Here is a 55,539-nt window from a genome sequence, read left to right as displayed (position 1 = left end):
CTCGGCACCCTGCTGGACCGCGCCCTGGCGGCCGCGGAGGGCGCCCCGCCGCACAGCCCCGTGATGGCACGTCAGGCCGGACACGGCCACGAGCACGGCCATGATCACGGCCACGGGCTCGGCCATGAGCACGGCCACGAACCCCACCGCACCCCGCTCCCGTCCCGCTCGTGAGCGTCCTGCCCCCGCCGAGCGCCGTCGGCAGCCGCATCCTCCTGCGCCGCCGGGTCACCGTACGGGGCGTGGTGCAGGGGGTCGGCTTCCGGCCGTACGTCCACACCCTCGCCACCTCGCTGCGGCTGTCCGGGCACGTGACCAACACCCCGGAGGGTGTCGTCGCGGAGGTGGAGGGCGCGCCCGAGGCGGTCGTCCGGTTCTGCGCGCGGATCGCCCCCGACGCGCCGCCCCTGGCCCGCGTGGACGCCGTCGACCATCAGGACGTGCCCGCCGTCGGCGGCACCGGGTTCACCATCCTGGCCTCCCGCACGGCCGGACCCGCCCGCACCCTGGTCCCCCCGGACACGGCGACCTGCGCCGACTGTCTGCGCGAACTGGCCGACCCCACCGACCGGCGCCACCGCCACCCGTTCGTCAACTGCACTCACTGCGGGCCCCGGTTCACGATCGTCACCGGCCTGCCCTACGACCGGGCGCAGACCACGATGGCCGGCTTCCCGATGTGCCCCGACTGCGCCCGCGAGTACGCCGACCCCGCCGACCGGCGTTTCCACGCCCAGCCGGTCGCCTGCCCGGCCTGCGGTCCGCGCCTGCGCCTGTTCGTGCCCGGTCCGCAGGCCGGTGACCCGGCCTCCCCGGTCGCGACCGCGGACCCCGTCCCGGTGGCCCGTACGCTGCTGGCGAGCGGCGCGATCCTCGCGATCAAGGGGCTCGGCGGTTACCACCTGGCCTGTGACGCCACGGACGAGGGCGCGGTCGCCCGGCTGCGGCTGCGCAAGTCGCGGGGCGACAAGCCGTTCGCGGTGATGGCCCGCGGCCTCGACGACGTCGAGCCGCTCGTCCGGCTCACCTCGGAGGAGCGCGGTCTGCTGACCGGCCCGGCCCGCCCCATCGTCCTGCTGCGCCGGCGCACGCGCGTCGCGGGCGCGGTCGCGAGGCCCGCGGACGCGGTCGCCCCGGGCAGCCCCGACCTCGGCGTCCTGCTGCCGTACACCCCGCTCCACCACCTCCTGTTCGGCCTGCCGGGCGACGCCGAGGGACCGCGGCTGCTCGTCATGACCAGCGGCAACACCTCCGGCGAACCGATCGTCACCGACGACGCGGAGGCGCGGGAGCGGCTGGCCCATCTGGCCGACGGCTGGCTCACCCACGACCGCCCGATCCAGGTGCCGTGCGACGACTCGGTGGTGCGGGTGTGCGACGGAAAGCCGTTGATCGTACGCCGGGCCCGCGGCTACGCGCCCCTGCCCCTCGACCTCCCCCTCCCGGTGCGCCCGTCCCTCGCGGTCGGCGGCGACCTGAAGAACGTCCTCGGCCTCGGGGAGGGGCGCCGGGCCTGGCTGTCGGCCCACATCGGCGACATGGACGACCTGGCCACCCAGCGGGCCTTCGAACGCGCCGTGGGACAACTGGGGTCGATCACCCCGGTCCGTCCCCGGCTGCTGGCGGCGGACCGGCACCCCGGCTACCGCTCCGCCCAGTGGGCCGTCCACAACGCCCGGGGCCGCCCCGTGGTCCGGGTCCAGCACCACCACGCCCATGTCGCCGCCGCGATGGCCGAGCACGGCCTGGACGGCAGCCGGCCGGTGCTCGGCGTCGCCTTCGACGGCACGGGCTACGGCGACGACAAGGCGGTGTGGGGCGGGGAGTTCCTGCTCGCCGACTACGACGGCTACACCCGCCTCGCCCACCTGGCCTACGTACCGCTGCCCGGCGGCGACGCCGCGGTGCGCCGCCCCTACCGCATGGCCCTCGCCCACCTGCGGGCGGCCGGGATCGACTGGTCCGGCGACCTGGCCTGCGTCACCGCCTGCCCGCGCGAGGAACTCCCCGTACTGGCACGACAGTTGGAACGCGAGCTCAACTGCGTGCCCACCTCCAGCATGGGCCGGCTCTTCGACGCCGTCTCGTCCCTGGCCGGTGTGTGCCACCGGGCGGGTTACGAGGCGCAGGCCGCCGTCGAACTGGAGGCGGCCGCCCTCAGGGTGCCGTCCGAGGACACCACCGCCTACTCCTTCGGCCTCCTGGAGGCCACCCGGCCCGGCGACGGCCCGCTGCGCGCCGACCCGGCACCCGTCCTGGCGGCGATCGTGGCCGACCTGCGCGCGGGCGCGGACCGGGAGGCGGTCGCGGCCCGCTTCCACCGGGCCGTCGTCGACCTCGTGCACCGCGTGTGCCGACGGGCACGGGAGACGCACAAAGTGGACACGGTCGCCCTGACCGGCGGCGTGTTCGTCAACTCCGTTCTCTCCTCGGCCTGCGCCGCGGCCCTGGACGCGGCCGGCTTCACCGTGCTGCGCCACCACCTGGTCCCTCCGGGCGACGGCGGCCTGGCCCTCGGCCAGCTCATGGTGGCCGCCCGCGCCGGGGACCCGCAGGGGAGCACCTGATCGACGTACACAGCTCGACGCACCACCCCCACAGCGAGGAGAAGGCCCATGTGCCTGGCGGTACCCGGCAGAGTGCTGGACATCCAGGAACGCGACGGCACCCGGTTGGCCACCGTCGACTTCGGCGGTGTGGTCAAGGAGGTGTGCCTGGAGTACCTGCCCGACCTCCAGGTCGGCGAGTACGCCATCGTGCACGTCGGGTTCGCGCTGCAGCGGCTCGACGAGGAGTCGGCACGGCACACGCTCGAACTCTTCTCCGAACTCGGCATGCTGCAGGAGGAGTTCGGCGACCCCTGGGAGGCGGCCGCCGGCGGGGGCCTGCCGCCCGTCGGTGAGGAGGCGCGGAAGTGAAGTACATCGACGAGTTCCAGGACCCGGAGCTGGCCCGCCGGCTCCTCGACGAGATCCACGCGACGGTGACCAGGCCCTGGGCGCTGATGGAGGTCTGCGGCGGGCAGACGCACTCCATCATCCGTCACGGCATCGACCAACTCCTGCCCGAGCAGGTCGAGTTGATCCACGGCCCCGGCTGTCCGGTGTGCGTGACGCCGCTGGAGGTCATCGACAAGGCCCTGGAGATCGCCTCCCGCCCCGAGGTGATCTTCTGCTCGTTCGGCGACATGCTGCGGGTGCCGGGCACCGGACGGGACCTGTTCCAGGTGCGCGGCGAGGGCGGCGACGTACGGGTCGTGTACTCGCCGCTGGACGCCCTGCGGGTCGCCCGGGAGAACCCGGACCGCCAGGTGGTGTTCTTCGGCATCGGCTTCGAGACGACCGCCCCGCCCAATGCCATGACGGTCCATCAGGCGCGTCGGCACGGCATCCGCAACTTCAGCATGCTGGTCTCGCACGTGCGCGTGCCCCCGGCCATCGAGGCGATCATGCGCTCCCCGGACTGCCGGGTGCAGGGCTTCCTGGCCGCCGGACACGTGTGCACGGTGATGGGCGTGGACGAGTACCCGGCACTGGCGGGACGCCATCGCGTGCCGATCGTGGTGACCGGCTTCGAACCGCTGGACATCCTGGAGGGCGTGCGCCGGACCGTGGCCCAGCTGGAGCGCGGCGAGCACGGCGTCGAGAACGCCTACCCGCGTGCCGTCCGCGCCGAGGGGAACCCTGCCGCCCGGGCCATGCTGGAGGACGTCTTCGAGGTCACCGACCGCGCCTGGCGGGGCATCGGCGTGATCCCGGACAGCGGGTGGCGGCTGTCCGCCAAGTACCGGGAGTACGACGCGGAGGCGCGCTTCTCCGTCGGCGACATCCGCACCTGCGAACCGGCCGAGTGCCGCAGCGGCGAGGTCCTCCAGGGCCTGCTGAAGCCGAACGAGTGCGAGGCGTTCGGCACCCGCTGCACCCCCCGTACCCCGCTCGGAGCCACCATGGTCTCCAGCGAGGGCGCCTGCGCCGCCTACTACCTCTACCGGCGTCTGGAGACCACCCCCGCTCCCCGGGAGGCGAGCCCCGTTGCCTGAGACCACCACCGGCACCCTGGACCCGACCGCCTGGACCTGCCCGGCCCCGCTGCGCGACCAGCCCCGGATCGTCATGGGCCACGGTGGGGGCGGCACGCTCTCCGCCGAACTGGTCCAGCACGTCTTCGCGCCCGCCTTCGGGGGCGAGACGCTCGCCCAGTTCGGAGACTCCGCCGCGCTCACGCTCGGCGGTGCCCGGCTGGCCTTCTCCACCGACTCCTTCGTCGTGCGGCCGCTGTTCTTCCCCGGCGGCAGCATCGGCGACCTCGCGGTGAACGGCACCGTCAACGACCTCGCCATGAGCGGCGCCCGGGCGGCCTACCTCTCCTGCGGATTCATCCTGGAGGAGGGCGTGGAGCTGGAGACCGTGTCCCGGGTCGCCGAGGCGCTCGGCGCGGCCGCGCGGGCCGCGGGCGTGGAGGTGGCGACGGGCGACACCAAGGTGGTGGAGTCCGGCCGCGGCGACGGCATCTACCTCAACACCGCGGGTATCGGTCTCATCCCGGCAGGTGTCGACCTGCGCCCGCAGCGCGTCGTACCCGGCGACGTCGTGATCGTCAGCGGGCCGGTCGGGGTGCACGGCGTGGCCATCATGAGCGTGCGCGAGGGCCTGGAGTTCGGGGTCGAGATCGAGAGCGACTGCGCCGCCCTCGGCGGCCTCGTCGAGGCCATGCTCGCGGTCACGCCGGATCTCCACGTGCTGCGCGACCCCACTCGGGGCGGCCTCGCGGCCTCGCTCAACGAGATCGCGGCCGCGTCCGGCGCCGGCGTCGTCCTCACCGAGCGGCACGTCCCGGTCCCGCCGGCCGTGGCCAACGCCTGCGCGGTGCTCGGCCTCGACCCCTTCTACGTCGCCAACGAGGGCAAGCTGGTGGCCTTCGTGCCGCGCGAGCACGCCGACGCCGTACTGGCGGCGATGCGGACGCATCCGCTGGGCGCGCAGGCCGTGATCATCGGTGAGGCGGTCGAGGCGCACCCCGGGATGGTGGTGGCCCGCACCGGCCTGGGCGGCACCCGGGTGGTCGACATGCCGCTGGGGGAGCAGCTGCCGAGGATCTGCTGAACCGCGGGGGCGCCCGCCGTCCGGACGCTCCCGGACCGGCGGGTGCCCCCGACGCTACTTCTCGGACATCGGGGTGAGCACCGTCAGGGTGCCGTTGGCCTGGCGCAGCGCCTGTTCCAGGGTGCCGGGCACGTGCAGCGAGCCGGTGCCGTCGGGCGGGATCAGCCACTCCAGGGCCCTGGCCGAGCGGTACGGCGGCGGTACGGCCACCCAGGATCCCTTGCTCGCGTAGCGCAGCCCCGCCCCGACCCACTGCCCTGACGGATCGGGTGGCAGGAAGAAGCCGACTCTGTGCGCGGCGGTGTCCACCAGCGTGGGTCCGGGCACCGGCAGCGTCGGCCGCCACAGCAGGTCCAGCGTGAGCAGGCCGAGCCGGTCGGGAACGCTGAGCACGTCCCAGAAGCGCCCCGCCTCGAGCAGCGCGATGCCCTCCCCGTGGTCCCACTGCCACTTGCACGCCCGAGGGTTTGCCGCGGCCGCGGCGAGCCATTCGACGCCCTGCATCCACATCGTGTTCGTCATCCCCTGCTCCGGGTGATCACCGCTCGCCTGCCACGGCCGCAGGGAGCATCCGCACCGGGCACTTGGTGCGACTGCACGCCAACCCGGCATATGCATGCTGGTAGATATTTCTACCTGGCGGAAGGGGTGGCGCGGCCTGGCGTTTCAGTTCGGTTGTTCGAGCCGCGAGTGCGAGTACGCGACGGGAGCGCCGGTCGCCGGATCCACTCGACGGAGCAGAACGCTTGAATCGATCGTGACCACGATTGATTCGTTCGTCGAGGCTTGTGGCGTCCGCTGTTTCGGTCGTACGCTCCGAATGTTCCGTTGCCGTCGCCACTGGGGTACTCCATGGACCGCACCCGCCTGCACCAGCTCCTGGCCCGCGAGAGCGCCGAGGCCGAGCGCCGCAACCCGCGCTCGAAAGAGGCCTACGGCCGCGCCGACCACCTCTTCGGCCGGGTGCCGATGACCTGGATGAACAAGACCGCCGGCGCGTTCCCCCGCTACCTCGCCACCGCACGCGGCGCCCGCGTCACCGACATCGACGGGCACGAGTACGTCGACTTCTGCCTCGGTGACACCGGGGCCATGGCCGGTCACTCGCCCGCGGTGGTGGCGGAGGCGGTGCACCGCAGGTTCGCCGAGCTGGGCGGAGCCACCGCGATGCTCCCCACCGAGGACGCCGAGTGGGTCGGCGCGGAGCTGACCCGCCGCTTCGGGCTCGCGCGCTGGAGCTTCTCGCTGACCGCGACCGACGCCAACCGCTGGGCGATCCGCCTCGCCCGGGCCGTCACGGGCCGTTCCAAGATCCTCGTGAACAGCTACAGCTACCACGGCAGCGTCGACGAGTCGCTGATCGTCGTCGGCCCGGACGGCCAAGGCACCGCCCGCCCCGGAAACGTCGGCGCCCCCTGTGACGTCACGCTGACCAGCCGGGTCGCCGAGTTCAACGATCTGGCACAGCTGGAGCGCGAGCTGGCCCACGGCGACGTGGCCGCCGTCCTGATGGAACCCGCGCTCACCAACATCGGCATCGTCCTGCCCGAACCCGGATACCTGACCGGCGTGCGGGAGCTGACCCGGCAGTACGGCACGCTGCTGATCAACGACGAGACGCACACCTTCTCCGCCGGGCCGGGCGGCTGCACCGCCGCCTGGGACCTGGAGCCCGACCTGCTGACCATCGGCAAGGCCATCGGCGGCGGCATCCCGGCCGGCGCCTACGGCCTGGCCGCCGACCTAGCCGAGCGGCTGCTCGGCCGCGACGACCTGGACCTGGTGGACATGGGCGGGGTCGGGGGCACCCTGGCGGGCAACGCGCTCTCCGTCGCGGCGATGCGGGCCACCCTGGAGCACGTGCTCACCGACGAGGCCTTCGCCCACATGGCCAAGCTGTCCGAGCGCTTCGAGGCCGGCGTCCGCGCGGGCATCGCGGCACACGCGCTGCCCTGGTCGGTCAGCCGCCTCGGCGCCCGCACCGAGTACCGCTTCGCCGACCCGGCACCGCGCACCGGCACCGAGTCCGAGGCGGCCGGCGACACCGAGCTGGAGGACTTCCTCCACCTGTATCTCGCGAACCGGGGCATCCTGCTGACCCCGTTCCACAACATGGCGCTCATGTGCCCCGACACGACCGAGGCGGACGTGGACACCCACACGGCGCTGTTCGCCGCCGCCCTGGCCGAGCTGACCGGCTGAGACCCGCCGATAGGGTGACCCCGAGCCGGCCGGAAGGGAAGTACGAGGACCGTGGACGAGATCGACCGGGCCATCCTGCGCGAACTGCAGACCGACGGGCGCGTCGCGTACGCCGATCTCGGCCCGAAGGTCGGTCTGTCCGCCTCGGCGGCCCGGCAGCGGCTCCAGCGGCTGCTGGACACCAAGGCCGTCCAGGTCGTCGGCGTCACCGACCCGATGGCGATGGGCGGGCAGGCCATGGCGCTGCTCGGCATCGGCGTGGACGGCGATCCTCGCGCCGTCGCCGACGCGCTCGCCGACCGCCCGGAGGTCGTCTACTCGGTGCTCACCTCGGGCGGCTTCGACCTGTTCGCCGAGGTGGTCACCCCCGGCCCGAAGGACCTGCTGGACTTCGTCAACGACGTGGTGCGGCAGATCGAGGGCGTACGCGAGGTGCGGTCGTTCCCGTACTTCGCCATCCACACCCACCGCTTCCTGTGGGACGTGGGCTGACCTACGTCGTGCGGGGCGGTGACGTGGTGAGGACGAGCATGGTGGCGTCGTCGCTGACGTCGCCGCCGCAGTGCCGCAGCAGATCCTCCCAGATCAGGACGGTCAGCTCGGCCGGGTCAGCCGTGGAGAGCTCCGTGAGCCGCTGCGTCAGCGGATAGAAGGCGCCGGACTCGTTCCGGCCCTCCCACACGCCGTCGGAGGCCAGGAACAGCCGGTCGCCGGGCTCCAACGCCACCGAGACCTCCTTGGGGCGGTCGATCCCGGCGATGCCGATCCCGAGCGGGGTGCCGGCCGAGACCGTGATCTCGCGGGCCTGCCCGTCGTGCAGCAGCACGGGAGCCGGATGGCCGCTCGCCACGATCCGCACCGTGCGGGCGTCGGCGGAGAACTCCAGCACCACGGCCGTGGCGAACAGCTCGGCGTGCGGCCGGTCCGCGGAGTCGACCGTCAGCCTCCGGTCCATGCGGCCCGCGACCCCCTCCAGGTCCGGCTGGTCCAGCACCGCCTCCCGGAAGGCACCCAGCAGCGACACCACCGTCGAGACGGCCGCCAGACCGTGCCCCTGCACGTCGCCCATCACCGCCCGGACGCCGTACGGCCCCTCCCGCACGTCGAAGAAGTCCCCGCCGACCAGCGTCCCCTGCTGCGCGGTCCGGTACAGCCCCGAGCAGCCGATCGGCCCGACCCGTGCCGGAAGCTTCGGCACCACGGCCCGCTGCACGGCCTCGGCGACCGTCCGCTCCGTGTTCAGCTGGGCGTCCCGGTGACTGCGGACGTACGAGACGAACACGCTCAGTACGGCGACGAAGGCGATGGTCAGCAGATCCGTGTCGCCGGGGCGGTTCAGATGCGTGGCGGGAATGTGCAGCACCGCGATGACCAGCACGCCGAGCAGCGCGGTGGCCACGGGGCCGTACGACAGCACGGCCAGCGGCGGAATCGCGCCGAGCAGGAACCCGATGTCCACCTGGCTGGGACTGATCAGCGTGGCCGTGGTGACGCCCGCCAGCAGGACGATGGGCAGCGCGCGCACCCACCACGGCGGTGGTGCGCCCCGCAGCCAGCCGCGTTCCTCCGGGTACCTGCGCGACCTGCGGTCGCGCGCCGAACTCACATCCCTACGCTACGCCCGGACCCCGCGTCCGTGGTCAGTCGATCTTCCGCCGCCGCGAGGATCTCGGTGACGCGGAGGCCGAACGCCGCGTCGCAGGAGTGCGGGCGGCGGGTGCGGGCGGCCGTCAGGAGGGTGTCGGCCGCCCGGGCGAGGGCCGGGACCGCTCCCTCGGAGCTGCCCGGCAGCAGGGTCACCCCGGCCTCTCCCCGGAGTTCGACGGCGGCCCCCGCCGCGGCGGGCGGGGCGGTGAGGCTCAGCGTCACGGAGCTCGACGCGTCGGTGACGTGGTCGAGGACCAGATGGACGGTGTCCCCGGGACCGTGGGCCGCCGCCGTCACGCCCCGGACGTCTCCCAGGACCGGCAGCAGGACGGACAGGGCGTGCGGGCCCACGTCCCACAGCGCCCCCTTCGCCCTGCGCCAGGGCGAGGCGGCGAAGGGGCTGTCGCTGGTGAAGACCGCGCCGAGCCACTCGGCCCGCGCGGTGAACCAGCCCGCCGTGGCGGCCTGCTCGGCGATCCAGGCCCGCGGCTCCGCCTGGAAGCGTGTGGTGAAGAACACCACCGAGGCCACACCGGCCCGGTCGGTCGCGTCGACCACGGCCCGGGCGTCGGCCGCGCTCAGGGCGAGCGGTTTGTCCAGGAGCAGATGACAGCCCGCGCGGGCCGCGCGCACCGCGAGGTCCGCCTGTACGGACGGAGGCAGCGCCACGGCCACCGCGTCGACCTCGTCCAGCAGGGCGTCCACGTCGTCGTACGCCCGCGTGCCGTACCGCTCCGCCAGGGCCGCGGCGGCGTCCGGGCGGCGGCCCCACACTCCCGTAAAGCGCAGGTCGCCGTGCTTGCTCAGCGCGGGGGCGTACGCCGCCTGCGCCCACGGCCCCGTGCCGAGCAGCCCGATGCGCAGGCCGCCGTCCTCCGTGATGGTCGTCAAGAAGTCGCCCTCCTAGCGCCGTTGACGTACGTCCTACCCGGCTCGGCATCATGCGCCAGCCACTCGGCTATGGAATGCGCGATCGGCTGCTCGGTGTCCATCTCGACGAAGCCGAACTGACCCGACTGGTTGCACTCCAGGAACCACCAGATCCCGTCGCCGTCCTCCGCGAAGTCGAAGGCGCCGTAGGCGAGTTCCGCTTCCTTCAGATAGGTGAGCACGGCGGCCGCGACGCGCGGGGGCACGTCCACGGGTGCCCAGGTGGAGGTGGACGGGGCGAAACGGACGTCCACATCGTTCGGATCGGCGTCCGGGGCGACCGCCTTGCGCGCGGCCAGCAACCGGTCGCCCACGGCGGTCAGGCGGATGTCGGCCCGCTTGGCGACCCGCCGTTGCAGCAGCGTCGGGCCGAAGGCGACGGCCCCGAAGTCGGCGTCCGGCGCCACCCGGCTGGTCGGCACCGCCCGCGGCGGCTCCTGCGGATGCGCGCCGGACACCGGCTTGACCACCAGATCCGGGAAGCGCTCCGCGAACTCCCGGGCGGCCTGCGGGAACGTCGTGATCAACGTCGCCGGCACGGGCAGCCCGCTGCGCTGGGCCAGCCGCAGCTGCCAGGGCTTGTGGCGGGCCCGGCGGGCGGCGTCGGGATGGTTCATCCAGCGCGCGTCGGTGCCGCGCAGCATGCCGTACAGCGCCTGGGAGGACTCCTCCGTCAGCCAGGTGGTCGGCTGGGCGGCCCGGGCGGCCGCGACTCCGGGTCTGCGCACCCAGATGGAGCGCAGCCCGTTCACGCTCACCAGGCGGCCCCCGACGGACACATGTCCGCGGTAGACGCCCTGGATGTACTCGCCCGAGAGGGCGACCCCGCTGGTGAGGTCGGCGGGGTCGAGCCGGACGACGGGCACGCCGGTCTCGTTGAGCCGGAGGACCACCATGTCCGCCGTCACGTCCTCGTCGGAGGTCAGGATGAGCACGGTCATCGTCGGTGCCCGCGATCAGTCGTCGAAGTGCGTCTTGGAGCCCGCCGTGGAGGTCGTGGTCCCCAGCGCTCGGAGCGTTGCGTGATCGGTGGCTGCGATCCGGCCATCGGGGAACACGTTCAACTGCAGTCCGGAGTCGTACGCGTACGGACTGGTGACTTCCAACTGCACAGCGGGGCGTGCGTAGTTGAGCGTGAACGGCTGCATGGTCTCTCCCTGTTCAAAGCTTCCATCCACTTATACGAATCGAACGGGTGGTTGGTTTCCTTACTCTGAGTAATCCCGGCGGGAATTAAGCCTGGGTTAAGGAATAAACGAAACGTTGTTCCGTTGTTTGGCTGGGATAGCATGCCCGCATGGCACATGACGCCCCCGTCGACGTTCACGCCGACGCCCGCCACCGGCTGTCCGCGCTGGCGCCGCCGTCCGCGGACGGAACCGCTCCGGCGCACCTCGTCGCACGGGACGCGGCGCTGCTCGGGCGGCTGCTGGCGGCCGCCGCTCGCGACCCGCGGGGCGACGGCGAGCCGGCGGCGGACGTGACCGTGGACGACGTCGGCGCCGCCCTCAGCCTTTTCGAGGAACTGCGGCACCAACTCGACCGCCTGGAGAGCCAGGTGGTGATGGAGGCCCGGCGGCGCGGTATGGACTGGCGGCAGATCGCCGGGCACCAGGGCCTGAATTCCTCCCAGGCCGCCTCGCAGCGCCATCAGCGGTTGACGACCCGGCTCGAAGAGATCCGCCAGGGCGTCCGGTAGAAAGACGGATGTGGAAATGACCGACCAGCCCGACGAGCTGTTCGCGGCCGTCGACTCGCTGCTCGCCGCCGTCGACGGCGGCACCGTGCTGCCCGCCCCCGCCGAGCGGGTACGGCTGCGCGAGGCCGCCGGGCTGACCCAGGCCGCCGTGGCCCAGGCCCTCGGCGTACGCGTGCCCAGCATCCAGGCCTGGGAGGCGGGCCGCGCCGAGCCGAAGGGCGAACGGCTGGAGGCCTACCGCAGGCTTCTCGACGGCCTCGCCCATCGCTACCCGGGAGCGCCCGCCGCTTCGGTGGCCCAGGAGCAGGAGCAGGAGCAGGAGCAGGAGCAGGAGCAGGAGCAGGAGCAGGAGCAGGGACAGGGGCAGGGGCAGGAGGGGGAGCAGCGGCCCGCTGCGGAGCAGGTCCCGGGTGCGGGCGGTGGCCGACCCGCTGTGGCACGGAAGAGCGCGCCCAACTCGCCCCGGACCGCGTCCACGTCGTCACGGAGCGCAGCCGGCGCGACCCGCCCCCCGGCCAAGTCACCCCGCGCCGCTGCCGCCTCCGCGCAGGGCGACGCCGTCGACCCCCGCTTCGCCCACGGCCCGCTCGCTGTCGTCGACGCCGTCGACGGAGAGGTCAGCGCCTACTGCGTCGGCGGCCTGGTGCTCGACGTGCCCGCCAAGTCGCTTCCGGCGCTGGTGGAGTGGACGCTGGCGGAGGCGAGGCTGGGTCAGGCCCGTCTGCACCGGTCGGGCAAGGACGCCGACCCGCTCGTCGTGCTGACCGCGGCGGCGTGCGAACGGTACGGGCTGCCCGCCTCGCTCAGCGACGAGGAGCGCCTGGCGGGCCGTATCCCGGACTCCCACAAGGTGGTCCGGCAGTTGAAGAAGGCCGACTGGCAGCTCACCAAGCGCGGCTTCGGCCCCTGGGCGCGGATCTACCGGCCCGCGCAGGGCGCCCAGCGCAACTGCGTCCAGCTCTGCCTGCCGTCCTGGCACGCCCTCGACGCCCGGCACTGGGGCGACGCCGCCGCGCTGCTGCCCGTCGAACTCGCCCGCGTTCTCGGCACGTACGCCACCCGTGTCCTGACCCCGCGCGGCTCCACCGCCGTCACCGGCCTGGAGCTGATGACCGCGCTGCACCCGCCGACCCGCGCCGTCCAGGACGACAACGGCCAGTGGGTGTCAGCCCCGAACCCGGGCGCCCTGACCCGGGCGGTCGACTGCGCCCCGTGCGAGGCGCCCGACGGCCACCCGCTCCTCGCCCACCTGCCGCGCTTCCACCAGCGCACCCCGGACGAGGTACTGCGCGAGGAGGCCTACGACTGGGCCCGGCCGCTGACCGACGAGGAGTGCATGCGGCCGTACCTCGTCGGCATCGACGTCAACATGGCCTTCGCGGCGGCCGCCAACCGCACGGTGGTCGGCCTCGGCGCGCCGGTGCACCGGAACAACCCCGCCTTCGATCCGGCGCTGCCCGGCTCCTGGCTGGTCGACCTGTCCCACGTCCGGCTGGACCCGCGCCTGCCGAGCCCGTTCACCCCGGACGGCGACGCGCCGCTCGGCCCGGCCTGGTACGCGACGCCGACCGTGGCGTACGCGCAGGAACTCGGCTACGAGGTCGCCCCGTTGGAGGCGTACATCCGCCCCGAGCACGGCCCGTACCTGGACGCCTGGTACACCCGCCTGCGGGACGCGTACATCGCCACCATGGCCGACCTCGGGGTCACCACCGGCCTGAGCCCCGCCGACTTCCTGGCCGCGATGAGCGGACACAAGGACCAGGATCCGCAGCTGGCGGTCGTCCTTGCGGCGATCAAGGCCACCGTCAAGGGCGGCATCGGCAAGCTGCGTGAGCGGGCCCGCACCGGCTGGCGTCCGGGGGAGCGCTGGCCGGCGCTGGAGCGGCCGACCTGGCGGCCCGACATCCGCGCCGCCGTCATCTCCAAGGCGCGGGTCAACATGCACCGCAAGATGCACGCCACGGCCCGGGCGACCGGCCAGTACCCGGTGGCGGTCCTCTCCGACTGCGCGGTTTACGCCTCCGACGGCCCGAGCCCCCTCGACTTCCTGCCCTACCGCGACGGCAAGCCGCTGCCCGGCGGCTTCCGGATCGGCGTGAGCCCCGGCATGGTCAAGCACGAGGGCACGCAGAGCGTGCTGTGGGCGGAGGGCCTGCGTGAGGAGCACGGGGACCACCTCAACCTGGCCCGCTACATCAAGTCCGGCCAGATGGGCAGCCCGGACGAGGGGGAGTAGCGGCCGGTCAGGTCGCGAGGGCCCGTCGGGCGAGGGCGAGGGCCTGTTCCGCGTACCCGCGGCCGAAGAGCACCGCGTGCACCAGCAACGGGAACAGCTGGTGCGTGCCGACGCGTTCCTCCCAGCCGTCGGCCAGGGGCGCGGCCGCCCGGTAGCCGTCGAGTACGCGGTCGAGGTGGGGGCAGCCGAAGAGGTGGAGCATCGCCAGGTCGGTCTCCCGGTGTCCGCCGTGCGCGGCCGGGTCGATGAGCCAGACCTGGCCGTCGGCGCCCCACAGCACATTGCCGTTCCACAGGTCGCCGTGCAGCCGGGCGGGCGGTTCGGCGGGGCCCGCCAGCTCCGGCAACCGCTCGCAGACGCGCTCCACGACGGCCGCCTCGCCGGGGCGCACCGTGCCGTTGTCGACCGCGCCGCGCAGATACGGCAGCACGCGGTGCTCGGCGTACCAGCGCGGCCAGTCGGAGCCGGGGACGTCACGCATGGGGGCGAGGCCGATGTACGCCTCCTCGGGGCCGCCGGGCGGCGGGGCGCCGAAGGCCGGCGCCCCGGCGCCGTGCAGGGCGGCGAGTGTGTGGCCGAAACGGATCGCCGTCTCGGCGTCGGCGCGTCCGGTGGGAACGCGCTCGATCACCAACCACCGCTCGTCGTGGCCGTACACCTGAGGTACCCGGACCGCCCCGGCGGCGGCCAGCCAGCGCAGTCCGGCCGCCTCGGCCCGGACGGCGCCGGGGGCGTCGCCGCGTTTGGCGATCACCACCGGCCCGTCGTCGAGCGTCACCTCGGTGAGGCTCCCGGACAACGCCCGGTCGCCCGTGACCGGGCGACCGGTGAGCCGGGACACCGCGGTGCCCGGCTCCTCGCCTGATTCGTCGCCGCGCTTGACCACGGCGACCAGCGTACGGTCAGCGGGGGCTCAGGCGCCCCAGGTGCCCTGGTCCGAGGCGCAGTTCCAGCCGGTGCCCTTCAGCGTGAACTTCACCTTGTAGGTGTGGGTGTTCAGCAGGTGCGTCGGCACCTTCATGCCGAGGCTGGCCTTCTTCTTCAGCGACAGCGTGTACACCGACACGACCTTGGTCGTGTTCTTGGTGATCTTGCCGCCGGTGGGCTTGGCCGTGCCGAAGCGGATGTTCTTCACGTCGGTGACCGTCAAGGTGACCTTCGAGAAGCTCTTGGTCGTGCTCTTGTTCTTGATCCCGAAGTAGAGACCGCCGTTGGTGACCCAGCCGTGCGAGTCGACGTAGAAGCGGCTCGGGTAGACGAGGCTGATCGGACAGTTGGAGCTCGTCGGCGCCGACGTCTGCGCGGACGCGACTGAGGCGAGGCCCAGCTGGGCGGCGGTGACGAGCCCGGCCGTGGCCAGGACCGTCGCGGACGTGCGCATGCGATTCATCGTGGTGTTTCCTCCCCCTGCGGCCCGAACGGGCCATCGGACGTCACAATCTCACCTCCGGCATCCCGAAGGCTTCTGAATTACAGGGCACTTCGACCATTGCTACGACGAATTTCAGCCAAATCCGATCAGTTACGACCTGTGTCGGTCCGGTGCGGCTGGCGTGAGGGCGCCGCGTCGCCACACCCGGGGCACAGGGCCCTGTCGGGACCAGCGCGCGGCGGAGGGTAGCCCCCTTGACCACAGCATCCGTGCTGATGGCCGACGTCTTCGAGGTTCAGCCCTACACGTCCCACTGCGACGTCGTCCTCGGCGAGGGCGCACATGCCGTGATCGGTGTGTCCCCGGGCAACAGCTACTTCTCCGCCCGACGCCTGCACGCCCTCGCCCGCTGGGGACTGGATCACTTCGACAGGGGTCGACTTCCGGGTTCATGAAGCGCATTCCCGAGCGGTTGCCGGTGATCTGGTAGCCGACGCTCCGGGCGTCCCCGTCCCGCACCGGGCGGGGACGCCCGGGTACGACAGCCGGTCAGCGCCCCGCTGTGCGGGCCAGGCCGACCGGATTGCCCGACGGCAGCAGGCCGGACTCCCGGACCGTTCGGGCCAGGGGTTCGAGCAGGTCGGCGAGCCGTTCGGTGGCGTCCGCGCCGAGGGCGGCCCAGGGCTGTTCGGCGGTCTGGTCGGTGCGCGCCTCGACGGCCCGGCGTCCGGCGGTTCCGGTGGGTGTGAGGGCGCCGTCCTTGTCCAGCCAGCCGAGCTCGCGCAGGGCGTCCTCGGCCGCCTGCCACGCCGATTCGTCCCACCGGCGGGTCTCCCGCAGCAGCCGCGCGTCCCCCTCGTCGGCGGCCGCCTTCAGGACCATCGCCTCGACCGGTCCGATGCCGAGGCTCACCAGGACGGCGAAGTGTCCGTCGCCCCGGTGCTCCCGCAGGGTGGTCAGGGCCTGCCAGAGCCGCACATGCGGCCGCTCGGGGCGGTCGAGGGCCTGGTTCGCGGCGGCCAGCACCCGGCCCGCCGTATTGGCGGCCGTCGCCGCCTCCCATGCCAGATCGGCGGCCTCGGCCAGCTCCGGCGAGGCGATGACGTCCGCCCCGAACAGGCGGGTCATCGCGGCGTCCATGGCCTGCTCCCGTGCGACGAGGGCCTCGGCCGGGGTGGCGTACCGCCAGGCGTCGGGCAGGGCCCGAGCCACGCGCGCGGGGTGGAAGACGTAGAAGGAACTGGTGACGACACAGGCGGGCACGGCGCCGAGCGGGGCCGCGCGCAGCGCGAAGTACCCCATCCAGAAGCCGCGCATCCCCAGCCCGTCCGCGGCCTCGCGCGCCTCCGGGGCGAAGTAGATCAGGTCGTGCACCGGCTCGTACCGCTCCCACATGACCCGCGCGGCCTTGTCGCCCACGGCTTCCTCCCGTTCCCTCGGCATCCACTGTCCCGGGCGCGCGATCACGATCGGCGCCCGGGAACAGCGTGCTTCATGACGAGTGTCATAACAAGAGCGGGCGGGGCGTTGATCGTGTCGAGGAGGTTCAGCGGCCGCGCGCCGGGAGGGCGGTGTCGTTGCCCCGGGGTCGGCGGGCCGTGGCGCGTACGTGGCCGACGGCGTTGCCGACGGCTTCGGTGAACCACAGGGCATGGTCCGGGCCCGTCGTGATCTGGAACGGGACCCGGTCGGCGCCGGTCGGCACCGGGAACTCGGTGATCCGGTCGGCGGCCCGTCCGCCGGGCGCCAGGCGGCCGATCCGGCCGGCCTGTTCGGCGAGCCAGATCCGGCCGTCGGGCCCCAGGGCGATCCCGTCCGGACCGCTGTCGGGATGCGGCAGCGGGAAGCGGGTGAGGTGGCCGGAGGCGCTGATGCGGTTCACGGAGTTCGACCCGGACGCGGTGAACCACATGCCACCGGGCCCGGCGACGATGTCCCTCGGGCAGTCGTCGTCCCCGGGCAGCGCGAACTCGGTGATCCGGCCGGACACGGTGATCCGGCCGATCTTCCCGCTGGTCAACTCCGTGAACCACAGGGCGCCGTCCGCCCCGGCGGCGATGGTGTACGGATGGCTGTCGGGCGTGGGAACCGCGAACTCGCCGATGCTCCCTCGGGTGCTGATCCGGCCGATCCTGTTGGCGTTCTGCTCGGTGAACCACAGGGCGTCGTCCGGCCCGCGCGTGATGCCGAGCGGCACGCTGTCGGCCCGGGGCAACGGGAACTCGGTGACGGCACCAAAGGCGGTGATCCGCCCGATGCGGGCCGCGCCCGGCTCGGTGAACCACAGGGCGTCGTCCGGTCCCAGGACGAGATCGAAGGGCGCACCGTCCGAGCTCGGTGTGGCGTGGTCGGTGACGGTCCCGGCAGTCGTGATCCGCCCGATCCGGTTGGTCCCCGACTCGGCGAACCACAGCGCCCCGTCCGGGCCCGTGGTGATCCCGGCGGGGAAGCCGTCGGGGGTCGTGGTGATCGGATACTCCGTCATGTCGGCCACGTCCCTCTGGCCCGTCACGCCCGTCATTTCGGCTCGGGCGGGCGCCGCGACGGTCGCCACGCCGATCAGGGTGCCGAGGACGGCCGTGACCACACGGCGGCGGATTCTTCGGGCTGCTCGGCGGAGCGGGGGCGGGGTGGGCATGGGGAGGAGGCGCCTTCTCTCCCTGTGGCGGGGACCTCTGACGGAGTTTCCGGTTCAGGCTAGGAGCGGGCTGCCGGCCCCGCGAGCCGGCCGGCGCGGACGAGGGACATCGGGGGCGCGCCGGTCGCGGTCGGTTCAGTCCGCCGAGTCGTCTTCCGGGCGTGGGTGGGGGTCGTGGGGTGCGGGCTTGGGGCGGGTCCGGGTCCAGGACGGGTCTGCCCTGCGCACGCCCGGCACCGGGTTCGCGCCGCGCGGCCGGAGGGCGAAGGGCAGGGCGCGCGGTGCGCGCGGGTCAGGGAGCGGAGACGGGTCCATCAGGTAAGAGTCCTTCGGCCGAGTGAGGGATGGGCCGGGTCGGGTGCGGTTCGTCCGCCGGGGCGGTGTCCGGGGCCGTCGTCAGCTCGGCCCAGACGGTCCGCCCGGACCGGCGGGGGGTGAGCGCGACGCCCCAGTCGGCGCTGAGCGCCTCGACGAGGAAGAGCCCGCGGCCGCCCTGGTCGTCGGGGGCCGCCTGCCGGGGCTCCGGGAGCGAGGACCCGCGGTTCTGGTCCTCGACCTCGACGCGGATCCGGTCCGCGGCGATGTGCAGCCGGCACACGATCCGTTCGCTGCCCGAGTGCGCGAGCGCGTTGGTGACGAGCTCGGAGGTCACCATGACAGCGATGTCTTCCGCGTCGCCGGAGATGCCCCGGGCGGCCAGCATCTCGCGCACGCTTGTGCGGGCCGCGGCGACGGAGGCGGGTGCCGCGGGCAGCACCAACACCTGCGTACGGTCCGGTGGTTCGGCCCCGGAGACGAGGCGGTCGGGGCCGTCGGGCCCAGGGAGTCGACCGGCGAACTCGTCTCCGGGTGGTCTGGTGGAGGGTCGGTCCAGCGGCTGAGGGAGGGAGGGCGGAGCCATCGCCGTACGCCTTTCGTCCGGCCTCGCGGTGGGGGGTGCGGGTGCTGTCGCGTCGGCCGGCCCTGCGGGAGGAGTGGACGACTCCCGGCGCCTGACGGCACCCGGGGTGCGGCCCGGTCTCCCCCAACTGGGCCGCGTCGCCTGCTCCTTCGCCGAGCCGCGATCGTAGGACCACTCTCCCATCCGCCAACTCCGGCTCGCAACCGGCAAGTTGAAATGTGCAAGTCGCCAGGGGCATGCTGCTTCCGTCAAGGACTGAACGAATGAGCCTGCTGCGGGCGTTCGCGTGAGACGGTGATCCCGGAGCCCGGTCGGGAGGGGGTACGGCGTGACCGTGGAGACCGACTGGGGTGGCGCCCCCTCCGTCCTGCGCATGATCCTCGGCAAGCAGTTGGAGGAGTTGCGCACCCGCGCCGGTCTGACGTACGAGCGGGCGGGCGCCGCCATCGGGGTCAGCCACTCCACGATCCGCCGGATGGAGGCCGCCAAGGTCGCCCGGCTGCGGCTCGCGGACGTCGAAAAGCTGCTCCAGACCTATGGGGTGACGGACCAGCAGGAGCTCGACACGTTCCTGCAGTCCGTCCGCGAGGCCAACAAGCGCGGCTGGTGGCACACGTACCGCGACGTCATGCCCGACTGGTTCGCCGCCTATCTGAGCCTGGAACAGGCGGCGCTGCAGATCCGTGCCTACGAGAACCAGTTCGTCCACGGGCTGCTGCAGACCGAGGACTACGCCCGCGCCCTGCTGACCGCGGGCAATCCGCACGCCCCGGCCGAGGCCACGGCGCGCCGGGTCGCCCTGCGCATGCGCCGGCAGGAGCTGCTCACGCGCGACGTGCCTCCGCGCGTGTGGGTCGTGATGGACGAGACGGTGCTGCGCTGGCCGATCGGGGGCGCCGAGGTGATGCGCCCGCAGATCGAGCATCTCATCGAGGTCAACCGACTGCCCCATGTCACGGTGCAGATCATGGCGTTCGCCAACGGCCCGCACCCGGCCATGCGGGCGGGCGCGTTCCATCTGTTCCGGTTCCGGGCACCCGAACTGCCCGACATCGTCTACCTCGGCGGCCTGGTCGGCGCCGTCTATCTCGACAAGGGCGACGACGTCGTGGTGTACCGCGAGGCCCTGGACCGGCTGGCCGCCCAGGCGGCCCCCGCCCGCAAGACCGAGGCCCTCCTCGGTGCGATTCGCAAGGAGCTCTGACGTGCACCACCACATACGCAACGGCATGCCGTCCCGGGAACTGGGCGCACACGGCTGGTCCAAGCCGTGGAGCGACGACGTGGGAGGCGCCTGCGTGGAAGTGAAGCGGCTCGCCGACGGGCGCGTGGCCGTGCGCCAGTCGACCGACCCCGACGGGCCCGCGCTGGTCTTCACACCCCGGGAGATGTCGAGCTTCCTGACGGGCGTGAAGGCGGGTGACGCCGACTTCCTCCTCTGACCCTCCTCCTGCCCGACCCGCTTGCTTTCGCTCAGTGTTCACCCCCCACCCCCTACTCGAATGGGAGACACGGCGTTGCCCGACAACGGATGGCCGGCCGACCGCATCGACACCGAGAACGCCCACTCCGCCCGGATCTACGACTACATCCTGGGCGGCAAGGACTACTACCCCGCCGACAAGGAGGCGGGCGACGCCATGTCGCGGGAGTGGCCCGCCCTGCCCGTCCACATGCGCGCCAACCGCGACTGGATGAACCGTGCCGTGGCCTGGCTCGCCGAACAGGCGGGGATGCGCCAGTTCCTGGACATCGGCACCGGCATCCCCACCTCCCCGAACCTGCACGAGATCGCGCAGTCGGCGGCCCCCGAGTCACGGGTGGTGTACGTCGACAACGACCCGATCGTCCTCACCCTCTCCCAGGGCCTGCTGGCCAGCGCGCCCGAGGGCAAGACCTCGTACATCGAGGCCGACTTCCGCGACCCGGCGGCCATTTTGGACGCCCCCGAACTGCGCGACACCCTCGACCTCACCCGGCCGGTGGCGCTCACGGTGATCGCCATCGTCCACTTCATGCTCGACGAGGACGACGCGGTCGGCGTCGTCCGCCGCCTGCTGGAGCCGCTCCCCTCGGGCAGCTACCTGGCGATGTCCATCGGTACCGCCGAGTTCGCGCCGCAGGAGGTGGGCCGCGTCGCCCGCGAGTACGCCGCCCGGAACATGCCGATGCGGCTGCGCACCCTCGACGAGGCGCACGAGTTCTTCGAGGGCCTGGAACTGGTCGAGCCGGGCATCGTCCAGGTCCACAAGTGGCACCCCGACGGCTCCGGCGAACGGAACATCCGCGACGCGGACATCGCCATGTACGGAGCGGTGGCCCGCAAGCCGTGACCGGCCGGTCCGGGGCCGGGGCGCCCCTCGACCCCGGCCCCGGACCCGGCCCCCGACTTCAGTGCTTGTGGCCGCCCAGGACCTTGTGGTGCTGCCGGCGGTGCACGGTGGACGTGCGGTGGAGGGCGATGAGGGCCGCGTCGTCGTCGAGGCGGCCACCCGTGTGGGCCAGGAGGTCGCGCCGGATGTGGTGCATCAGCGCCTCCGGGCTGCTGTCGGTCCAGTGCGCGACACGTTCCGCGAGAGGGTAGAAGCGGCCGCCGGCGTCCCGGGCCTCGATGACGCCGTCGGTGTACAGCAGCAGGGTGTCGCCGGGCTCGAAGGAGAACACGTCCAGCGTGTGGTCGCCGGCCTTCGTGCCCTCGACACCCAAGGGGGGCGAGGGATGCAGACTCGGCACACTGACCGCGCTGCCGGGGCTGAGCAGCAGCGGCGGAGGGTGCCCGCAACTGGTCATCCGGGTGATCGGGTCGCCGCCGGGGATCTCCACGAACAGGGCGGTGGCGAAGCGCTCGCCGACCTCCTCGGGCGGTTCGAAGTCGGCCGCGTACCGGCTGATGCTCTGCTCCAGCGTGGCGGCCAGATCCGGCAGGGTGGTGTGCCGGTGGGCCGACTCGCGGAAGGAGCCCAGCAGCAGCGCGGCCTCACCGATGGCGGGCAGGCCCTTGCCGCGCACGTCGCCGATGAGCACCCGGACCGTGCCGTCGACCAGGGTGGTCGCGGCGTACAGATCGCCGCCGATCTGGGCCTCCTCCTCGGCGGCCATGTACAGGGAGGCGATCCGCAGCGGGCCGATCTGCTCCGGGAGCGGCCACATCAGGACGTGTTGGGCGGCCTCGGCCACCGACCGGACCTGGGCCAACTGCTCGCGGCGCCGCTCGCGGATCGCGCAGTAGATCACGATCAGCACCGAGAGCACGGCGAGCGTGACGAGCTGCACGATGTGGTTCGTAGTGGCGATCCCGCCGTGGAACACACCGATGAAGGCCTGGGCCGCCACCGCGAGCGCCCCCACCATCCCGGTCGCCCAGGGCCCGGCGATCGACGGGGTGAGCGCCGGAGCGATGACCAGCGCGGGTCCCAGATGCACGTTCTCGGGCGTACGGATGTCCACCACCGTGATGATCAGGATGAGCGCGATCGGAAGCAGCAGCAGCGCGTGACTCGATTGCCAGGACTGCCGCAGACGCGCGAGGCTCTGCCGGGCACCCACGAATACAGCGTGCACCACCCCTGGGAGTCCGGCCATCGCGTGCCCGCTGTCCCGGGGGCGAACCTCCACGCCGACCCGGGCGTCGCGCACCGCGCCGGCCTCTGCCCGGGCCGTGCGCCGTTCGCCGTCGGAGCCGCAGCCCGCCATGCTGGACGGCACCCGCGGCTCAAGGGAGTGGACATGGGGACTGTGCTGCATCCCCGACGACCGCGCGGCGGTCGCGGAGATGTGCCGGGTCCTCGGAGCCGGCGGCACCCTGCTCCTGATCGATCACGTCGTCAGCCACCGTGGCACCGTCCGCACGGCCCAGCGCCTCCTCGACCCGCTGACCGTCGCCTGCGCGGGCGACCACCAGCTGCGCCGACCCCTGCACCTGGTGCGCGCGGCCGGCCTCACCGTCGTACGCCGCGAGCGCTACGGACTCGGCATGATCGAACGCCTCGCGGCCGTCAAGGCCGCCGGGTAGGCCGATCGTTCCTCCGTATGGCTCTCACCGGCGTGCGACCGCGCCCGCGTGCTGACGGAATGGGGTGATCAGCCAGGCACCCGGCCGGAGGCACCATGAGTGGTCCGAACAAGTTTGGGTCCCCTCCCGGACAGGACCCCGAGGGCGCCGAATCCGCGAGCGGCACGGCGCGGAGCAAGGGGGCGTCGCAGAGCTCCGCGGCCGGCAGGATCGCACGCGCCGTCGCCTCGGCCGTCCTCATCGTCCTCACCTGCGTCCTCGTCCCCGTCGCCCTGCTGGCGACCTGGGTGCACGACATCGCGCTCGACACCGACCGGTACGTCTCCACGGTCAAGCCCCTCGCCACCGAACCGGCCGTCCAGGACGCGGCTGTCCACCGGATCACCGAGGCCGTGGGAGTCCGGGTCAACGGGGAGCAGGCCGCCTCGGACATCGCCGACTGGCTGGTGACCCAAGGACTGCCGGCGCGCGCCGCCGACGCGCTCAAGGGGCTGGGCCCGCAGCTCGACGCGGCGGTGAACCAGGCCGTGACCAAGGTGGCCACCGATGTGGTGCGGAGCAAGGCCTTCGTCACCGTGTGGACGGACGCCAACCGGGTCGCCCACAACGCCGTCGTGCACGCGCTCACCGGAAAGGGGCGCGGCGCCGTCGAGGTCAGCGAAGGCACCGTGACCCTCGACCTGGGCACCGCGGTCGAGCAGGTCAAGCAGAAGCTGGTCGGCGCGGGCCTCAAGCCCGCGGAGCACATCCCCACGGTCAACAAGCAGATGGTGCTCTTCCAGTCCGACCAGCTGGCCAAGGCCCGCAAGGGCGCCCGGCTGCTGGACATCGTCGGCAACTGGTTCCCGATCCTCGTCGTGCTGCTGGGCGTCGCCGGGGTCACGCTGGCGCGCGGGCGACGGCGGGCCCTGGCGCGCACCGCCCTGGGCGCGGCCTTCGCCTGCCTCGTGGTGGCCATCGCGCTCGTCGTCGCCCGCCACTACTACCTGGACCACCTTTCGCCCGAGGTCCAGTCGAAGGCGGCCGCCGCCGAGGTCTTCGACACGCTGGTGCGCTTCCTGCGCGTCAGCCTGCGCACGGCGATCGTCCTGGGCATCGTCATCGCGCTGGGCACCTACTTCATCGGTCCCGGGCGACTGCCCGTGGCCGTTCGCGGCAGGTCCGAACGCACCGCGGACGCCACGGCCAGATGGGCGGCCGCCCACCAGGTCCGCACCGGCCGGGTCGGGACCTGGGCGCAGACCTACCGCCGGGCCATCACGCTCGTGGCGCTGCTCGTCGTGGCGCTCGTGTTCGCCCTGTGGAACTACCCGACCGTGCTGACGGTCCTGCTCCTGGTGCTCGTCCTGCTCGCCGTCCTCGCCGTGCTCGCCCTGCTGGCCGCGAGCGGCCGACAGGCCGCCGAGGGACGGCCGGCGGCGCCGAGCCGGCCGGGCGACGCTCAAGGCTGATCAACGGCTGCGCGGCGCCGGAAAGGACTGCTCGGTCCAGATCGTCTTGCCCTCCGGCGAGTACCGGGTGCCCCACCCGTGGGCCAGCTGGGCGGTGATGAACAGACCCCGCCCGCCCTCGTCGACCGTCCGGGCATGCCGCAGATGCGGGGCCGCGGCGCCGCCGTCGCGGACCTCGCAGGTCAGCGTGCGGTCATTGATCAGACGGAGCTGGAAGGGCGGGTCGCCGTAGCGGATGGCGTTCGTCACCAGCTCACTGACGATGATCTCGGTGTTGAAGGCCGTCTCGTCGTCGAGGCCCCAGGCCTTGAGCTGTGCGCGGGCCCGGTGCCGGGCCTCGGCCACCGAGCTGGGGTGGGGGGTGAACGGCCAGACGGCGATCCGGTCGCCCGGCAGCGAGCGGACCCGGGAGACGATCACCGCGGCGTCGCCCACCCGCAGATCGGGCGGGATGGCGTACACGAGGGCGTCGCACAGGTCCCGCAGCGAGCGGTCACCGTACGCCGGAACCTGTCGCAGCGGTCCCGGGCACTCCGCGAGGTACGCGGTGAGGAGCGGATCACTGGTGAAGACCAGGACACTCCCGGCGGGCACGTCGAACTCCACGGACGCGAACGGCGCGTCCTCGCCCGTCCCCAGGCGCGGCCCGGACGGCGGGTCGGGGACGCGCAGGGTGCCGTCGGGCAGTACGACGAGCGGGGCCAGCTGGCCCGCGCACGCCATCCCGCACGTACCGGTCAGCGGGTCGTGGATCGCGTACACGCAGTCGGCGGCCAGCGTCTCCCGGTGGAGCGGGTCGCCGGCGGGGAGGTTCGCCCGCTCCGTGGCCAGTTGGGCCGTCGCGTCCTGCAGCCGGGCGAGCAACTCGTCGGGCGGGATGTCGAACGCGGCGAGGGAGCGGATGACCGTGCGCAACTGCCCCATGGTGGTCGCCGCGTTGAGCCCCTGCCCGGACACGCTGCCGACGACCAGCGCGGTACGGGCACCGGACAGGGCGATGGTGTCGTACCAGGCCCCGGGATCCGCGCCGGTGAGGGAGAGGTACGCGGTCTCCAACGGCGCGTGCGATTCGGGGGTACGGGGCAGCAGTTGGCGTTGGACCGTGGCGGCGACGGTGTGTTCCCGCGTGTAGCGCCGGGCGTTGTCGATGCACAGGGCCGTGTGGGAGGCCAGCTCGACCGCCAGTTCCCGGTCGCCGTCGTCGAACGGGGGTGTCTGTTCCGTCCGGTAGAGGCTGACGAGGCCCACGACGGTGTCCCGCAGGGTGAGGGGCGCCGTGAGCAGGGTGTGGGCCCGCGACAGGCGGATGGCCTCCGCGCGCTGCGGATCGACGCGGAACCACGCGGCGTCGGGTCGCAGCGGGACCACTCGCGGACACAGGTCGGCCAACGCCTGGGTGAAGGGGGTGGGGGCCGGCAGCCTGCTGATGTCACCCACCGGGCGCGCCTGAGGCGGATGCCTGTCCCTGCTGCGGAACGCGGTGCGCATGAGCGGCGTGTCCAGGGGCAGCGGAGCGACCGGGGGGTCGTCGCCGCGTAGCACGGCGTCCACCACCTCCACGATCGCGATATCGGCGAACGTCGGCACCAGGGCCGCGACGAGCTCCTCGCCGGTCACCGCCGCGTCCAGCGTGCGCCCCACGGACCGGCGCACCGCTTCGAGGACGTGGGCGCGGGCCCGGCTGTGCTCCCGTTCGGTGACGTCGACGGCGGTGACGGCCACGCCGAGCACCGCGCCCCGCGGGTTGTCCAGGCGCAGCGCGGTGATCTCGAAATGGCGTACCTGCGGCGGGTCGGTGGGCAGGCGCACCCGTACGATGCGCTGCCGCACGGGGATCCCGGTGCGCAGCACGTCACGGAGGGTGGCCTCGATGTCCTCGTCCTCGACGACGTCGTACACCTCGTGGATCGGGTGTCCGACCACCCTGTCCAGCGAGACGGTCCGCATGACGGGGGTGGCGATGTTGACCCGGACGACGCGCAGATCGCTGTCGAGCAGGTGGAGTCCCACCGGTGACTGGGTGAACAGCGCCTCCAACATCGAGGCCGCCCTCTCGTCCTCGCGCAGGCCGGGCTCGCCGTGCGCCACACCAATCACCTCCGACGCTCTCGGCAGGCCGTGCCGTCCTCTCCCACACCGCACCTCCCAGCGTGCCTCCCACGGGAAGCCGCCGCATGCGGGATGGCCGAATCACACCCCGGTCCCGGGGCACCAGGCCCGCCCCGGGACCGATCTGTCGACCGATTTCCGGACCGGCTTCCGGACCGGCTTCCGGACCGGCCTCTCGACCGCCTCCGGACCGGCCCACGAGATCGGCCCCCCCCGACCGGCCCACCGCCTGGCCCGCGGACCGGCGCACGAGATCGGCCTCCCGTCCGGCCTCTCGACTGCCTCCGGACCGGCTTTCGGACCGGCTCACCGGCTGGCCCGCGGACCGGCGCACGAGATCGGCCTCTCGACCGGCCTCTTGACCGGCTTCCGGACCGGTCTCTCGACCGCCTCCGGACCGGCCCCCGGACCGGTCTCCTGGTCGGTCGGCTCCTCGACCCGCCCCCGGACCGGCCCACCGCCCGGCCCAGATCGCCGCACGAGATCGGCCTGCCGACCGGCTTTCTGACCGGTCTCTCGACCGCCTCCGGACCGGCTCACCGCCTGGCCCGCGGACCGGCTCACGAGATCGGCCTGCCGACCGGCCTCTTGGCCGGTCTTCCGAGCGGCCCACCGACCCGCCCCCGGACCGGCCCACCGCCCGGCTCAGACCGGCGGACGAGATCGGTCTGCCGACCGGCCTTCGGACTGGCCTCTCGACCGGCTTTCGGACTGGCCTCTTGACCGGCCCCCGGACCGGTCTGCCGGACCGGTCCCGAGATCGGCCCACGGCCGCGGAAGCCCCCGCCAGCAGGTGCGATCGAGTCGCCGTGCACATGCCCGTGGGGGCTGCCAGACTGAGGGCAACGCCGGCCATGGCCTGAGGGACGAGGGACGAGGGACGGTGGCGGTGAGTTCCGTGGTCAGTGAGTACGGGGAGGGTTGTGGGGCGGTGGGCGCGCGTGCCGACGCCCGTGGGGGCCCTTTCCCCGGTACCCGGTTCGTCCCGCCCGAACGGCCCGCCACGTTCCTGCGCCGCGAGCGCCTACTCGGACGCCTGGACCAGGGGCTCGCCACCCCGCTGACCCTGGTCGACGGACCGGCCGGGTCGGGCAAGACCGTGCTGGTCGCCGACTGGGCGGCGCGCCTCGGGCAGCCGGTCGCCTGGCTCACCGCCGAGTCGGGCGGCCACGCGCCCGGCGTTTTCTGGGCCTACCTGCTGCACGCCCTGCGGGTGGCCGGCACCCGACTGTCGTCCGGCATCGGCTTCCCGGCCCACGCGAGCCGCGTCGACCACGCCCTGCCGGCCCGCCTCGCCGCCGACCTCAGCGGCCGCGACACACCCGCGATCCTGGTCCTCGACGAGTTCGAGCGCGTGACCGACCCGGAGATCGCCGAGCAGCTGGAGTTCGTGCTCCACCACGCCGGCCCGGGCCTGCGGCTGATCCTGGTCACCCGCAGTGAGCCCCTCCTCCCGCTGCACCGCCATCGGGCCGCCGGCACCATCACCGAGATCCGGGGCGCGGAGCTGGCCTTCACCGAAGGGGAGGCGGCCGCCCTGCTGGAGACCCACGGCCTGCGGCTGCCACCGGACACGACGGACGCGCTGGTGCGCCGTACGCAGGGATGGGCCGCCGGACTGTGCCTGTGCGCGCTGGCCGCCCAGCGCAGCGCGGACCCCGAGCTCTGCCTGAAGGAGTGCGACGCGGACCGCAGCCCGGTGGCCGACTTCCTGCTGGCCGAGGTGCTCAAGCGGCAGCCGCCCGAGACCCAGGACCTGCTGCTGCGCGTGAGCGTGGTCGATCGGTTCAGGCCCGGACTCGCGGACGCCCTGACCGGCCGGACCGACGCCGGACCCATCCTGGACCGGCTGCGCCGGGAGAACGCGTTCGTCGAACCCCTCGGGCACGCCTGGTACCGCCTGCACCCCCTGTTCGCCGAGATCCTGCGGGCCCATCTGCGGGTCCGCCACCCGGGGCTGGAGACCGAACTGCACCGCCGGGCCGCCCGCTGGCTCGCCGGCTCCGGCACGCTCGCCGAGGCGCTCGCCCACGGCTCGGCCGCGGGTGACTGGGAGTTCACCTCCGGCGCCCTCGTCGACGACCTGGCGATCGGCGAGTTGTTCACCGGCCTGCGCTCCGACGACCTGGCCGCGCTGTTCTCCCGTATGCCGGCGCGGGCCGACGGACCGGCCGCGAACCTCGTCCTCGCGGCCCGCGAACTGGCCGACCTGGACCTCGACCACGGCCTGGCCCACCTCAGGCGCGCCGAGCACGAGCTGACCACGGACGGCGCCGACCCCGTCCCGGCCCAGCTGAGCTGCGCCTTCCTGCAGGCAGTCGCCGCTCGGCTCACCGGTGCCCCGGCACGGGCCGAGTGGGCGGCCGGCGTCGCCGACGACCTGCGCCGGGCCCTGCCCGCCGAACGCCTGGACCGGCACCCCGAACTCACCGCGCTCCTGCTGACCCACCTCGGCTCGACCCGCCTGTGGGCCGGACGCCTCGACGAGGCCCGGACCGTACTGACCGAGGCGGTGAACAGCCCCGGCGGCGCCGCCACGGCGCTGCCCCGTCAGGAGTCCCTCGGCCTGCTCGCCCTCATCGACTGTCTGGACGGCTGGACGGGCCGGGCGGAGAAGAAGGCGCTCACCGCGCTGAAGGCGGCCGACCGGCACGGGGTGCCGCCGCCCTCGCGCTCCGATCTCGCACGGCTCGTGCTGGCCACCGTGGCAGTCGAACGCGACGAACTGGACGCGGCGCAGGCCCTGATCGGCCAGACGACCGGCCCCCGCGACGGCGCGCAGGACCCGGTACTGGCGGCCTGCCGGGCCCTCGCCGAGTCGCGGCTGTTGCTGGCCCGCGGGCGCTTCCAGGCCGCCGTGGACGCCGCCGAACCGCACGTCGGCACGGTGGTCCCCTCGCCCTGGGCCGAGGACCAGGCGGCCCTGGTCACCTCCGCGGCCCACCTCGCCGAGGGCCGTCCGGACGCGGCCGCGAAGGTACTGGAACCCGCCGCGGAGCGGCACCCCGCCTGCGCCGTGGCGGCCGCGCGGGCCCGGGTCGAGGCCGGGGACGGCGTCAAGGCCCTGGAGCTCCTCGACGGCCTGCCCGCCGGTGGCCGCTGCGGTCCCTCGCTCACCGTGCCGGCCACCCTGGTGCGCGCCCAGGCCGCCGCCCGCGCGGGCGACACCGCCGGCGCCCGACGGCTGGTCGTCCAGGCCCTGCACGACGGCCGGCGCGACCGCCTGCGCCGCCCCTTCCGCGCCGCCGGACCGTGGATCCGCCCGGTCCTCGCCGGCCCCCCGGTCCGGGAGGCGGCCCGCGAGTGGCTCACCGGTGCCACGCCCCGGGCCGCTGCCGCCACCGCGCCGTACGCGCCGGTGGTCGAGGAACTCAGCGCGCGCGAGCGCGACGTCCTGCGCCGTCTGGCCCAGTTGATGTCCACCGAGGAGATCGCCGCGGACCTGTACGTGTCCGTCAACACGGTCAAGACCCACCTCAAGAGCGTCTACCGCAAGCTCTCGGTGAACCGGCGCGGTGACGCGGTACGCCGGGCCCGCGAACTCGGACTGCTGTGACGGACTCCCGCGCGATCGGCCCGGACGACCCCGCCGGTTCACCTGCGCCGGGTGAGGCCGCACGGCCCGCGACGACGGACGATCGCGGGGAGGGCACAGTTCGCCTGCGCACACGCCACCCGCGGAAAGAGCAGCTCATGCGGTACGAGTTCCGCATCGACGGACGCCTGTCGGAGACGCTCGCCGAAGCCTTTCCCGAGCTCGACCATGTGGTCGTGTCCGACCAGACCCTGTTGTTCGGCCCCGTCGTGGACGAGGCGCACCTGTACGGGCTGCTGGCCCGGCTCCAGTCGCTCGGCCTGCACGTCCTGGAGATGCGCCGGCTGCCGGAGTGAGCGCGTCGAACAGCGGCACTCACATCGACCTGGCGGTGACCCGGCCCGCCCGTACGGCCTCGCCCAGCGCCGCGAAGTCCCGCTCGTTCTGGTCGGCGTAGGCCTGGGCGAAGGAGATGAGCGCCCGGTCGAAGCGGTCGCTGCCGCCGAGGTAGGACGCGATGGCCACCGGATCCCCGGAACGCGCGTGCGCCCGGGCCAGGCCGGCCCCGCACAACTGGCCGAACAGGGCCAGCAGATCCGGGTCCATGGTCTCGGGACGCGCGATGCCCTTCCAGTCCCGCAGCTGACGCACGTAGAAGTCCCGGGCCTGTCCGTCGATGCCCGTCTCACGGGTCCAGCCCAGGAAGATGTCGCTGGCGGACTGGATGAGACGCTGACCGGACACCACCCGGCGCCCCTGGTGGTCGTACCCCTCGCCACCCGCGAAGGGGCCCAGCACCGACTCCTGCGCCTCCTTGGCCTGCAGCACCAGCGGATCGTCGACGTCCCGGCCGAGCAGCAGCAGGATCCAGCACCGCGTGCCGACGCTGCCCACGCCCACCACCTTGCGTGCCATGTCCACCAGCCGGTAGTTCCGCAGCAGATGCCGGCGTTCGGACGACAGGCTGCGGGCGTAGTGCTCCAGCATCGCCTGCAGGTCCTTCTCCTCCAGGCCGTAGGACGTGTCGCCCGCCACCGCGCGCATGGGGGTGATCAGGGGTGGGTCCGCGGTGAACCGCCGACCCTCGGCCGTGACCTGGGTCAGCTTGGCGAAGGCCTGCAGTTGTGTGTGGGTACGGGCCTGCGCCGAGGCCTCGGCGATGCGCCGCCTGACCTCCTTGCTCGGCGGCGAGTCGAACAGCGACCGCATCCGGGCCGCGTCGTCCCGCGCGTACCAGACGTCGAGCGTGCGCATGCCGGCCAGCTCGCGCATCCGGCGCCGGTAGGACTGCACGCACTCCTGGACGAGGGCGTCCTGCACCCGCACCGGGAACCCGTTGGCGCGGCCGGCGATGGCGAAGCTGGCCGCCAGCCGTTTCACGTCCCACTCGAAGGGCCCCGGCAGGGTCTCGTCGAAGTCGTTGATGTCGAAGACGAGATGGCGCTCCGGGGAGGCCAGCAGCCGGAAGTTCAGCAGATGGGCGTCCCCGCACAGCTGGACCCTGAGGCCCGTGTCCGGGAGTGCCCCCAGATCCGTCGCCATGACGGCGGCGGCCCCGCGGTAGAAACGGAACGGCGACTCCAGCATGCGGCCGTAGCGGATCGGCACGAGCTCGGGCACGCGCAGCGCGGACTGCCGCTCGATCACGTCGACGGGGTCGGGCCGCCGCTCGTCCGGGGTGAACCCGGCGTGTGTCGTGCGCGGCACCCGCCTGCGGGCCTCCCGGCCGGCTTCCGCCCTCGCGGCGGCCGACAGGGGAGAGGGGAGGGTGCTGAGGGACGTCATGGGCCCACTGCACTCTCGGGACGCCCCGGACGGCTCACCCGTGGCGGGTGATCCAGACCGGGGCGAGGCGGAGGAGGCTGAGCCCCGGAGCGGTCCCTCCACACCGTGGCGTCGGGGGTTCCGCACCGGCCGCACCGATCCGGCGAGGAGGAGCCATGACCGAAACGCCCCGTTCGCGTGTCGGCCCCGACCGGACCCCCGACGACACGGTCTTCGGACCGGAGGGCGAGCCGATGGCGGTGCTGGCCGCCGTCGGCGGCTCCTGGCTCTGGGCACTGGGCTCGGCACTCGTCACCCTGGTCCCCGGCATCCTGGTGCTGGTCTGGCCGGACGAGACCCTGCACGTCCTGGCGGTCATCATCGGCCTGTACCTGCTGCTGAGCGGCGTGTTCCGGTTCGTCTCGGTCTTCGCCCCGGCCTCGCACGGCGAGCGGTTCGCCCGCCTCCTGCTCGCGGCGCTGTTCGTCGTGGCCGGTGTGCTGTGCCTGCGTCACCCGCTGCAGACCATCGCCGCGCTGTCGCTGATCGTCGGCGCGACCTGGCTGGTGTCCGGCATGCTGACCCTCTACACCGCGATCTCCGTCAAGGGCCTTCCGCACCGGGGCGTCCTGTTCGCCGCGGGCGCGCTCGGGATCGCCGCCGGGATCGTGGTGCTCGCCCTGCCGACCCAGTCCGCCGTCGTCCTGACCCGGCTGCTCGGCCTGTGGCTGGTCCTGCTCGGAGTGGCGGAGCTGGTGCTGGCGTTCGCCCTGCGGTCCGCGCTCCGCAAGGAGGCCGAGGCCCGCTCGACGGACCGTCCCGCCACCACGGGGTGAGCCGCCGACGCACGCCCGTGACGATCACCCTTCCCGGGTGAGGCGCCAAAAGACCGTGACACGGACGCTGAGGTGGGCCGGACAGCCACCGGGGTGTCCACCCGCGACCGAGGAGGAGAGCAGTGGCCGTGCACACATACCTCGCCTACGACTATCCCCTGCTGAGCGCCTTCTGGACCATGCTCTGGTTCTTCCTGTGGATCATGTGGTTCATCCTGCTCTTCCGGGTCATCGTGGACATCTTCCGCGACGACTCGATCAGCGGGTGGGCCAAGGCGGGCTGGCTCCTCCTCGTGCTCCTGGTGCCCTTCCTGGGCGTCCTCGTCTACGTCATCGCACGGGGCAGGGGCATGGGAAGCCGCGACGTGGCTCAGGCCCGCGCGCACAAGGCGGAGTTCGACCAGTACATCCGGGAGACCGCCGGCCCGCAGGCCGCGCCCACCAGCGTCGACCAGCTCGCCAAGCTGTCCGAGATCCGCGCCAGGGGCGACATCACGGACGAGGAGTTCCAGCGGGCGAAGGCCAAGGTCCTGGGCTGAGCGCCGGGCACTCCGGCGGGCCGGACGGGGCCGCACGAAAGGAAATGAGGCAGAGCGATGACCGCTACACACCAACCGCCCGAGGGCCAGAAGGTGGCCTGGGCCGAAGGCATGGTGACCTTCGCCGCCGTCATGCTGACCATCGTCGGCGTGCTCGACGTCTTCCGCGGCATCATGGCGATCGCCCGGGACGACGTCTTCGTCACCACCCCCAGCTATGTCTTCAGATTCGACCTGACGGGCTGGGGCTGGACCCATCTCATCCTCGGCGCGATCGCCGTCGTGGTCGGCATCGGCCTGTTCCAGGCACCGATGTGGGCGCGGATCGGCGGCGTGGCCATCGCGAGCCTGATCATCATCGCCAACTTCCTCGACCTGCCGTACTCCCCGGTCTGGTCGATCGTGATGATCGCCTTCTCGGGCTTCGTCATCTGGGCCCTGTGCGCGGTGCGACCCGAGAAGCCGAGCGGTACACCGATGGGCACCAGGTGAGTGCGGACGGGCAAGTGCGTTCTAGCGAACGCGACTTGACGGCTGCGCAAGCAGCGCCGGGGTCCCGAACCGTACGGCGACCCCGGGGGAGTAGAGCACACTCACCGGCGGGCCGGACAGGGCCGGCAGCCCGGCGGCGGTGACCAACCCGTCGTCGAGGGCCAGCAGTTCGGCCCGCCGCAGTGGCCACGGCGCGTGCTCGTTGGGCAGATGAGCGGTACGGCCGTGCCACGCCACGTGCAGACCCCACCGGGCGGTCAGGAACCGTTCCAGCGGGGTCGGCTCGTCGATCGGCCGGCCGATCCGCACCACCGCCCGGCTCGCCCCGCCCCGGGCCCCCTGCCCCCGCCGCCGGCAGCTGTAGGTGATCACGTCGCCCTCGCGCCGCAGGCGCATCGCCGACCACCGGTACGGCAGCCGCACGCCGAACCGGCCCACCAGCACCGGCAGGAGCCGCGCGGCGTCCAGGGACCGGAACACGACGCCGCGCCGCCCGTGCTCGTCCACCGAGTACAGGCGCACGTTCGTCTCGCAGAAGGTGCCCAGATACGGCAGTCCCGGCCCCGGACCCAGGCCGACGCCCCGCATCAGGAACGGGACCAGTCCGACGTACGTGACCCCGTCCAGGGTGTCGGGGCGGGTACCGGGCGGAAACAGACCGGCCACCCGCTCCGGCTCCACCGGCCAGTGCAGGAAGGTGAGTTCGTGCCAGCCCTGGACGAGCGTCGGGCGTCGCACGGGCCGTGGAGTGGTCAGGGTGACCGGCTCGATCTCCATGGCCCAGAGTCTTAGCACGGACGTACGGGTGCTCAGTCGTCGGGGGAGCCCTGGATCATGGCCAGGGTCAGCACGTTGCCGCCGATGCCCCAGCCGCCGTCGGTGACCTCCTCGACGAGGACCAGGGTGGTGGCGCGGGCCCGCTCGCCGTAGATCTCGACGTACAGCTCGGTGGTGCGCTCGACGATCCGCTCCTTCTGCTTCTCGTCGAGACTTCCCGCGGGGACCTTGAAGTTGGCGAACGGCATGGTGGTTCTCCTTCTGAAACGGGTGCGGACAGAGGCTTACAGGGAGCCGGCGGCGGTGAGCAGGTCGTCCAGTCCGGCGCGGCGGAAGAACTCGGCGCGGACGCGGTCGGCGACCGCGGAGACGACCTCGCTGCCGTCGCGGGCGGGGTCGACATGGGTGCGCAGCGGCCGGGTTCCGGCGGGCAGGGCCACCAGCCGTACGACGGCCTCGGCGACCTGTGCGGCGTCGGCGTCCGGCGGGACGAGCGCCGCCAGTCTCCGGTCGAGGCCGGCCAGCAGGGCGCCGTAGCGCTCGTCGTAGGCGGCGGCCCGCTCGGTGTCGGCGGGCGCGCCGGCATGCAGGAAATGATTGGTTCCGGAGGTGAAGGCGCCCGGCACGACGATCGCGGTGTCGATGCCGAACCGCAGCACCTCGGCGGCGTAGCTGACCGCCAGGGCGTCCATCGCGGCCTTCGCGGCGAAGTACGGTCCCAGGAACGGCGGGCAGCCGCCGCGGGTGCTGGAACTGCCGATCCACACCAGCAGGCCCTCGCCCCGCGCCCGCAGCCGGGGCAGCGCGGCGCGGTTGACCCGCTGGGCGCCCAGGACGTTGACGTCGTACAGCTGGGCCAGTTGCTCGGGGGTGAAGGCCTCGGCGGGGCCGGTGACCATGTGCCCCGCGTTGTGGACGACCACGTCCAGCCGGCCTTCGGCCTCCATGATCCGGGCGACGGCGGAGTCGGCGGACTCCTGGTCGGTGACGTCGAGTTCGACGGCGTGCAGGCGCACGGTGTGGTCGCTGGCGTAGCGGCTCAGCTCGGACACCGCGGGTGCGTTGCGGGTGGCCGTCTGCCGGATGCCCGCGTAGACCGTGTGCCCGGCGCGGGCGAGCGCGCGGACGGTCAGTGCGCCGAAGCCGCTGGAGGCGCCGGTCACCAGGATGGTTCTGGGGGTGTCGGATGGCATGGGATCCTCAGCATGTACGGGATGTACTTGATGTACTTGATGTACGGCGGGGGCGGTGCCGGGGAGCACCGTGGCCGTCAGACGATGCCGCCGTTGGCGCGGACGACCTGGCCGTTGACCCAGTGACCGGCCGGTGAGGCGAGGAAGGCCACCACCTCGGCGATGTCGGTGGGCTCGCCGAGGCGCTCCAGCGGCGGCTGGGCGGCCAGCCGGGCGATCGTCGCCTCGTCCTTGCCGTCGAGGAACAGGTCGGTGGCGGTGGGGCCGGGGGCCACGGCGTTGACGGTGACGTCGCGTCCGCGCAGCTCGCGCGCGAGGATCATGGTGAGTGCCTCGACCGCGCCCTTGCTCGCGCTGTAGGCGCCGTACGTGGGCGGGGCCAGCCCCACCACGGACGTGGAGAACGCGACGAACGCTCCGCCCCGCCTGATCCTGCGGGCGGCCTGCTGGGCGACCACGAAGGAGCCGCGGATGTTGGTGCGGTGCATCGCGTCGAGCTGTGCCAGGTCCAGTTCGGCGATCGGGGCCAGATACATGCGGCCGGCCGCGTGCACGACCACGTCGACGCCGCCGAACTCGGACTCGGCCGTGGCGAACAGCGCGGCCACCTGCTCCTCGTCGGCCACGTCCGCCTGAACGGCGACGGCCCGGCCGCCGGCCGCGGTGACCTCCTTGACGGCGGCGTCGGCCAGATGGCGGTTGCCGGCGTACCCGACCACGACGGCGAACCCGTCGGCGGCCAGCCGGCTCACCGTCTCGCGGCCGATGCCGCGCGAGCCGCCGGTGACGATCGCGACCCGGGGCAGGTCGGTGCCGGGGACCGAAGCCGCGGACCGGGTGGCGGACTCCTGAGCCGTGGACTCCTGAGGTGTGGACTCGTGAGGTGTGGACTCGTGAGGTGTGGACTCGTGAGGGGACGATTCCTGGGTGGACATGCGGACTCCTGCGGAAAGTGCCGTGCGGGCGCCACGACGGGTCGGTCGGGGCGGCGGGTGAACGCCTCGGCGTCCTGCCTGCCCCTCCACCCTGGGCCGCGGTTCCCGTGGGAGCCACGGCTGCCTTCACCCTGGGGTTGCCGACCCCTGGTTCGGGCCGCCGGCACGCGTGACCATGGTGGGGTGAACCATTCGGAGCTCGCCGCCTTCCTGAAGACCCGCCGCGACCGGGTCCGCCCGGCCGACGTCGGCCTGCCCGTCGGCCCCCGGCGCCGGGTGCCCGGACTGCGGCGCGAGGAGGTCGCCCAGCTTGCGGGCCTGTCCGCGGACTACTACACCGAGCTGGAACGCGGTCGCGGCGCCCAGCCCTCGGCCCAGGTACTGGCCGCCCTCGCCCGCGCGCTGCGGCTGAACGGCGACGAACGCGACCACCTCTTCCGGCTCGCCGACCGCCCGCTGCCCCCCGCGTCGTACGGCCCGTCCGCGCACGCCCAGCCGGCCCTGCTCGGCCTGCTGGACCGGCTCACCACCACGCCCGCCCAGGTCATCTCCGACCTGCACGAGGTACTGGCCCAGAATCCGCTGGCCGTGGCGCTCGTCGGTCCGCGCCGTGCGGTCAAGGGACCCGAGGCGAGCTTCGTGTACCGCTGGTTCACCGACCCTGACGCCCGGAAGCTGTACCCGCCCGAGGACCACCCCCATCACTCCCGGGTCTTCGTGGCCGACCTCCAGGCGGTCGCCGCGCGGCGCGGCCAGGACCCGGAGGTGACCCGCATGGTGGCCGCGCTGCGCCGGCACAGCGAGGAGTTCGCGGCCCTGTGGGAGACCCGCGACGTCGCCGTACGGCGCACCGACCACAAGCGGATCGTCCATCCCGCGCTGGGCGTCATCGAGGTGGACTGCCACAGCCTGCTCAGCGAGGACGGCCGGCAGCGCCTCCTGTGGTTCTCCGCGCCCCCCGGCACCGAGGGCGCCGCCCAACTGGAGCTCCTCTCGGTGATCGGCACCCAGGACATGACCACCGGCGTGGACGAACTCGGCCGCCGCCGAGGCTGAACGGGACCCGCAACTCGTCCTCGTCTCAGGCCTGTTCGCCCGGTGGCAGTAGTTTGAGCGCCATGAATGGGGACGGAGAAGCGCGAGTCTTCCCGAATCGGTGGGCCAGCGCGGCGGGCCCGGGTGGTGCGGAGCCGAGCAAAGACCTGTGCCAGTGCTTCGAGCGGCACCCCGGGGCACCGCAGCCGGGCGTGCGCTTTCACGCCGAGCGGCAGGACACGACGGCACCGGGCTGGCTGCGCCTGCTGGAGCTGATCGAGGAGGCGGCGGCCGACGGCCGCGAGGAGTTCAAGCCGCTGGCCGAACTCCCCGCGCACGAGCGGCGCCGGATCATCACGCTGCCGGCGAGCATCGCCAGGCTCAAGGCGGTGCGGCACCTGGTCCTGTACGGCAGCAACCTGGTCCGCATCCCGCCGGAGATCGGCGCGATGGAGAGCCTGGAGGAGTTCACCCCGTACACATCGAGCCGGCTGCACTGGTTCCCGTACGAACTGACCCGCTGCCCGAACCTGCGGCGCAGCACGGTCAGCACCCGATGGCTCTACGGCAACTTCAAGCTGCGCCCCCAGTTCCCCCCGCTCGGGGCACCGACCCCCCGGACGGCGGACCTCGACCTCGGTGACCTCGACCCGGGGACCTGGGGCGCCGAGGCGGTCCACGCCTGCAGCGTCTGCGCCGGACCCGTGCCCGCGGCCGGCGTCCACCAGGTCTGGATCTCGCTGACCGTCGCCACCGACGTACTGCCGCTCCTGGTCAACGCCTGCTCGCAAGGCTGTGTCGACGCACTGCCCGAGCCGCCCGCCCACTACGTCCCCACTCCGCACCGGGGCGGCCCCTCCGTCGCCCAGCCCCCGCCCGGACATCTGTGAACGGGGGCCGGGCTAGCCCGATCGCGGCGTCGTAGTTGCGGCCGTCGCGCGGAGGCTGCTTGCTGGAGGCGGGGTCGCCGGACAGGAAGTGAGCCGGACATGCGGACAGCGGGGCCGGTGCAGAGGCCGACAGTGGGGCCGGGGCAGAAGGCGCTGGAGACCCCGCGGGCCGCCGGGCTGGCGGGGATCGTGTTCGGGCTGCTGCTCGCGGCGGCCATCGTGCTGATGCGGCTGGGCATTCCCCAGGGCGCCGACGCGGTCACCGCCCAGGGCTTCGAGGACTCGACGCGGCGCGGCGCGGTCCAGGCGGCCCTCAGGCTCGTGCCGTTCGCGGGCATCTTCTTCCTGTGGTTCGTCGGCGCCGTACGGGCCCATGTCGGGGAGGCCGAGGACAAGTTCCTCGCCACCGTCCTCCTCGGCAGCGGGCTGGTCTTCACCGCCACCATGTTCGGGGCGGCCGCGGCGGCCTGGGGCGTGCTCGCCGTCGCCTACCCGCCCGGGAGCTCCCCGGCGCTCGCCGCCTGGAACTTCGGCCGTCACTTCGCGTACACGCTGATGATCGGGTACGCGATGCGGATGGCGGCGGTCTTCACCTGCTCGATGTCGGTGATCGGGCACCGCCTCGGCGTCCTGCCGCGCTGGCTCACCCTGCTGGGCTTCCTGACCGCCGTGATCCTGCTCTTCGTCTCGCCGAGCGTCCCGTGGTCCGAGCTGGTGTTCCCGGCCTGGACGCTGGTGCTGGGCACGCACATCTTCGTGGAGAACGGGCGGGCCCGGTCGAGGGCCGCGGCGGCGGGGTGAACCCTGGCGCACGCGGGCGGGCCCGCGTCGGTTCCCACGGACCGTCACTCGACCGGAGCGTCCCGACGAGCGCCGCCCCCGCCCCGGATTCCATGCTGGCAGGTGGGAGATGACCGCCGTCCGGAGGCGCCCGCCCGCCCGGCGGGCGGTGTGCTCCGGACCTGGCCGCACAAAGGGCGGAGCGTCGATGAGGCTTGTCGTCGATCTCAACAAATGCCAGGGCTACGCGCAGTGCGCGTTCCTCGCGCCGGACGTCTTCGCCATGCACGGCGAGGAAGCGCTCGTCTACGACCCACGGGTCGAGGAGGAGCAGCGGGAGAGACTGGCGCGCGCCGTCGCCGCCTGTCCCGTCCAGGCGATCACCGCCGACGGACTCGACGGCACCGGAGCCGCGCCCGTCGGCACCGCGCAGGAGCCGTCCGATGGCAGCTGACTACCTGGACCAGCTCAGGCGGGAGGGCCGGATCGTCATCGTGGGCGCGTCCCTGGCGGGCCTGCGCGCCGCCGAGACCCTGCGCGCCGAGGGTTTCACCGGCTCGCTCACCATGGTCGGCGACGAGCCGTACGAACCCTACGACCGGCCGCCGCTGTCGAAGGCGGTCATGCTCGGCAAGGCGTCCGCGCTCCACACCGAGCTGCCCCGGCGCCGCGAGATCGACGCGAAGTGGCGCCTCGGCGTCGCCGCGACCGGTCTCGACATGGCGGCCAGGCGGGTCCGGCTGGCCGACGGGGACGAAGTCGAGTACGACCGTCTGCTGATCGCCACCGGCACACGCGCCCGCCCCTGGCCGAGGGAGGCGGAGGCCCGGCTGGACGGCGTCCACCTGCTGCGGACCCGGGACGACGCGGCCGCCCTGTACCGGCGGCTGAAGGCCGGGCCGCGCCGGGTGTTCATCATCGGCGCCGGCTTCTCCGGCTGTGAACTCGCCTCGGCCTGCCGCGAGATGGGCATCGCCGTCACGGTGGCGGAACGCGCCGGCGCCCCCCTGGTGGGCGCGCTCGGCGGGGTCGTGGGCGCGGTGTCCGCGGACATGCACACCGAGAACGGGGTGGACCTGCGCACCGGCGTCATGGTCACCGCGCTGGAGGGCGACTCGGTGGGCCGGGTGCGCGCCGCCCACCTCTCCGACGAGAGTGTCGTCGAGACGGACCTCGTGGTGGTCTCGCTCGGCTCGATGCGCAACACCGAGTGGCTGAACGGGTCCGGACTCGGCGCGGGCCCCCGGGGCATCGCCTGTGACGCGGGCTGCCGGGCCTTCGACTTCCGGGGCATCGTCACCGACGACATCTTCGTCGCGGGCGACGTGGCCCGGTCCCCGCACGCGCTGTTCGGCTACCAGTTCCTCTCCCTCGAACATTGGGGCAACGCCGTCGCGCAGGCCGAGATCGCCGCCCACAACATGATCAGTCCCAGCTCCGAGCGGCGCCCGCACCTGTGGGTGCCCGCCTTCTGGTCGTCACAGTTCGGCGTGAACATCAAGTCGGTCGGCGTACCGCCGATGGGCGAGCAGATCATGATCACGCAGGGCTCGCTGGCCGAGCGCCGGTTCGTCGGCGTGTACGGCTTCCAGGGCCGGATCATCGCCGCCGTGAGCTTCGACAACACGCGGTGGCTGGAGTTCTACCAGCGGCAGATCGAGCGGGGCGCGCCCTTCCCGGTGGAGTTCCCGACGGTCGACCGCCGCCCGGAGAACCGGCAGCCGGTGCCCGCCGACTTCCCGGACCCGTCCCTGCCGACGCACGGCCCGACCGTGACCCTCAGCGGATACTCGCCGGCCGACCGGCAGCTGGTCTTCACCCCGGGCCGGCACTGACGGCTGCCCGGCTCCTCGACACACCACGCCCCAAGGACCGCTCATGACGCAAGCCTCGCTCCTGCGGCAGATCACCGCCTTCACCAATCGCGCCAACCCGTATCCGCTGTACGAGGAGCTCCGCAAGACACCGGTGCTGCTCGACGAGGAGGGCGGTCCGTACGTCATCAGTTCCTACTGGGACATCGAGAGCCTGCTCCACGACCCGCGGATCAGCTCCGACGCCGCCAACCTCGCCGCCGCGGGCGCCGACACGGCGAACGGGCCGGAACAGACGGGGCTGCCGCCGTCGTTCATCCGGCTCGACCCGCCGGAGCACGACCGGCTGCGGCGGATCGCCAACCGGGCCTTCGGCCCGCCGCACCGGCCGCGCCGCATCGACGGCATGCGCGGCGAACTCCACCGGATCGTCACCGAACTGATCGACGGCTTCGGCGACGCGCGGCAGATCGACCTGGTCGACCAGTTCGCCTACCCCTTCCCGGTGACCGTCATCTGCCGGCTGCTCGGGGTGCCGCGCGAGGACGAGCCGCGCTTTCGCGCCTGGGTCGACCCCATCGTGGCCGGACTGGATCCGGAGACCCAGCAGGGCGTCGACTCCGAGTTCGTCAAGAGCGCGCAGGAAGCGCGGATGCAGCTCGGCATGTACCTGTCCGGGCTGGTCGACCAGCGCGCCAAGGAACCGCGGGACGACCTGCTGTCCGACCTGGTGACCAGTCAGGGCCCGGACGGGGCCATGACGATGATGGAGGTCCTCTCCACCTCGGTGCTGCTGCTCATCGCGGGCCACGAGACGACCGTCAACCTGATCACCAACGGCATGCTCACCCTGCTGCGTCACCCGGACGTCCTGCAGCGGCTGCGCGACGATCCGGGCCTGTCCGTCAAGATCGTGGAGGAACTCCTGCGGTACGAGCCGCCGGTGCAGCTCGTGCCCCAGCGCACCTGCATCGCCGACATCGAACTGCGTGGCGTCACCATCCCGAAGGGCTCGCGGATCTGGCTCGTGCTCGCCGCGGGCAACCGGGACCCGGAGCGCTTCACCGACCCCGACCGGTTCGACCCGGACCGCGAGGACATCCAGCACCTCGGCTTCGGCAGCGGCATCCACAGCTGCTTCGGCGCGCCCCTGGCCCGACTGGAGGCCCAGATCGCCCTGACCGAACTGGCCCGCAGACTCGGCAACCCCCGCCTGGACGAGGACCCGCCGCCCTACCGCCAGAACGCGGTGCTGCGCGGCCCACGACACCTGAACATCAGCTTCGACGAGCTGCGTCCCTAGCCGACCCGGCCGAAACGCAAGGCCGTCGGCTCATGGCTCGTCCGAGTCCTTGGGGCGGCGGTGCGGCATCTGTTCCTTGGCGGTTCGCCAGCGTGAGCGGGTCTGTTCGACCACGCCGTCCCACTGGCGGCGGACCTCGCGCTCGGAAGGGCGCTCGCCCCGGCTGATCCGGACGAGTTCGTCCCGTACCTCCCGGCCGAGTGCCGCCGAGCCGACGAGGAGCAGCATGGCGCCGAAGAGGGCCGAGATCATCGCGAAGACGGCGCCGACCGAGCCGTAGCGCGCGGCGTAGGTGTTGAACAGATGCGGCAGGTAGACGGACGCGCCCACCGAGTAGAGCCCCGCGAGCACGGACGCCGTGACGCCGAACGGCAGCAGGCCCGCCCAGGTGATCCGCCCGGCGGACAGGAGCCGGCCGGTCCACACGAGGAACGCGCCGGTCACCGGCACCTCGCAGATGACGGCCACCAGCCCCAGCCGGCGGCCGCCCAGGAACGCGTTCAGCCACCCGGAGACCACCAGGTAGACGCCCAGCGTGAGGATCCACCCCAGGCCATTGCGCGTGTTGCGCACGCTCAGCGGCTTCAGCTCCCACGTCTGCTCGAACAGGCGTTGACTGGCACGGGCGAAGCTCAGCGCGGAGATGGTCAGGAACACGGCCCCGAAGTAGCCCCTGCTCGCGTCGCTGTCGCCGGTGGGGCCGAAGAGGGACGTGACCGATTCGGCGCCCGCTCCGGTCAGGCCGTAATGGTTGATGATCCGCCTGGCGATGTCCTCCTCCCCGAAGGCGTCCAGGACGGAACCCATGACGATCGCGAGCGGGATCAACGCGGTCAGCGCGCTGGAGGCCAGAGCCATCGAGCGGTCGAAGCCCACGATCTTCTGGAACCGGCTGACGACACGCAGCGCGAAGTCCGGACGCAGCCAGAACGTCAGCGTTCTGATGACGCGTTCGCGGTGGATCCCGGCCGTCCTGCCCTCCGTGGGGATCGGGGTGGAGATGGGGGCCTGTGTGGCGGCGCCAGCCTAACGGCGGCTGATCGCGACCGGCGGGACCGCTCGCCCGCCTTCACCCGCATGGCCCGTCGGTGCCCGGTGCCCGGTCGTCCCGGCAGGACGTCGGTCATCCGGGACCGAGATGACGGCCGATCACCTCCGCGACCTCGGCGTGCGAGAGGTACTCCACGATGCTGTGGGCCCGGTCGCGGGCGTTGAGGACGGCGAGGTCGGTCGGTCCGTCCGCCCAGTCGTCGGCCAGCGGGCAACCGATGGCCACGGCATCGGCCGGGGACCAGGCGTTGAGCCAGTCCGGCACCGCCTCGGGCCGCTTCGGCCCGCCGGAGAGCAGCCGGTTGTAGACGCTGTCCAGTCCGAGCGGGCTGCCGGCCGTGGTGAGGTGGATGGGGCGCACGCCGGGGGACAGCCGGGTGGTGAGGTCCATGCCGACGACCGTGCCGAGGCTGTGGCTGACGAGGATCAGCTCTCCCTCGTCCGGCATCGTGTCGAGCACGCAGTCCAGGACCGTGTCACGGATGCCCGGGTCGTCGAGGTAGGCGGCCACGTCGCGGAAGACCAGGGCGATGGTCCACGCGTCGAGGTCGCTCCGCCCGGCCAGCCAGCTCAGCTGCCGCTGCAGGGTCCCGACCACGTCGCCGAGGCCGATCCGCTCGGCGGCCGGCCGCTCGCCCCCGGGGACGGCCTGCGGGATGTCCCACCGGGCGGCGGCCTCGCCGACGATCTCCTCGTACACCGCGCGGGTGGTCGGCGAGACGGGCGCGGCCGCCTCCGCCTCCGCCTCCGCCGTGAGGCTCGTCGCCTCGACGAGCCGGGGGACGGCCTCGTGCGCGGAGAGGGCCTGGGCCAGCCGGTCGCCGTAGTAGGGGAACCAGGCGTCGGCGGGGTCCACCGGAGGGAGGCCGGCGCGGACGAGCCCCTGGTTGAGTCCGGCCGCCCATTCGCGGCGCAGCTTCTCGGGGTCCTTGCCCTCCTGGGAGCGGCCGTGCAGGAAGACGAGATGCCGTTTGCCGCCGAACGCGCCGTCCCGGGCCCGCAGTCCCGTGTGCGGGACGGCCGCCTCGGCCGCAGCGAGGGGTCCGGGTGCCGCCGCGAGGGGTCCGGCTGCCGCCGTGACAGGTCCGGGTGCCGGGGGAGTCACGGCGGGGACCGCGGCGACCGCGGCACCGCCCAGCCCCGACTCCGGCCCCATCTCCGTCAGCAGGTCCCGCTCCCGTTCGGTGAGGGGCAGCGCGGCGAGGTGCCGCAGGATGGAGCTGACGCGGACGCCCTCGTTGGACACCCAGTCGATGGCGTCGTCCCCGTCGCCGGGCTGCCACACCTGAGCGTCCCGGCGCAGGACTTGACCCCGCTCGTCGGTCTTCGGCACCCCGCTGTGGTGGAGGGCGACGACCTCCCACTGGTCGTTGAAGACCGGGGAGCCCGAATTCCCGGGCTCGGTGTCCGTCCTGTACTGGAGGAAGTCGTCGAGCCGCACCTGGAGCATGTTGTCGCGGACGGCGATCTCCTTCAGGCGCCCCATCGGATGCCCGATGACGTTGACCGGCTCACCGATGACCAGCTTGCCCGGCTGGACGCTCAGCCGGTTCCAGCCGAACGTCTGGCCCGGCGGTCCGGTGCCCGGACCGGCGGCGACCAGCACCAGGGCGAAGTCCAGCCGCTGGTCCGCCACGAAGAAGCCGCCTGGATCGAGCTCCAGGCGGATCGGCGCCTGCGGGGTGTTGTCGACGGTGACCTGGGCGTCGAACTCCACGAAGCACCGCCCGGCCGCCTCCGCGTCCGTGAGCACGTGATGGTTGGTCATCAGCAGCCCGGGCGAGACCAGGAAGCCGGTCCCGAGCGGGAGTTCGCGGCCGTTCTCACGGACCGAGATCCGGGCCACCGTACGGGCCGCACGGGCGCCGCGCGGCAGGAAGCTCCACGCCTGCAGCTCCTTCGACACCCCGAGGATGCGCTCGTAGGCGGCCGGCGCGGCCAACGGCTCCGCGCGGACGGCCTCCACCACCATGGCGGCGGGCACCGCGTGCCGCTCCAGCAACCGCGTTGCGCGCGCCGCGAGCGCCTGTTCCGAGTCCGGGAAGGCCACCCCGGCGTCCTGCTGTCGCTCGACGGCTCCCCGCTCGTCGCTGGACTCGCGGTACCGTGCCGCGGCCGCCGCGAGCTGCCGCCGCCGCTCCTCGCTGCACATCTCGGCTCACTTCCCCGCGGCGGAGTGCCAGGGCACGAAGGCGTTGGTCAGCCCGGACAGGGCCGTGCGCAGCTCCGGGTGATGACGCAGCAGCACGCTGACCATGCTGTTGTCGTCGATCCAGGCCAGTCCGGCCTTGGAGTACACCTCGGGCGTGTAGTACTCGGTGAAGAAGCGGTCGCTGTTCAGCCGGCGCGAGGCCATCAGGATGAAGATGCGGAACGCCGTGTCGCTGAAGGCGAATCCCCGCGGCAGCTTCTCCGCGTACAGCCCGACCATCAGGTCGACCTTCTCGATGTCGCCGTCGTAGAGCCACTGGATCTGCTCGGCCCACGCCCGGTTCTCCGTCAGCTCCAGGAAGTTCTCCGCTGGCTTCAGCCGCAGCAGCCGCCGGAACTCGTTGTAGCGGGGGACGCCCAGCTCCCTGGTGCGCAGGATGTCGGTGGCGGCCAGGTCCTGGAAGTGACCGTCGGGACGCTCGAACTCCTGCAGGAACTTGGGGAAGTTGAACAGGGTGACCAGCCCGGGGTGGAGCGTGCCGAAGCTGTAGAGCAGATCGGCCATCTTGTTGGTCTCCAGGAACTTCAGCGCTCCCGGGCCGGAGATGTCGCGCAGGGTGCACTGGCGCAGGGTGCTGTCGTCGGCGACGGCGCGCAGATGCCAGTCGTCGCGGATGAGCGGATGCATCCGGTAGACCGCCACGAACTCCTCCGTGAGGGCGTACGGGACGCCGTAGTGGTCCGTCTCGCCGCCCGGGATCCCGCTGATGACCTCGCTGCCGCTGATCCGGCCGAACAGGTTGTGGACCCGTTCGCCCGCGATGCCCCACCAGTTGGCGCGCAGCGCCTTGACGGTCGTGGGGTGGCTGATCACGGCCGGGGTCCACTCCACCGTGTGGATCTTGGCGAGCAGGGCGGCGTTCACGAGCCGCGCGCGCTGGAACAACTCCTCGTCGTCCCAGGAGGGGTACGCCGCGTGCAGGTGGTCGCAGATCGCGTTGTGCTCCCGGGTGAACAGGTCGTGCATCATGGCGAGGCCCAGCCAGAAGCCGGGAACCTGCGAGGGGTCCTGGGACGGGTCGGAAGGGATGGGGGACTGCTCGTCGTCCCACAGGTGCAGCCTGCCCGCCCGTCCGGTGCGCATCTGGCGCTGCTCGGCCTCGTTCTTGCCGTAGATCTGGGACGCGTCCCACCAGTGCGAGGACACGTTCACACGGGTGTCGGGGGTGCCGGCGGGTGCGTGCGGGTCACGGGTCGGGTCGTCCGGGAGCCGCATGATCTTCATGGGATGTTCCGGCCAGGGGTCGTCCTCCAGGAGGGGAACCTCCCAGGGCCGGTCCGCGGGGCTCGTACCGTGGCTGAACCAGTCACGGATCATGAACTGGAGCCAGGCGGCGACCAGGGAGTTGACCGATTCGGCGGGGACCAGTTCGTCCCGGGTCAGCAGCTCGCGGCTGACCCGGCGCGGGTTCGGCTCGGACAGGACCTCCCGCGGCCCGGCCGGAACGATCGACTCCAGCGGGATGTTGCGGCCGAAACGGGTGCCCGCCATGCCCATGCGCGGCTCGCCCAGGTCGTTGTGGCTGCCGTCGGCGGTCCGGTTGACCTTGTGGCTCGCGGACGGGGGCGCGGGCTCGGGCTCGTCGACGGCCGGCAGCCGGCTGGTGTCGTGGAGGTTCTTCTGCCGGAGCCTGACCCGCAGCCCGAGGAGCGTCAGCAGACCCGCGATGACGGGCAGTTTGTCCCAGCCGATGCGGCGGTCGACGTACTCGGCGGCCTCGGTGATGATCCGCCAGGGTAGTGAGGTGCGGTATCCGGCCGGGGAAGTTCCCGCGGCGCGTCGGTTCGTGCTCATCGCGCTCCTCCTTGGGGGCCTGGTCGTTGCGCGGGGAGGGCGGCGCGGCGGTGCCGTTCAGGCGCGGGCCGCGTCGCCGAGGATCACGTCGCTCGCCTTCTCACTGATCATGTAGATGGGGGCGGCGACGAAGAAGCCGGGAATCCGGGGGAAAACCGAGGCGTCGACGATCCGCAGCCGGTCCACTCCGCGTACCCGGAACCGGCTGTCGACCACGGCCGAGGGGTCGTCCGGGCGTCCCATCCGGCAGGTGCACGAGGCGTGGTGGCCCCAGGCCTCGTCCTGGACGAACCGGCGGATGCCGTCGCGGCCGTCGGCCGCGTCGCCGGGCCACAGCTCCTCGCGGATCACCGCGCCGGCCCTGCGGTTCATCCCGCGCACGAACTCCACGGCGTCGGCCATCGCTTCGAGGTCCAGACCGTCCTTGTCCGTCCCCTCGGCGAAGTAGTGGAAGGTGACCAGCGGGGTGTCGCGCGGGTCGGTGGACCGCAGCAGCACCCGGCCGCCGGTGTTGTGGGTACGGCTCTTGAGGACGGCCCAGGTGAAGCGGTCCTTGTGGCGCGTCAGGTCGAGGGAGTAGCCGGGGCGGTATCCCCGGAAGTCGAAGGGGCCGCCGAAGATGAACAGATCGGGGGCGTCCAGGTCCGGGCGGGACTTGCGGGTGATGCCGAGGACGGCGCCGTTCGTCGTGTACAGGCCCTCGCCGCGCTGCCAGGCGCGGTAGCAGCGGTCCGGTTCGGCCCCCGGCTCGGGCGCGTGGAAGGCGCAGTCCCCGATGACCGGGAACGCGCTGTTCATCCGGCTCACCACGCCGACCTCGTACCGGTCCTGGAGGTTCCTGCCCACGCCCTCCAGGCCCACCCGGACCTCGATGCCGTGCCGCCGCAGCTCCTCACGCGGTCCGATGCCCGAGAGCATCAGCAGCTGCGGCGTGTTGAAGGCCCCGGCGGCCAGGATCACCTCGCGGGAGGCGAGCACCCTGCGCACCACCGGCGGGTCGGTGACCTGCGGGCTTTCGGGGTCGGCCCGGTAGGCGTGCGCCGCGTCCAGGTAGTCGACCCCCGTCGCCGCCCCGCCCTCGTCCAGCACGATGCGGGCCGCGAGCGCGTGCGTACGGACCACCAGCCGGTCCGGGAGGTCGCGCCGCACCTCCTGGACGCGTTCGCGCACGGCGCTGCGCCGGCCGTTCGCCGTGGAGATCGGGATCTGCCACAGCCCCTGCAGCGCCTGTGTCTGCGCCCGCCAGTCGTTGGGGTCGACGAAGGAGCCGAACCCTTCCAGCGGGGAGAGCGGCCGGTCGAGGAAGCCGGCCAGTGTCTCCTCGGCGGCGGACAGGATGACCTTGAGCAACTGCGGGTCCTGCACGGCCAGTTCGGGGTCGACGAGGGAGGTCGGCAGCCAGCCGTCGTATCCGTGCCGGGCGTCGTTGCGGTACCGGGACGCCACGAAGGGCAGCAGCGTCAGCAGTGCGGCCAGCAGCCGGTTGCGGGGCGGCCGCTTGGGCCTCGGCCGGTACGTGCAGCGCTCCAGCCGTTCGAAGTAGCCGCGCATCCGCGCGCTGTGCCAGCTCGCGTCGCCGGTCTGTGCCGCGATGTCGTCCCAGTCGCGGTTGTACGGATAGACGGTGATCAGCGCGTGATGCGCGGTGCAGCCGCCGACCGTCCCGGCGCGCGGGTACAGGATGCCCCGGTCCGGTACGAGTTTGCTGTCGCGCAGCTGCTGCCGCTCGTCGGCGTAGTGCCGGACGAAGTAGTTCCAGCACTGGGCGGGATCCTCGGAGGCGTCCGCGTGGAAGGCGGGCACGCGGTAGGTGTCGTTCCCCTCGGCACCGCCCGCGTCGAGCAGCAGGGTGCGCATCCCCGCGGCGGCGAGGTTGGCCGCGAGCGGCCCGCCTCCCGCGCCCGCGCCGACGACGACGTAGTCGAAGCCCGTCTCGGCGGGTGGCGCGGCACCGGAGTCGGTGCTCACGTCCGTTTCCCCTTCGGGCAGTTGCCCGGCTTCCCCTTCGGGCACGGGGTCAGCGCGACGGTCGAGGTGACGGCCAGGGCGGTGTTGACGGCCGAGATGAAGGTGGTGAGCACCGCCGTGCGCGGCGGGACCTGGCCGTGGATGCCGAGCGAGGCCGCCGTGAAGGTGTCGCTGCCGTGGATGAGGATGCCGTCGCTCAGGTCCTGGCGCAGCCGTTCGCCGCTGTGGGTCAGCAGATCCATGCCGAGCAGGACCGTACGGATCCCGAAGAGCCTGAACGCGTAGACGGCCGCCGGACTCGGCGGCTCGCGGTCGGGGTCGAAGCGGCGGATGAGCAGGTCGGGCGCCAGCAGTCCGGCGGCTCCGTTGAAGAGTCTGATGGCGGCGAGTACGTAGACCGAGACAGGGCGGTGGGCGGCACTGACCGTGGTCATGACGTCTCCAGGAGGTGTGGTGATGGTCGTGGTGACGGACCGGCCGCCGAACCTCACGACGGGGGAGAGGAACACCCCGGAAGCACCGTTGAAACACTCCAATTACCACGTTATGGGACGTACCGTTCGCCTGCACCTTGAGGGATGACGTTGGATGGTCACTGAACCTGGTGGGTGATCCAAACGTCTATACGATGGCGGGCGGCAAAGGCAGAGGCGCCGAGTGAACAGCCCCTGCGAGGGGGAGGTCATGGGAGTCGGCGTGGGCGGGCAGGCGTCCGTGGTGGTGTCGCGCGTGGCGTCGTACGTCGGACGCACGCTGTGGCGCGAGTGGCGCGGCATCGTCGTGGATCCCGTACGACAGCTCATGCGGCGCGGCCTGTCCGGCCTGTTCCTGGCCTTTCTGGCCGCGTTCGGGGTCATCTTCTTCCACGACATCGCGCAGCATCCGGCCGGCGCGGAAGCCGTGTGGCAACTCGGCGGCGTCAAGGCCGACCTGCCGCTGTGGCTGGCCCTGCTGCGCACCCCGGTGTCGCTGTACGTTCCGGCGCTCGACCTGCCGGTGTGGGCGGGCATCACCCAGCTGTTCCTCGCCTTCGCCCTGGCCGAACTCACCCTCGGCCGGGCCCGCACACTGGTCGTCGCCTATGCCACCACTCTGGCCGGCACGCTCACCGTGCGGTTGATGATCGCGCTCGGCCCCGGCTGGTGGGGCCTCGGACTGCCGGCGGAGTGCGGCAGGGTGCTGGACACCGGGCCGTCCGCGGCGGTGGTGGGCCTGTTCACGTACCTCGCCGTGGTCCGGCGCGCCCCCATCGTGTTCATGCTGACCGGCGGGTCGATGGTGTGGGAGTCGATCGCGATACCCAACCTGGCGGGCCGGGAGCACCTGATCGCGGTCGGCGCGGCGATCGTCCTGGGGCTGCTCCACGGACGCCGTCGGCCGCTGGACCTGCCGGTGCCGAGGATCGAGCGGACGGGCAGGTCCACTTCGCGCCGACTGCGCCGCTTTTCCCGGGCCTCCGTCCAGCTCTCCCGGGTCCGGTCCGAGGAGAACTAGCGTCCGCGCGGAGTCGGTCACCTCACTGGTCACCGGCCGGTGGGGCGCAGCCGTTCGTCCAGGAAGGACACGACCGTCCGCCACGTCGGGGTCAGAGGACGGGCCGACGTGCCGTGGCCGTTCACCGACGTCTTCTCGTAGGCGCCCTCGCGGGTGTCGTGGTCGCTCAGCATGCCGAGAAGGGTGGCGTGCCCGGCCTTCGGGAAGGTGATCAGCCGGGCGTCGTCCCCCGCGGCGGCCAGCTTGTCGTAGAGCAGGCGGCTCTGGTCGTACGGCACCACGGTGTCGCGTTCGCCGTGGAGGATCAGGAACGGCGGGGTACGCCGTCGCCCGATGTGGGTGAGGGGGTTCGCCGCGGCGACCAGGGACGCGGGGCACCGCTCGATGGGGCAGCCGAGCAGCCGCGACTCGGGCGAGCCCGGGCCCGCGTGGCAGCCGGTGAGACCGAACTCGGCGTCGAACGCCGCGCAGCCGTCCGGCATGTGTGCGTCCATCCGCAGGAAGTCGGTCGGCGGATAGAACGGCACGGCCGCCTGGACGGCACTGGACGGCCCGGACGTCCCGACGTCCCCCTCCAACGCCGGGACGTCCCCCGTGACGGCGGCCATCGCCGCGGTCCAGCCGCCGGACGAGTCACCCATGATCGCGATCCGGTCCGGGTCGAGGTGGTACCGGGCCGCGTTCCCGCGCAGCCAGCGGACGGCGCCCTTGATGTCGTACAGCTGGGCCGGGAACCGCGCCTGCGAGCTGGAGCGGATCGCCACGCCCGCGACCGCGTACCCGTACGGGTTGAGCTGTGCGGCCACCTTGTCGGCGCCCTGGCGTCCGCTGTCCGCCAGCCAGCCCGAGCCGCTGGAGAAGACGACCAGCGGGACCGGCCGGGCGGACCGCGGGACGTAGAGGTCCAGCAGGTGGCCCTGGGTGCCGGGCGGCTGGGCGGGTGCGTAGGCGAGGTCCTTGGTGACGGCCACGCTCGCGAGCGCAGAGCCGGGGACGGGGGAGTCGGCCCCCACGGCCAGGGTGAGCACCACGGCGGCCGCGGCCGCGGCCACCGCCCATGCCCGCGCAGCGCGTCCCGGGCGCGGGTCCGCCGTACCTGCCCCGGCGTGTCGACGGCGTCCGAACATCGTGCTGACTCCTCTTCGCGCGGGAGGGAAGGGAGTGATGGGCGGGAAGGGAGGGAAGGGGGAAATGGGAAGGAGCTAGCGGGAACTTCCAGACTAGGCCCGTGCCCGCTCGCCGTCCCGGCGGACGGGGTGGCCGGGCCTCGGCGTGGAGGCCGAGGCATCGCCGTGAAGTTCGGGTGACATGTCAATGTGATGTTTCCCGCCTTCTGGAGCCACCGGCGCGCCCCTAACGTGGCGGCGTGGCACGGCAGGGGGATGGCCGACACCATGGTGTTCGTCGCCGGCAGGCTGAAGGGATCGAGAATGTTCCGCAAGGTGCTGGTCGCCAACCGTGGCGAGATCGCGATTCGCGCGTTCCGCGCAGGCTATGAGCTGGGCGCGCGCACGGTCGCCGTCTTCCCGTACGAGGACCGCAACTCACTGCACCGGCTGAAGGCCGACGAGGCCTACGAGATCGGGCAGCCGGGGCACCCCGTGCGCGCCTACCTCTCCGTCGAGGAGATCGTGGGCGCGGCGCGCCGGGCGGGCGCGGACGCGGTGTACCCGGGATACGGCTTCCTGTCCGAGAACCCCGAACTCGCGCGCGCCTGCGAGGAGTCGGGCATCACGTTCGTCGGGCCGAGCGCCCAGACCCTGGAGTTGACCGGGAACAAGGCCCGTGCGGTGGCCGCCGCCCGCGCGGCCGGGGTGCCCGTGCTCGGCTCCTCGGCCCCCTCCAACGATGTCGACGAACTCGTGCGCGCCGCCGAGGACGTCGGCTTCCCGGTGTTCGTGAAGGCGGTCGCCGGCGGCGGCGGGCGCGGTATGCGCCGCGTCGAGGAGCCGGCCGCGCTGCGCGAGTCGATCGAGGCCGCCTCGCGCGAGGCGGCGTCCGCGTTCGGTGACCCGACCGTCTTCCTGGAGAAGGCCGTCGTGGATCCGCGCCACATCGAGGTGCAGATCCTCGCCGACGGACAGGGCGGCGTCATCCACCTCTTCGAGCGGGACTGCTCGCTCCAGCGCCGCCACCAGAAGGTGATCGAGCTGGCGCCCGCGCCCAACCTCGACCCGGCCCTGCGCGACCGGATCTGCGCCGACGCCGTGAAGTTCGCCCGGGAGATCGGCTACCGCAACGCGGGCACCGTGGAGTTCCTGCTCGACCCCGACGGCAACCACGTCTTCATCGAGATGAACCCCCGCATCCAGGTCGAGCACACGGTGACCGAGGAGGTCACCGACGTCGACCTGGTCCAGGCCCAGTTGCGCATCGCGTCCGGCGAGACGCTCGCCGACCTCGGGCTGTCCCAGGACACCGTCACCCTGCGCGGAGCGGCCCTGCAGTGCCGTATCACGACCGAGGACCCCGCCAACGGCTTCCGCCCGGACACCGGCCGCATCAGCGCCTACCGCTCGCCCGGCGGTTCCGGCATCCGGCTGGACGGCGGCACCACGCACGCCGGTACGGAGATCAGCGCGCACTTCGACTCGATGCTGGTCAAACTCACCTGCCGGGGCCGGGACCTGAAGGCCGCGATCGGCCGGGCCCGGCGTGCGGTCGCCGAGTTCCGCATCCGCGGCGTGGCCACGAACATCCCGTTCCTGCAAGCCGTCCTCGACGACCCGGACTTCCAGGCCGGACGGGTCACGACCTCCTTCATCGAGCAGCGGCCGTACCTGCTCACCTCCCGCACCTCCGCCGACCGCGGCACCAAGCTGCTCACCTACCTCGCGGACGTCACGGTGAACAAGCCGCACGGCGAGCGGCCCCTGCTCATCGAGCCGGCCACCAAGCTGCCGCCGCTGCCCGCGGGCGAACCGGCGCCGGGTTCGCGGCAGCGGCTCGTCGACCTGGGCCCGGAGGGCTTCGCCCGGTGGCTGCGCGAGTCGCCGACCATCGGCGTCACCGACACCACGTTCCGCGACGCCCACCAGTCGCTGCTTGCCACCCGGGTGCGTAGCAAGGACCTGCTGGCCGTGGCGCCGGCGGTGGCGCGCACGCTGCCGCAGCTGCTGTCCCTGGAGTGCTGGGGCGGCGCCACCTACGACGTCGCCCTGCGCTTCCTCGCCGAGGACCCGTGGGAGCGGCTGGCCGCCCTGCGCGAGGCCGTGCCCAACATCTGCCTCCAGATGCTGCTGCGCGGCCGCAACACCGTCGGCTACACGCCGTACCCGACCGAGGTGACCGACGCCTTCGTGCAGGAGGCCGCCGCCACCGGCATCGACATCTTCCGGATCTTCGACGCGCTCAACGACGTCGGCCAGATGCGCCCCGCCATCGACGCGGTACGGGAGACCGGCACGGCCGTCGCCGAGGTCGCCCTGTGCTACACCTCCGACCTGTCCGACCCGGGCGAGAGGCTCTACACCCTCGACTACTACCTCCGCCTGGCCGAGCAGATCGTCGAGGCCGGCGCCCACGTCCTGGCCGTCAAGGACATGGCCGGACTGCTGCGTGCCCCGGCCGCGGCCACGCTCGTCTCGGCGCTGCGCCGCGAGTTCGACCTGCCGGTGCACCTGCACACCCATGACACGGCGGGCGGACAGCTCGCCACCTACCTCGCCGCGATCCAGGCGGGCGCGGACGCGGTGGACGGAGCGGTGGCCTCCATGGCGGGCACCACGTCGCAGCCGTCCCTGTCGGCGCTCGTGGCCGCGACCGACCACTCCGAGCGCCCCACCGGCCTCGACCTCCAGGCCGTCGGCGACCTGGAGCCGTACTGGGAGAGCGTCCGCAAGATCTACGCGCCGTTCGAGGCGGGCCTGGCCTCGCCGACCGGACGCGTCTACCACCACGAGATTCCCGGCGGCCAGCTGTCCAACCTGCGCACCCAGGCCGTCGCCCTCGGCCTCGGCGACCGGTTCGAGGACATCGAGGCGATGTACGCGGCCGCCGACCGGATGCTCGGCCGCCTGGTGAAGGTCACCCCGTCCTCCAAGGTCGTGGGCGACCTGGCCCTCCACCTGGTCGGTGCCGGGGTGAACCCCGAGGATTTCGAGGCGGCCCCGAACAAGTACGACATCCCCGACTCCGTCATCGGCTTCCTGCGCGGCGAGCTGGGCACCCCGCCCGGCGGCTGGCCGGAGCCGTTCCGCAGCAAGGCGCTGCAGGGCCGGGCCGAGGTCAAGCCCGTGCAGGAACTGACCGCCGAGGACCGGGCGGGCCTGGAGAAGTCCCCGCGCTCGACGCTCAACCGGCTGCTGTTCCCCGGCCCGACGCGCGACTTCGACACCCACCGCCAGGCGTTCGGCGACACCAGCGTGCTGGACAGCAAGGACTTCTTCTACGGTCTGCGCCCCGGCAAGGAGTACGCCGTCGACCTCGAACCGGGCGTGCGGCTGCTCATCGAGCTCCAGGCCGTCGGCGAGGCCGACGAGCGCGGCATGCGCACCGTCATGTCCAGCCTGAACGGCCAGCTGAGGCCGATCCAGGTGCGCGACAAGGCGGCGGCCTCGGACGTGCCGGTCACGGAGAAGGCCGACCGCGCCAACCCCGGGCACGTCGCGGCGCCGTTCGCCGGCGTGGTGACGCTCGCGGTGTCCGAGGGCGACGAGGTGAGCGCGGGTGCCACGGTCGCCACCATCGAGGCGATGAAGATGGAGGCGACGATCACGGCCACCAAGGACGGCAAGGTGTCCCGGCTGGCGATCAACCGCATCCAGCAGGTGGAAGGCGGCGACCTGCTGGTCGAGATCGCCTGAGGACTCGGGTCGCCCGATCCG

General features: G+C 72.8%; 52 protein-coding genes (1 of these 52 only partly in view). 29 read left to right on the top strand and 23 right to left on the bottom strand.

Annotated features, from left to right (window positions below; all coding sequences use genetic code 11):
• The 5 genes from hypB to hypE form a co-directional block, all read left to right on the top strand.
• Positions 1-174: the end of a hydrogenase nickel incorporation protein HypB gene (gene hypB, locus ACWGKT_RS31375; RefSeq protein ID WP_453276338.1), read on the top strand. 612 nt of this gene lie to the left of the window's left edge; only the last 174 of its 786 coding nucleotides appear in the window; its start codon lies off the left edge, out of view; its stop codon occupies positions 172-174.
• On the top strand, positions 171-2,567 hold the full coding sequence (gene hypF, locus ACWGKT_RS31370; protein ID WP_453276337.1) for a carbamoyltransferase HypF: 2,397 nt from the start codon (positions 171-173) through the stop codon (positions 2,565-2,567). Before hypB ends, hypF begins: the two co-directional genes overlap by 4 nt.
• 48 nt (positions 2,568-2,615) lie before the next feature.
• On the top strand, positions 2,616-2,918 hold the full coding sequence (locus ACWGKT_RS31365; protein WP_235458583.1) for a HypC/HybG/HupF family hydrogenase formation chaperone: 303 nt from the start codon (positions 2,616-2,618) through the stop codon (positions 2,916-2,918).
• A complete protein-coding gene (gene hypD, locus ACWGKT_RS31360; RefSeq protein WP_356141352.1) occupies positions 2,915-4,039 on the top strand; it encodes a hydrogenase formation protein HypD in 1,125 nt (374 codons plus the stop codon). The genes ACWGKT_RS31365 and hypD overlap by 4 nt, the downstream gene beginning before the upstream one ends.
• Positions 4,040-4,112: 73 nt before the next feature.
• Positions 4,113-5,102, top strand: coding sequence for a hydrogenase expression/formation protein HypE (gene hypE, locus ACWGKT_RS31355; protein ID WP_453276368.1), 990 nt, complete (start codon positions 4,113-4,115; stop codon positions 5,100-5,102).
• Positions 5,103-5,156: 54 nt separating this feature from the next.
• Here the strand turns inward: hypE and ACWGKT_RS31350 are convergent, their stop codons facing one another.
• Complete coding sequence (locus ACWGKT_RS31350) at positions 5,157-5,624, bottom strand: hypothetical protein (RefSeq protein WP_235458581.1); 468 nt, start codon at positions 5,622-5,624, stop codon at positions 5,157-5,159.
• A gap of 330 nt (positions 5,625-5,954) precedes the next feature.
• Between ACWGKT_RS31350 and ACWGKT_RS31345 the strand changes: the two genes are divergently transcribed.
• Both ACWGKT_RS31345 and ACWGKT_RS31340 read left to right on the top strand, forming a co-directional pair.
• On the top strand, positions 5,955-7,304 hold the full coding sequence (locus ACWGKT_RS31345) for a transaminase (RefSeq protein WP_453276336.1): 1,350 nt from the start codon (positions 5,955-5,957) through the stop codon (positions 7,302-7,304).
• A 51-nt stretch (positions 7,305-7,355) separates the two neighbouring features.
• Positions 7,356-7,796, top strand: a complete 441-nt coding sequence (locus ACWGKT_RS31340; protein ID WP_356141347.1) for an Lrp/AsnC family transcriptional regulator — start codon at positions 7,356-7,358, stop codon at positions 7,794-7,796.
• Between the two features lies 1 nt (position 7,797).
• Here the strand turns inward: ACWGKT_RS31340 and ACWGKT_RS31335 are convergent, their stop codons facing one another.
• From ACWGKT_RS31335 to tgmA, 4 genes are read right to left on the bottom strand one after another with little or no spacing between them, the layout of a single operon-like run.
• Positions 7,798-8,910 (bottom strand): PP2C family protein-serine/threonine phosphatase, encoded by a 1,113-nt coding sequence (locus ACWGKT_RS31335; RefSeq protein WP_453276335.1) that lies wholly within the window; start codon positions 8,908-8,910, stop codon positions 7,798-7,800.
• Positions 8,907-9,815 carry a Gfo/Idh/MocA family protein gene (locus ACWGKT_RS31330; protein WP_453276367.1) on the bottom strand — a complete coding sequence of 303 codons (909 nt, stop codon included), beginning with the start codon at positions 9,813-9,815 and terminating at the stop codon, positions 8,907-8,909. Before ACWGKT_RS31330 ends, ACWGKT_RS31335 begins: the two co-directional genes overlap by 4 nt.
• A 23-nt stretch (positions 9,816-9,838) precedes the next feature.
• The gene (tgmB, locus tag ACWGKT_RS31325) at positions 9,839-10,822 is read right to left on the bottom strand and encodes an ATP-grasp ribosomal peptide maturase (RefSeq protein WP_356141343.1); all 984 of its coding nucleotides are present in this window, start codon (positions 10,820-10,822) and stop codon (positions 9,839-9,841) included.
• A 15-nt stretch (positions 10,823-10,837) separates the two neighbouring features.
• A complete protein-coding gene (gene tgmA, locus ACWGKT_RS31320) occupies positions 10,838-11,029 on the bottom strand; it encodes a putative ATP-grasp-modified RiPP (RefSeq protein WP_356141341.1) in 192 nt (63 codons plus the stop codon).
• 149 nt (positions 11,030-11,178) lie between these two features.
• Here tgmA and ACWGKT_RS31315 point away from each other — a divergent pair, with 149 nt between their 5' ends.
• Together ACWGKT_RS31315 and tap are read left to right on the top strand one after the other, a co-directional pair.
• Positions 11,179-11,580, top strand: a complete 402-nt coding sequence (locus tag ACWGKT_RS31315) for a hypothetical protein (RefSeq protein WP_453276334.1) — start codon at positions 11,179-11,181, stop codon at positions 11,578-11,580.
• Positions 11,581-11,596: 16 nt separating this feature from the next.
• Positions 11,597-13,819, top strand: a complete 2,223-nt coding sequence (gene tap, locus ACWGKT_RS31310; RefSeq protein ID WP_453276333.1) for a telomere-associated protein Tap — start codon at positions 11,597-11,599, stop codon at positions 13,817-13,819.
• Positions 13,820-13,826: 7 nt separating this feature from the next.
• Here tap and ACWGKT_RS31305 read toward each other — a convergent pair whose 3' ends face one another.
• Both ACWGKT_RS31305 and ACWGKT_RS31300 read right to left on the bottom strand, forming a co-directional pair.
• Positions 13,827-14,705, bottom strand: a complete 879-nt coding sequence (locus ACWGKT_RS31305; RefSeq protein ID WP_453276332.1) for a fructosamine kinase family protein — start codon at positions 14,703-14,705, stop codon at positions 13,827-13,829.
• Between the two features lie 27 nt (positions 14,706-14,732).
• Entirely contained in the window at positions 14,733-15,200 is a 468-nt protein-coding gene (locus ACWGKT_RS31300) for a hypothetical protein (protein ID WP_453276331.1), read from the bottom strand.
• 245 nt (positions 15,201-15,445) lie between these two features.
• On the opposite strand from ACWGKT_RS31300, the gene ACWGKT_RS31295 reads away from it, so the two are divergent.
• On the top strand, positions 15,446-15,646 hold the full coding sequence (locus tag ACWGKT_RS31295; RefSeq protein ID WP_453276330.1) for a tRNA-dependent cyclodipeptide synthase: 201 nt from the start codon (positions 15,446-15,448) through the stop codon (positions 15,644-15,646).
• 94 nt (positions 15,647-15,740) lie between these two features.
• Here ACWGKT_RS31295 and ACWGKT_RS31290 read toward each other — a convergent pair whose 3' ends face one another.
• The 3 genes from ACWGKT_RS31290 to ACWGKT_RS31280 form a co-directional block, all read right to left on the bottom strand.
• Entirely contained in the window at positions 15,741-16,634 is an 894-nt protein-coding gene (locus ACWGKT_RS31290) for an SCO6745 family protein (RefSeq protein WP_453276329.1), read from the bottom strand.
• A 103-nt stretch (positions 16,635-16,737) separates the two neighbouring features.
• A complete protein-coding gene (locus ACWGKT_RS31285) occupies positions 16,738-17,829 on the bottom strand; it encodes a Vgb family protein (protein WP_453276328.1) in 1,092 nt (363 codons plus the stop codon).
• Between the two features lie 292 nt (positions 17,830-18,121).
• Positions 18,122-18,592, bottom strand: coding sequence for an ATP-binding protein (locus ACWGKT_RS31280; protein WP_453276327.1), 471 nt, complete (start codon positions 18,590-18,592; stop codon positions 18,122-18,124).
• Between the two features lie 466 nt (positions 18,593-19,058).
• Between ACWGKT_RS31280 and ACWGKT_RS31275 the strand changes: the two genes are divergently transcribed.
• The 3 genes from ACWGKT_RS31275 to ACWGKT_RS31265 all read left to right on the top strand — a co-directional run bounded on the left by ACWGKT_RS31275 (position 19,059) and on the right by ACWGKT_RS31265 (position 21,063).
• Complete coding sequence (locus ACWGKT_RS31275) at positions 19,059-19,934, top strand: helix-turn-helix domain-containing protein (RefSeq protein ID WP_453276326.1); 876 nt, start codon at positions 19,059-19,061, stop codon at positions 19,932-19,934.
• Positions 19,935-19,959: 25 nt separating this feature from the next.
• Positions 19,960-20,172: a DUF397 domain-containing protein gene (locus ACWGKT_RS31270; RefSeq protein ID WP_453276366.1), complete on the top strand. Its 213-nt coding sequence runs from the start codon at positions 19,960-19,962 to the stop codon at positions 20,170-20,172.
• A gap of 75 nt (positions 20,173-20,247) precedes the next feature.
• On the top strand, positions 20,248-21,063 hold the full coding sequence (locus tag ACWGKT_RS31265; protein ID WP_356141323.1) for an SAM-dependent methyltransferase: 816 nt from the start codon (positions 20,248-20,250) through the stop codon (positions 21,061-21,063).
• A 58-nt stretch (positions 21,064-21,121) separates the two neighbouring features.
• Here ACWGKT_RS31265 and ACWGKT_RS31260 read toward each other — a convergent pair whose 3' ends face one another.
• Positions 21,122-22,312: a PP2C family protein-serine/threonine phosphatase gene (locus ACWGKT_RS31260; protein WP_453276365.1), complete on the bottom strand. Its 1,191-nt coding sequence runs from the start codon at positions 22,310-22,312 to the stop codon at positions 21,122-21,124.
• A 109-nt stretch (positions 22,313-22,421) separates the two neighbouring features.
• On the opposite strand from ACWGKT_RS31260, the gene ACWGKT_RS31255 reads away from it, so the two are divergent.
• A complete protein-coding gene (locus ACWGKT_RS31255; protein WP_453276325.1) occupies positions 22,422-22,742 on the top strand; it encodes a hypothetical protein in 321 nt (106 codons plus the stop codon).
• Positions 22,743-22,837: 95 nt separating this feature from the next.
• Complete coding sequence (locus ACWGKT_RS31250; RefSeq protein ID WP_453276324.1) at positions 22,838-24,193, top strand: hypothetical protein; 1,356 nt, start codon at positions 22,838-22,840, stop codon at positions 24,191-24,193.
• Here ACWGKT_RS31250 and ACWGKT_RS31245 read toward each other — a convergent pair whose 3' ends face one another.
• Positions 24,194-26,281, bottom strand: coding sequence for a SpoIIE family protein phosphatase (locus ACWGKT_RS31245; protein WP_453276323.1), 2,088 nt, complete (start codon positions 26,279-26,281; stop codon positions 24,194-24,196).
• A gap of 904 nt (positions 26,282-27,185) precedes the next feature.
• Here ACWGKT_RS31245 and ACWGKT_RS31240 point away from each other — a divergent pair.
• Complete coding sequence (locus ACWGKT_RS31240) at positions 27,186-29,858, top strand: LuxR C-terminal-related transcriptional regulator (protein WP_453276322.1); 2,673 nt, start codon at positions 27,186-27,188, stop codon at positions 29,856-29,858.
• Positions 29,859-29,995: 137 nt separating this feature from the next.
• On the top strand, positions 29,996-30,193 hold the full coding sequence (locus ACWGKT_RS31235) for a hypothetical protein (RefSeq protein ID WP_356141313.1): 198 nt from the start codon (positions 29,996-29,998) through the stop codon (positions 30,191-30,193).
• 19 nt (positions 30,194-30,212) lie between these two features.
• Here the strand turns inward: ACWGKT_RS31235 and ACWGKT_RS31230 are convergent, their stop codons facing one another.
• Positions 30,213-31,622, bottom strand: coding sequence for a DUF2252 domain-containing protein (locus ACWGKT_RS31230; protein WP_453276321.1), 1,410 nt, complete (start codon positions 31,620-31,622; stop codon positions 30,213-30,215).
• Between the two features lie 155 nt (positions 31,623-31,777).
• On the opposite strand from ACWGKT_RS31230, the gene ACWGKT_RS31225 reads away from it, so the two are divergent.
• The 3 genes from ACWGKT_RS31225 (at position 31,778) to ACWGKT_RS31215 (ending at position 33,468) form a co-directional block, all read left to right on the top strand.
• Positions 31,778-32,437: an HdeD family acid-resistance protein gene (locus tag ACWGKT_RS31225; RefSeq protein ID WP_453276320.1), complete on the top strand. Its 660-nt coding sequence runs from the start codon at positions 31,778-31,780 to the stop codon at positions 32,435-32,437.
• 122 nt (positions 32,438-32,559) lie between these two features.
• Positions 32,560-32,976: an SHOCT domain-containing protein gene (locus tag ACWGKT_RS31220; RefSeq protein ID WP_453276319.1), complete on the top strand. Its 417-nt coding sequence runs from the start codon at positions 32,560-32,562 to the stop codon at positions 32,974-32,976.
• A 57-nt stretch (positions 32,977-33,033) separates the two neighbouring features.
• Complete coding sequence (locus ACWGKT_RS31215; RefSeq protein ID WP_453276318.1) at positions 33,034-33,468, top strand: DUF7144 family membrane protein; 435 nt, start codon at positions 33,034-33,036, stop codon at positions 33,466-33,468.
• 21 nt (positions 33,469-33,489) lie between these two features.
• On the opposite strand, the gene ACWGKT_RS31210 is transcribed toward ACWGKT_RS31215, so the two are convergent.
• The 4 genes from ACWGKT_RS31210 to ACWGKT_RS31195 form a co-directional block, all read right to left on the bottom strand.
• A complete protein-coding gene (locus tag ACWGKT_RS31210) occupies positions 33,490-34,245 on the bottom strand; it encodes a YqjF family protein (RefSeq protein WP_453276317.1) in 756 nt (251 codons plus the stop codon).
• Positions 34,246-34,277: 32 nt separating this feature from the next.
• A complete protein-coding gene (locus tag ACWGKT_RS31205) occupies positions 34,278-34,493 on the bottom strand; it encodes a tautomerase family protein (RefSeq protein WP_235458567.1) in 216 nt (71 codons plus the stop codon).
• Positions 34,494-34,529: 36 nt separating this feature from the next.
• Positions 34,530-35,438 (bottom strand): SDR family oxidoreductase, encoded by a 909-nt coding sequence (locus tag ACWGKT_RS31200; RefSeq protein WP_453276316.1) that lies wholly within the window; start codon positions 35,436-35,438, stop codon positions 34,530-34,532.
• Between the two features lie 77 nt (positions 35,439-35,515).
• Positions 35,516-36,373 carry an SDR family oxidoreductase gene (locus ACWGKT_RS31195; RefSeq protein WP_453276315.1) on the bottom strand — a complete coding sequence of 286 codons (858 nt, stop codon included), beginning with the start codon at positions 36,371-36,373 and terminating at the stop codon, positions 35,516-35,518.
• Between the two features lie 183 nt (positions 36,374-36,556).
• Between ACWGKT_RS31195 and ACWGKT_RS31190 the strand changes: the two genes are divergently transcribed.
• The 6 genes from ACWGKT_RS31190 (at position 36,557) to ACWGKT_RS31165 (ending at position 42,195) form a co-directional block, all read left to right on the top strand.
• On the top strand, positions 36,557-37,429 hold the full coding sequence (locus ACWGKT_RS31190; RefSeq protein WP_453276314.1) for a helix-turn-helix transcriptional regulator: 873 nt from the start codon (positions 36,557-36,559) through the stop codon (positions 37,427-37,429).
• Between the two features lie 191 nt (positions 37,430-37,620).
• A complete protein-coding gene (locus ACWGKT_RS31185) occupies positions 37,621-38,298 on the top strand; it encodes a leucine-rich repeat domain-containing protein (RefSeq protein WP_453276313.1) in 678 nt (225 codons plus the stop codon).
• A gap of 99 nt (positions 38,299-38,397) precedes the next feature.
• Positions 38,398-39,099, top strand: a complete 702-nt coding sequence (locus tag ACWGKT_RS31180) for a hypothetical protein (RefSeq protein WP_453276312.1) — start codon at positions 38,398-38,400, stop codon at positions 39,097-39,099.
• A 187-nt stretch (positions 39,100-39,286) separates the two neighbouring features.
• A complete protein-coding gene (locus tag ACWGKT_RS31175) occupies positions 39,287-39,532 on the top strand; it encodes a ferredoxin (protein ID WP_356141288.1) in 246 nt (81 codons plus the stop codon).
• Entirely contained in the window at positions 39,522-40,913 is a 1,392-nt protein-coding gene (locus ACWGKT_RS31170; protein WP_356141286.1) for an NAD(P)/FAD-dependent oxidoreductase, read from the top strand. Before ACWGKT_RS31175 ends, ACWGKT_RS31170 begins: the two co-directional genes overlap by 11 nt.
• Positions 40,914-40,956: 43 nt before the next feature.
• Positions 40,957-42,195, top strand: a complete 1,239-nt coding sequence (locus tag ACWGKT_RS31165; RefSeq protein ID WP_453276311.1) for a cytochrome P450 — start codon at positions 40,957-40,959, stop codon at positions 42,193-42,195.
• A gap of 30 nt (positions 42,196-42,225) precedes the next feature.
• On the opposite strand, the gene ACWGKT_RS31160 is transcribed toward ACWGKT_RS31165, so the two are convergent.
• Positions 42,226-43,053 carry a hypothetical protein gene (locus ACWGKT_RS31160; protein ID WP_453276364.1) on the bottom strand — a complete coding sequence of 276 codons (828 nt, stop codon included), beginning with the start codon at positions 43,051-43,053 and terminating at the stop codon, positions 42,226-42,228.
• Here ACWGKT_RS31160 and ACWGKT_RS31155 point away from each other — a divergent pair.
• Complete coding sequence (locus ACWGKT_RS31155; protein WP_453276372.1) at positions 43,001-43,225, top strand: hypothetical protein; 225 nt, start codon at positions 43,001-43,003, stop codon at positions 43,223-43,225. The two genes, ACWGKT_RS31160 and ACWGKT_RS31155, sit on opposite strands and share 53 nt — an antisense overlap.
• A 93-nt stretch (positions 43,226-43,318) precedes the next feature.
• On the opposite strand, the gene ACWGKT_RS31150 is transcribed toward ACWGKT_RS31155, so the two are convergent.
• Genes ACWGKT_RS31150 through ACWGKT_RS31135 form a run of 4 tightly spaced genes read right to left on the bottom strand, consistent with a single transcriptional unit; the run spans position 43,319 to position 49,653 of the window.
• Positions 43,319-45,397, bottom strand: a complete 2,079-nt coding sequence (locus ACWGKT_RS31150) for a trypsin-like serine peptidase (RefSeq protein ID WP_453276310.1) — start codon at positions 45,395-45,397, stop codon at positions 43,319-43,321.
• Positions 45,398-45,403: 6 nt separating this feature from the next.
• On the bottom strand, positions 45,404-47,251 hold the full coding sequence (locus ACWGKT_RS31145; RefSeq protein ID WP_453276309.1) for a peroxidase family protein: 1,848 nt from the start codon (positions 47,249-47,251) through the stop codon (positions 45,404-45,406).
• Positions 47,252-47,308: 57 nt separating this feature from the next.
• Positions 47,309-49,219, bottom strand: coding sequence for a GMC family oxidoreductase (locus ACWGKT_RS31140; RefSeq protein ID WP_453276308.1), 1,911 nt, complete (start codon positions 49,217-49,219; stop codon positions 47,309-47,311).
• On the bottom strand, positions 49,216-49,653 hold the full coding sequence (locus ACWGKT_RS31135) for a hypothetical protein (RefSeq protein WP_453276307.1): 438 nt from the start codon (positions 49,651-49,653) through the stop codon (positions 49,216-49,218). Before ACWGKT_RS31135 ends, ACWGKT_RS31140 begins: the two co-directional genes overlap by 4 nt.
• Before the next feature lie 250 nt (positions 49,654-49,903).
• On the opposite strand from ACWGKT_RS31135, the gene ACWGKT_RS31130 reads away from it, so the two are divergent.
• A complete protein-coding gene (locus ACWGKT_RS31130) occupies positions 49,904-50,713 on the top strand; it encodes a hypothetical protein (protein ID WP_453276306.1) in 810 nt (269 codons plus the stop codon).
• 29 nt (positions 50,714-50,742) lie between these two features.
• On the opposite strand, the gene ACWGKT_RS31125 is transcribed toward ACWGKT_RS31130, so the two are convergent.
• Positions 50,743-51,840 (bottom strand): alpha/beta hydrolase fold domain-containing protein, encoded by a 1,098-nt coding sequence (locus ACWGKT_RS31125; RefSeq protein ID WP_453276305.1) that lies wholly within the window; start codon positions 51,838-51,840, stop codon positions 50,743-50,745.
• A 303-nt stretch (positions 51,841-52,143) separates the two neighbouring features.
• Between ACWGKT_RS31125 and ACWGKT_RS31120 the strand changes: the two genes are divergently transcribed.
• A complete protein-coding gene (locus tag ACWGKT_RS31120) occupies positions 52,144-55,518 on the top strand; it encodes a pyruvate carboxylase (protein WP_453276363.1) in 3,375 nt (1,124 codons plus the stop codon).
• Positions 55,519-55,539: the final 21 nt, after the last annotated feature.

It is taken from the genome of Streptomyces sp. NPDC054794 (genome assembly GCF_053611585.1).
This window is presented reverse-complemented; position numbering and strand designations above follow the sequence as displayed.

Coding starts and splice junctions, on each gene's coding strand:
- ACWGKT_RS31365 (WP_235458583.1), top strand. CDS start 2,616: ATGTGCCTGGCGGTACCCGGCAGAGTGCTGGACATCCAGGAACGCGAC.
- hypE (WP_453276368.1), top strand. CDS start 4,113: ATGGGCCACGGTGGGGGCGGCACGCTCTCCGCCGAACTGGTCCAGCAC.
- ACWGKT_RS31350 (WP_235458581.1), bottom strand. CDS start 5,624: ATGACGAACACGATGTGGATGCAGGGCGTCGAATGGCTCGCCGCGGCC.
- ACWGKT_RS31345 (WP_453276336.1), top strand. CDS start 5,955: ATGGACCGCACCCGCCTGCACCAGCTCCTGGCCCGCGAGAGCGCCGAG.
- tgmB (WP_356141343.1), bottom strand. CDS start 10,822: ATGACCGTGCTCATCCTGACCTCCGACGAGGACGTGACGGCGGACATG.
- tgmA (WP_356141341.1), bottom strand. CDS start 11,029: ATGCAGCCGTTCACGCTCAACTACGCACGCCCCGCTGTGCAGTTGGAA.
- ACWGKT_RS31315 (WP_453276334.1), top strand. CDS start 11,179: ATGGCACATGACGCCCCCGTCGACGTTCACGCCGACGCCCGCCACCGG.
- tap (WP_453276333.1), top strand. CDS start 11,597: ATGACCGACCAGCCCGACGAGCTGTTCGCGGCCGTCGACTCGCTGCTC.
- ACWGKT_RS31300 (WP_453276331.1), bottom strand. CDS start 15,200: ATGCGCACGTCCGCGACGGTCCTGGCCACGGCCGGGCTCGTCACCGCC.
- ACWGKT_RS31290 (WP_453276329.1), bottom strand. CDS start 16,634: ATGCCGAGGGAACGGGAGGAAGCCGTGGGCGACAAGGCCGCGCGGGTC.
- ACWGKT_RS31285 (WP_453276328.1), bottom strand. CDS start 17,829: ATGCCCACCCCGCCCCCGCTCCGCCGAGCAGCCCGAAGAATCCGCCGC.
- ACWGKT_RS31270 (WP_453276366.1), top strand. CDS start 19,960: ATGCCGTCCCGGGAACTGGGCGCACACGGCTGGTCCAAGCCGTGGAGC.
- ACWGKT_RS31260 (WP_453276365.1), bottom strand. CDS start 22,312: ATGGCCGGACTCCCAGGGGTGGTGCACGCTGTATTCGTGGGTGCCCGG.
- ACWGKT_RS31255 (WP_453276325.1), top strand. CDS start 22,422: ATGCTGGACGGCACCCGCGGCTCAAGGGAGTGGACATGGGGACTGTGC.
- ACWGKT_RS31250 (WP_453276324.1), top strand. CDS start 22,838: ATGAGTGGTCCGAACAAGTTTGGGTCCCCTCCCGGACAGGACCCCGAG.
- ACWGKT_RS31235 (WP_356141313.1), top strand. CDS start 29,996: ATGCGGTACGAGTTCCGCATCGACGGACGCCTGTCGGAGACGCTCGCC.
- ACWGKT_RS31230 (WP_453276321.1), bottom strand. CDS start 31,622: ATGACGTCCCTCAGCACCCTCCCCTCTCCCCTGTCGGCCGCCGCGAGG.
- ACWGKT_RS31225 (WP_453276320.1), top strand. CDS start 31,778: ATGACCGAAACGCCCCGTTCGCGTGTCGGCCCCGACCGGACCCCCGAC.
- ACWGKT_RS31215 (WP_453276318.1), top strand. CDS start 33,034: ATGACCGCTACACACCAACCGCCCGAGGGCCAGAAGGTGGCCTGGGCC.
- ACWGKT_RS31210 (WP_453276317.1), bottom strand. CDS start 34,245: ATGGAGATCGAGCCGGTCACCCTGACCACTCCACGGCCCGTGCGACGC.
- ACWGKT_RS31205 (WP_235458567.1), bottom strand. CDS start 34,493: ATGCCGTTCGCCAACTTCAAGGTCCCCGCGGGAAGTCTCGACGAGAAG.
- ACWGKT_RS31200 (WP_453276316.1), bottom strand. CDS start 35,438: ATGCCATCCGACACCCCCAGAACCATCCTGGTGACCGGCGCCTCCAGC.
- ACWGKT_RS31195 (WP_453276315.1), bottom strand. CDS start 36,373: ATGTCCACCCAGGAATCGTCCCCTCACGAGTCCACACCTCACGAGTCC.
- ACWGKT_RS31180 (WP_453276312.1), top strand. CDS start 38,398: ATGCGGACAGCGGGGCCGGTGCAGAGGCCGACAGTGGGGCCGGGGCAG.
- ACWGKT_RS31175 (WP_356141288.1), top strand. CDS start 39,287: ATGAGGCTTGTCGTCGATCTCAACAAATGCCAGGGCTACGCGCAGTGC.
- ACWGKT_RS31170 (WP_356141286.1), top strand. CDS start 39,522: ATGGCAGCTGACTACCTGGACCAGCTCAGGCGGGAGGGCCGGATCGTC.
- ACWGKT_RS31165 (WP_453276311.1), top strand. CDS start 40,957: ATGACGCAAGCCTCGCTCCTGCGGCAGATCACCGCCTTCACCAATCGC.
- ACWGKT_RS31155 (WP_453276372.1), top strand. CDS start 43,001: ATGACGATCGCGAGCGGGATCAACGCGGTCAGCGCGCTGGAGGCCAGA.
- ACWGKT_RS31160 (WP_453276364.1), bottom strand. CDS start 43,053: ATGGCTCTGGCCTCCAGCGCGCTGACCGCGTTGATCCCGCTCGCGATC.
- ACWGKT_RS31150 (WP_453276310.1), bottom strand. CDS start 45,397: ATGTGCAGCGAGGAGCGGCGGCGGCAGCTCGCGGCGGCCGCGGCACGG.
- ACWGKT_RS31145 (WP_453276309.1), bottom strand. CDS start 47,251: ATGAGCACGAACCGACGCGCCGCGGGAACTTCCCCGGCCGGATACCGC.
- ACWGKT_RS31135 (WP_453276307.1), bottom strand. CDS start 49,653: ATGACCACGGTCAGTGCCGCCCACCGCCCTGTCTCGGTCTACGTACTC.
- ACWGKT_RS31130 (WP_453276306.1), top strand. CDS start 49,904: ATGGGAGTCGGCGTGGGCGGGCAGGCGTCCGTGGTGGTGTCGCGCGTG.
- ACWGKT_RS31125 (WP_453276305.1), bottom strand. CDS start 51,840: ATGTTCGGACGCCGTCGACACGCCGGGGCAGGTACGGCGGACCCGCGC.
- ACWGKT_RS31120 (WP_453276363.1), top strand. CDS start 52,144: ATGTTCCGCAAGGTGCTGGTCGCCAACCGTGGCGAGATCGCGATTCGC.